The 57353-nt window shown below is 66.6% G+C and carries 48 protein-coding genes, 1 tRNA gene and 1 other RNA gene (2 of these 50 cut by a window edge); 24 read left to right on the forward strand and 26 right to left on the reverse strand.

Annotation, left to right across the window (positions count from 1 at the left end):
* Both ARTB_RS16170 and ffs read right to left on the reverse strand, forming a co-directional pair.
* On the reverse strand, positions 1-2010 hold the 5' portion of the coding sequence (locus tag ARTB_RS16170) for a DNA polymerase III subunit gamma and tau (RefSeq protein ID WP_243181457.1). Its footprint begins 1077 nt before the window's first position; only the first 2010 of its 3087 coding nucleotides appear in the window; it begins with the start codon at positions 2008-2010; the stop codon falls past the left edge of the window.
* 27 nt (positions 2011-2037) lie between these two features.
* Positions 2038-2134, reverse strand: an RNA gene (gene ffs, locus ARTB_RS16175) — signal recognition particle sRNA small type.
* Between the two features lie 453 nt (positions 2135-2587).
* On the opposite strand from ffs, the gene ARTB_RS16180 reads away from it, so the two are divergent.
* Positions 2588-2672: transfer RNA gene (locus ARTB_RS16180), tRNA-Ser, on the forward strand.
* Between the two features lie 282 nt (positions 2673-2954).
* Here ARTB_RS16180 and ARTB_RS16185 read toward each other — a convergent pair.
* Complete coding sequence (locus ARTB_RS16185; RefSeq protein ID WP_243181458.1) at positions 2955-3866, reverse strand: oxygenase MpaB family protein; 912 nt, start codon at positions 3864-3866, stop codon at positions 2955-2957.
* 216 nt (positions 3867-4082) lie between these two features.
* Between ARTB_RS16185 and ARTB_RS16190 the strand changes: the two genes are divergently transcribed.
* The 4 genes from ARTB_RS16190 (at position 4083) to ARTB_RS16205 (ending at position 8825) form a co-directional block, all read left to right on the forward strand.
* Positions 4083-5585, forward strand: a complete 1503-nt coding sequence (locus ARTB_RS16190) for a M23 family metallopeptidase (RefSeq protein ID WP_243181459.1) — start codon at positions 4083-4085, stop codon at positions 5583-5585.
* A 137-nt stretch (positions 5586-5722) separates the two neighbouring features.
* Positions 5723-6208, forward strand: a complete 486-nt coding sequence (locus ARTB_RS16195; protein ID WP_028278012.1) for a glutathione peroxidase — start codon at positions 5723-5725, stop codon at positions 6206-6208.
* 220 nt (positions 6209-6428) lie between these two features.
* Positions 6429-7640: a formaldehyde dehydrogenase, glutathione-independent gene (gene fdhA, locus ARTB_RS16200; protein ID WP_028278013.1), complete on the forward strand. Its 1212-nt coding sequence runs from the start codon at positions 6429-6431 to the stop codon at positions 7638-7640.
* Positions 7641-7883: 243 nt separating this feature from the next.
* Positions 7884-8825 carry a phosphodiesterase gene (locus ARTB_RS16205; protein WP_243181460.1) on the forward strand — a complete coding sequence of 314 codons (942 nt, stop codon included), beginning with the start codon at positions 7884-7886 and terminating at the stop codon, positions 8823-8825.
* A gap of 43 nt (positions 8826-8868) precedes the next feature.
* Here the strand turns inward: ARTB_RS16205 and ARTB_RS16210 are convergent, their stop codons facing one another.
* Positions 8869-10407, reverse strand: a complete 1539-nt coding sequence (locus tag ARTB_RS16210; protein ID WP_243181461.1) for a stealth family protein — start codon at positions 10405-10407, stop codon at positions 8869-8871.
* A gap of 189 nt (positions 10408-10596) precedes the next feature.
* Positions 10597-11511, reverse strand: coding sequence for a hypothetical protein (locus ARTB_RS16215; protein WP_243181462.1), 915 nt, complete (start codon positions 11509-11511; stop codon positions 10597-10599).
* A gap of 195 nt (positions 11512-11706) precedes the next feature.
* On the opposite strand from ARTB_RS16215, the gene ARTB_RS16220 reads away from it, so the two are divergent.
* On the forward strand, positions 11707-12006 hold the full coding sequence (locus ARTB_RS16220; protein WP_026266597.1) for a type II toxin-antitoxin system VapB family antitoxin: 300 nt from the start codon (positions 11707-11709) through the stop codon (positions 12004-12006).
* On the forward strand, positions 11999-12676 hold the full coding sequence (locus ARTB_RS16225; RefSeq protein ID WP_243181463.1) for a LytR C-terminal domain-containing protein: 678 nt from the start codon (positions 11999-12001) through the stop codon (positions 12674-12676). Before ARTB_RS16220 ends, ARTB_RS16225 begins: the two co-directional genes overlap by 8 nt.
* A 33-nt stretch (positions 12677-12709) precedes the next feature.
* Here ARTB_RS16225 and ARTB_RS16230 read toward each other — a convergent pair whose 3' ends face one another.
* Entirely contained in the window at positions 12710-13348 is a 639-nt protein-coding gene (locus ARTB_RS16230) for a TetR/AcrR family transcriptional regulator (RefSeq protein WP_018774380.1), read from the reverse strand.
* A gap of 170 nt (positions 13349-13518) precedes the next feature.
* Between ARTB_RS16230 and ARTB_RS16235 the strand changes: the two genes are divergently transcribed.
* From ARTB_RS16235 to ARTB_RS16245, 3 genes are all read left to right on the forward strand, one after another.
* Positions 13519-14487, forward strand: a complete 969-nt coding sequence (locus ARTB_RS16235) for a helix-turn-helix transcriptional regulator (RefSeq protein WP_243181464.1) — start codon at positions 13519-13521, stop codon at positions 14485-14487.
* The gene (locus ARTB_RS16240) at positions 14480-15343 is read left to right on the forward strand and encodes an SDR family oxidoreductase (protein ID WP_243181465.1); all 864 of its coding nucleotides are present in this window, start codon (positions 14480-14482) and stop codon (positions 15341-15343) included. Before ARTB_RS16235 ends, ARTB_RS16240 begins: the two co-directional genes overlap by 8 nt.
* A 161-nt stretch (positions 15344-15504) precedes the next feature.
* Positions 15505-16485 (forward strand): aldo/keto reductase, encoded by a 981-nt coding sequence (locus tag ARTB_RS16245; RefSeq protein WP_243181466.1) that lies wholly within the window; start codon positions 15505-15507, stop codon positions 16483-16485.
* 58 nt (positions 16486-16543) lie between these two features.
* On the opposite strand, the gene ARTB_RS16250 is transcribed toward ARTB_RS16245, so the two are convergent.
* A complete protein-coding gene (locus ARTB_RS16250; protein WP_243181467.1) occupies positions 16544-17794 on the reverse strand; it encodes an MFS transporter in 1251 nt (416 codons plus the stop codon).
* A 74-nt stretch (positions 17795-17868) separates the two neighbouring features.
* On the opposite strand from ARTB_RS16250, the gene ARTB_RS16255 reads away from it, so the two are divergent.
* Entirely contained in the window at positions 17869-18411 is a 543-nt protein-coding gene (locus ARTB_RS16255) for an ArsR/SmtB family transcription factor (RefSeq protein ID WP_243181468.1), read from the forward strand.
* 51 nt (positions 18412-18462) lie between these two features.
* Here the strand turns inward: ARTB_RS16255 and ARTB_RS16260 are convergent, their stop codons facing one another.
* From ARTB_RS16260 to ARTB_RS16315, 12 genes are all read right to left on the reverse strand, one after another.
* Positions 18463-19785, reverse strand: a complete 1323-nt coding sequence (locus tag ARTB_RS16260) for a nicotinate phosphoribosyltransferase (protein WP_243181469.1) — start codon at positions 19783-19785, stop codon at positions 18463-18465.
* Positions 19786-19915: 130 nt separating this feature from the next.
* Positions 19916-20650: a DsbA family oxidoreductase gene (locus tag ARTB_RS16265; protein WP_243181470.1), complete on the reverse strand. Its 735-nt coding sequence runs from the start codon at positions 20648-20650 to the stop codon at positions 19916-19918.
* Positions 20651-20705: 55 nt separating this feature from the next.
* Positions 20706-21242, reverse strand: coding sequence for a GNAT family N-acetyltransferase (locus ARTB_RS16270; protein WP_243181471.1), 537 nt, complete (start codon positions 21240-21242; stop codon positions 20706-20708).
* Positions 21243-21363: 121 nt separating this feature from the next.
* Entirely contained in the window at positions 21364-22212 is an 849-nt protein-coding gene (locus ARTB_RS16275) for a sugar phosphate isomerase/epimerase family protein (RefSeq protein ID WP_243181472.1), read from the reverse strand.
* Positions 22213-22303: 91 nt separating this feature from the next.
* Entirely contained in the window at positions 22304-23524 is a 1221-nt protein-coding gene (locus ARTB_RS16280) for a substrate-binding domain-containing protein (protein ID WP_243181473.1), read from the reverse strand.
* Positions 23524-24633 carry an ABC transporter permease gene (locus ARTB_RS16285; RefSeq protein WP_243181474.1) on the reverse strand — a complete coding sequence of 370 codons (1110 nt, stop codon included), beginning with the start codon at positions 24631-24633 and terminating at the stop codon, positions 23524-23526. The genes ARTB_RS16280 and ARTB_RS16285 overlap by 1 nt, the downstream gene beginning before the upstream one ends.
* A complete protein-coding gene (locus ARTB_RS16290; RefSeq protein ID WP_028278026.1) occupies positions 24630-25667 on the reverse strand; it encodes an ABC transporter permease in 1038 nt (345 codons plus the stop codon). Before ARTB_RS16290 ends, ARTB_RS16285 begins: the two co-directional genes overlap by 4 nt.
* Positions 25664-27244 (reverse strand): sugar ABC transporter ATP-binding protein, encoded by a 1581-nt coding sequence (locus ARTB_RS16295; RefSeq protein WP_243181531.1) that lies wholly within the window; start codon positions 27242-27244, stop codon positions 25664-25666. The genes ARTB_RS16290 and ARTB_RS16295 overlap by 4 nt, the downstream gene beginning before the upstream one ends.
* Positions 27245-27338: 94 nt before the next feature.
* Entirely contained in the window at positions 27339-28334 is a 996-nt protein-coding gene (locus ARTB_RS16300; RefSeq protein WP_028278028.1) for a sugar phosphate isomerase/epimerase family protein, read from the reverse strand.
* A 1-nt stretch (position 28335) separates the two neighbouring features.
* Positions 28336-29529, reverse strand: coding sequence for a Gfo/Idh/MocA family protein (locus ARTB_RS16305; RefSeq protein ID WP_243181475.1), 1194 nt, complete (start codon positions 29527-29529; stop codon positions 28336-28338).
* A 9-nt stretch (positions 29530-29538) separates the two neighbouring features.
* Entirely contained in the window at positions 29539-30696 is a 1158-nt protein-coding gene (locus tag ARTB_RS16310; RefSeq protein ID WP_243181476.1) for a Gfo/Idh/MocA family protein, read from the reverse strand.
* Positions 30693-31448: a sugar phosphate isomerase/epimerase family protein gene (locus tag ARTB_RS16315; protein WP_243181477.1), complete on the reverse strand. Its 756-nt coding sequence runs from the start codon at positions 31446-31448 to the stop codon at positions 30693-30695. Before ARTB_RS16315 ends, ARTB_RS16310 begins: the two co-directional genes overlap by 4 nt.
* Before the next feature lie 256 nt (positions 31449-31704).
* On the opposite strand from ARTB_RS16315, the gene ARTB_RS16320 reads away from it, so the two are divergent.
* Positions 31705-32916, forward strand: a complete 1212-nt coding sequence (locus tag ARTB_RS16320) for an ROK family transcriptional regulator (protein WP_243181478.1) — start codon at positions 31705-31707, stop codon at positions 32914-32916.
* A gap of 26 nt (positions 32917-32942) precedes the next feature.
* On the opposite strand, the gene ARTB_RS16325 is transcribed toward ARTB_RS16320, so the two are convergent.
* Positions 32943-34421, reverse strand: coding sequence for a gamma-aminobutyraldehyde dehydrogenase (locus ARTB_RS16325; protein WP_243181479.1), 1479 nt, complete (start codon positions 34419-34421; stop codon positions 32943-32945).
* Positions 34422-34515: 94 nt separating this feature from the next.
* Complete coding sequence (locus tag ARTB_RS16330; RefSeq protein ID WP_243181480.1) at positions 34516-35208, reverse strand: TetR/AcrR family transcriptional regulator; 693 nt, start codon at positions 35206-35208, stop codon at positions 34516-34518.
* A 171-nt stretch (positions 35209-35379) separates the two neighbouring features.
* Here ARTB_RS16330 and ARTB_RS16335 point away from each other — a divergent pair, with 171 nt between their 5' ends.
* The 8 genes from ARTB_RS16335 (at position 35380) to ARTB_RS16370 (ending at position 45401) form a co-directional block, all read left to right on the forward strand.
* The gene (locus ARTB_RS16335; protein ID WP_243181481.1) at positions 35380-37047 is read left to right on the forward strand and encodes an amidohydrolase; all 1668 of its coding nucleotides are present in this window, start codon (positions 35380-35382) and stop codon (positions 37045-37047) included.
* A 37-nt stretch (positions 37048-37084) separates the two neighbouring features.
* Complete coding sequence (locus tag ARTB_RS16340) at positions 37085-38728, forward strand: ABC transporter substrate-binding protein (protein WP_243181482.1); 1644 nt, start codon at positions 37085-37087, stop codon at positions 38726-38728.
* A 2-nt stretch (positions 38729-38730) separates the two neighbouring features.
* On the forward strand, positions 38731-39750 hold the full coding sequence (locus ARTB_RS16345) for an ABC transporter permease (protein WP_439954141.1): 1020 nt from the start codon (positions 38731-38733) through the stop codon (positions 39748-39750).
* Positions 39747-40604 carry an ABC transporter permease gene (locus tag ARTB_RS16350; protein ID WP_243181483.1) on the forward strand — a complete coding sequence of 286 codons (858 nt, stop codon included), beginning with the start codon at positions 39747-39749 and terminating at the stop codon, positions 40602-40604. The genes ARTB_RS16345 and ARTB_RS16350 overlap by 4 nt, the downstream gene beginning before the upstream one ends.
* Positions 40601-42205 carry a dipeptide ABC transporter ATP-binding protein gene (locus tag ARTB_RS16355; protein WP_243181484.1) on the forward strand — a complete coding sequence of 535 codons (1605 nt, stop codon included), beginning with the start codon at positions 40601-40603 and terminating at the stop codon, positions 42203-42205. Before ARTB_RS16350 ends, ARTB_RS16355 begins: the two co-directional genes overlap by 4 nt.
* Positions 42206-42311: 106 nt before the next feature.
* Positions 42312-43727: an NAD(P)/FAD-dependent oxidoreductase gene (locus ARTB_RS16360; protein WP_243181485.1), complete on the forward strand. Its 1416-nt coding sequence runs from the start codon at positions 42312-42314 to the stop codon at positions 43725-43727.
* A 35-nt stretch (positions 43728-43762) separates the two neighbouring features.
* A complete protein-coding gene (locus ARTB_RS16365) occupies positions 43763-44110 on the forward strand; it encodes a cupin domain-containing protein (protein WP_243181486.1) in 348 nt (115 codons plus the stop codon).
* 106 nt (positions 44111-44216) lie between these two features.
* On the forward strand, positions 44217-45401 hold the full coding sequence (locus ARTB_RS16370) for an MFS transporter (RefSeq protein WP_243181487.1): 1185 nt from the start codon (positions 44217-44219) through the stop codon (positions 45399-45401).
* 219 nt (positions 45402-45620) lie between these two features.
* On the opposite strand, the gene aceB is transcribed toward ARTB_RS16370, so the two are convergent.
* Positions 45621-47285, reverse strand: coding sequence for a malate synthase A (gene aceB, locus ARTB_RS16375; RefSeq protein ID WP_243181488.1), 1665 nt, complete (start codon positions 47283-47285; stop codon positions 45621-45623).
* 199 nt (positions 47286-47484) lie between these two features.
* Entirely contained in the window at positions 47485-48816 is a 1332-nt protein-coding gene (gene aceA / locus ARTB_RS16380; protein ID WP_243181489.1) for an isocitrate lyase, read from the reverse strand.
* Positions 48817-48958: 142 nt separating this feature from the next.
* On the opposite strand from aceA, the gene ARTB_RS16385 reads away from it, so the two are divergent.
* The 3 genes from ARTB_RS16385 (at position 48959) to ARTB_RS16395 (ending at position 53831) form a co-directional block, all read left to right on the forward strand.
* Positions 48959-50470: a helix-turn-helix transcriptional regulator gene (locus ARTB_RS16385; RefSeq protein ID WP_243181490.1), complete on the forward strand. Its 1512-nt coding sequence runs from the start codon at positions 48959-48961 to the stop codon at positions 50468-50470.
* A gap of 237 nt (positions 50471-50707) precedes the next feature.
* The gene (locus ARTB_RS16390; RefSeq protein WP_028278045.1) at positions 50708-52456 is read left to right on the forward strand and encodes a pyruvate dehydrogenase; all 1749 of its coding nucleotides are present in this window, start codon (positions 50708-50710) and stop codon (positions 52454-52456) included.
* Between the two features lie 103 nt (positions 52457-52559).
* Positions 52560-53831, forward strand: coding sequence for a serpin family protein (locus ARTB_RS16395; protein ID WP_243181491.1), 1272 nt, complete (start codon positions 52560-52562; stop codon positions 53829-53831).
* Positions 53832-53922: 91 nt separating this feature from the next.
* On the opposite strand, the gene ARTB_RS16400 is transcribed toward ARTB_RS16395, so the two are convergent.
* Positions 53923-54285 (reverse strand): iron chaperone, encoded by a 363-nt coding sequence (locus ARTB_RS16400; RefSeq protein ID WP_243181492.1) that lies wholly within the window; start codon positions 54283-54285, stop codon positions 53923-53925.
* Between the two features lie 31 nt (positions 54286-54316).
* Positions 54317-55213, reverse strand: coding sequence for a hydroxymethylpyrimidine/phosphomethylpyrimidine kinase (locus tag ARTB_RS16405; RefSeq protein WP_243181493.1), 897 nt, complete (start codon positions 55211-55213; stop codon positions 54317-54319).
* A 157-nt stretch (positions 55214-55370) separates the two neighbouring features.
* Between ARTB_RS16405 and ARTB_RS16410 the strand changes: the two genes are divergently transcribed.
* Positions 55371-56834: an MFS transporter gene (locus ARTB_RS16410; protein ID WP_243181494.1), complete on the forward strand. Its 1464-nt coding sequence runs from the start codon at positions 55371-55373 to the stop codon at positions 56832-56834.
* Positions 56835-56972: 138 nt separating this feature from the next.
* Here ARTB_RS16410 and ARTB_RS16415 read toward each other — a convergent pair whose 3' ends face one another.
* Positions 56973-57353: the end of an ABC transporter permease gene (locus ARTB_RS16415; RefSeq protein ID WP_243181495.1), read on the reverse strand. Its footprint extends 402 nt past the window's final position; only the last 381 of its 783 coding nucleotides appear in the window; its start codon lies off the right edge, out of view; it ends in the stop codon at positions 56973-56975.

Here is a 57353-nt window from a genome sequence, read left to right on the forward strand (position 1 = left end):
GTCGGCCGATGTCGCCTGGCTTGCGGACGATGCCGGGGTCTCCGGGCTAGCCGGCGGCGCTTTTGGGTTTGGCTCAGAGCTCGCTGGGCTGTTGCCGCTGCCGGCCACGGCCCGGATCTGGCAATCGATGCCGATGGTCTTGTGGATCGCCTGCCGGAGGTTCTCGGCGTGGTCGGCCCGGCCGAAGGCGCCCGCCAGCCCCGTGGTGGTGAACGCGAGGGTCAGGACGTGGTCCTCGAAGTGGCCGACCTGGGCGTTGGGTTCCACCAGTGCCCAGGTGCTGCGTTTGATCTTGGTGAGCGTTTGCAGGATTTCGGGCCAGGCGCGGCGCAAAACCTCCACGTCGGCTCCGGGGCCGGCGGCAGACCCGGGAGCAGCGGCAGGCGCCCTGCCGGGCTCGGCCGGCTCGGGGCGCGCAGGGACGGAAGGTGCTGGGGTAGATGCCGCGGGGGCGGACGGTGCGGGGGCGGATGGGGCAGCCGCTGAGGCAGTCTCTGACGCGGGCAGGGACGGAGGCGCGGCGGCGGGACCTGCGGCCGGGGCGGGCCGGCTGGCCGCCGCGGATTCGTCCACAGGCCAGTCGCTGGTGCTGACCCGTGGCGCCGTCAGCGGTTCTCGGACGGGCTCGTCCTGCCTGGCGGGCGCGGAGACTGTGGCCGGCGGCTGCTCGCCCTGACGCGGGGCGGAGGGGGCGGTGGTTGTGGCAGCCGGCGCGGCGTGCGAGGGTGCGGCGGGCACGTCCGCTGCCGGCAACTGTGGCGCGGCTGCCTGCTCCGTGCGTGCAGGCGAAACGGCAACAGGTGCGGGAGCGGCGGCGAGGGGGGCTCCGACGTCGTTCCCGGCGTAGTTCAAACGCCGCTCGACGCGGTCGATCCGGGCTGCGATGCCGCGCTCGGTCTGCTCGGAGCTGGGCAGCAGGATGCGGGCGCACAGCAGTTCCAGGTGCAGGCGCGGCGAGGTGGCCCCGGTCATGTCGGTGAGAGCGGTATTGGTGACGTCAGCGGCGCGGGAGAGCTCGGCCGCCCCGAGGTTGTGCGCCTGGTTCTGCAGGCGGGCGATCTGGTCCGCCGGCATGCCGCGGAGGATGGACTGGGCCCTTTCGGGCATCGCCTGGACGATGATGAGGTCGCGGAAGCGTTCGAGCAGGTCCTCGACGAAGCGCCTAGGATCGTGCCCGGTCTGGATGACGCGGTCCACAGCGCGGAACACTGTGGCGGCATCCGACGCCGCGACGGCTTCGACGACGTCATCGAGCAGGGAGGCGTGCGTGTAGCCCAGGAGGGCGACCGCGAGTTCGTAGTCCAGGCCGTTTGGTCCGGCGCCGGCCATGAGCTGGTCGAGCACGGAGAGGGAGTCGCGGACCGAACCGCCGCCCGCGCGGATGACGAGCGAGAGCACCCCGGGCGCCACGGGGACGTTCTCCTGGGTGCAGAGCAGCTCCAGATACGCCATGAGAGGCTCCGGCGGCACCAGCCGGAAAGGGTAGTGGTGCGTGCGGGAACGGATGGTGCCGATGACTTTGTCCGGCTCCGTGGTGGCGAAGATGAACTTGATGTGTTCCGGCGGTTCTTCGACGATCTTGAGCAGGGCGTTGAACCCGGCCGACGTGACCATGTGGGCTTCGTCGATGATGAAGATCTTGTAGCGGTCCCGGACGGGGGCGTAGGTGGCCCGTTCCCGGAGGTCGCGGGCGTCGTCCACACCGCCGTGGCTGGCGGCGTCGATCTCGATGACGTCCAGGGAGCCGGAGCCGCCGCGGGCGAGTTCCACGCAGCTGGGGCACTTGCCGCAGGGGGTGTCCGTGGGGCCCTCGGCGCAGTTCAGGCAGCGGGCCAGGATGCGGGCGGAGGTGGTTTTGCCACAGCCGCGGGGGCCCGAAAAGAGATAGGCGTGGTTGACGCGGTTCTTGCGCAGGGCCGTCATGAGAGGCTCGGTGACGTGCTCCTGCCCGATAACGTCCGCGAACGAATCGGGGCGGTATCGACGGTAGAGGGCGGTAGTAACAGTCACAGATAAACCCTACCAATCGGCACAGACATAAAAGACCCCTCATGCACCCGCCAGAGCCCGTTTACCCTTGCTACCTTCCGGTCCTGGGGGAGTTCAACAGGATGACGCCACATGAGGGGCCGTCAGCAAGTTTACCTGACGATTGGGTGTGCCCCGAATTGGCCCGGTTTGGCCCTTAATCCTCGACGGGAGATGCCCATTCTTGGCGAGAAGGAGTGGGCTGCAGGAGTGGGCGCGGTGGGACTATGTCCAGCGGTCGGGCGGACCGCTGGGCATGTCCAAGTGGCGGGAGTGGGCAGTGTGTGGCATGCCCATTCTTGGCGGGAAGGAGTGGGCTGGTCGAGATTATGTCCAGCGCTCCGGCGGGCTGGGGGACATGTCCGGTCCCTGGAGGGGGCAGTGTGGGGCATGCCCATTCTTGGCGGGAAGGAGTGGGCATTTTGGGGCTATGTCCAGCCCTCAAGTGGGCCGCGGGGCGTGTCCCGCGGAGGAGCCGCAGGCCGGGGCGGGGAGGCCCAATTGGGCGAAGCTGGAAAGTTCAGGTATTCTAGTATCTGCTTTTGATTCAGAAGCAACTGGAGAATTCGCCTAGCGGCCTATGGCGCACGCCTGGAACGCGTGTTGGGTTAACGCCCTCGGGGGTTCAAATCCCCCATTCTCCGCGGCTGGCCCCGGTCCTCGGACCGGGGCCTTTTTGCGTCTCCGGGCCGTTCGTGTCCCCGGCATTTCTATCCTCGTGAGGTTCTCGTGAGGTTCTGGCCAAGGTTGCGTCCTCCGGCAGTACCGGCACCGATTCATCCGCCAAGTCGGCTTGGAGGCCGGGCCGCCTCGTGCCCCAGCCGCACTGCGCGCCCCCGGGGCCGCCCCGTGCCTTAGCCGCCCCCGTGCCCCAGCCGGCCCGCCACAAACCAGCAAAACCACCGCAGCCGCCCGCCGGCCCAGACTCAGGCCCGGTAGCCCAGCCGGCGCAGCCTGGCGCGGGCAGCTTGCTCGCTCGGGCCCATCCGGCCGAGGGCCACATGCACCACGCCGAGCGTGACCCGGGTGGCCAGGGTTACCGGCAGCGGTATCGGGCCCAGCCGCGCGGTCCGCAGGCCCAGAAGCTCCCGGTACTTGGGCTCGAGGCTTGCCACGGCGGCCGCGAACAGCACCCGGTAGCCAGGCCTGAGCGCGGGGTGCAGGGGCGGGTCGCGAATGAACGCCACCGTTTCGGTGACCCGTTCGTCACAGCGGAGCTCGCCGTCGTCGTACCAGCGGTCCAACTGCTGGCGCATTTCCGCTTCGCTCAGCGGTGGTGCCTCGACGCCCATCAGCCGGCCGGCCTGGGCCCACTCACGGACGTAGGCATCAGGTCCGCCAGGAATCGGCCGCCCCCACAGTTTGTGGGCAGAGAGGAAAGCGTCTGTGAAGGCAATGTGAACCCACCGGAGCAGCTCGGGATCATTGGCCGCGTAACTGCGCCTGATGCCGTGGCCGTCCACAAATTCTCCCCGCACCGTCCGGTGCAGCCGAAGAACCCAGTCCGATGCCGCCTTCGCCGTATCCGTGGAGCCATACGTCACGGTGAAGATCCAGCGGATCGTGCCAGCCAGCCGGCCCAGCGGGTCTTCGCGGAAACGGGAGTGATCGTGGACTCCGGCCAACGCGCCGGGATGGAGCGCCTGCATCAGCAGTGCCCGGATTCCCGCCACGATGGTTGGCATGTCCCCGTGCACGGCCCAGACGGCCGAGCCGGGCAAGTGGTACCCGGCGTCGTCCCCCTCGGCCAGACCCGGCACCCACTCGGGCACCGAATCGCGCGTCCCCGTGAACGTCTGTTTGAGTTCCGCCTGCCATTCCCTGAGGACATTTCGCATCCTTCATTCTTACCCGTCCCGGCGGCGTGCGGCACCTGCAATTGTGCGCAGAACTACTGGGGCGCCGCCGGCAAGCTACTGGGGACATCCGCGGATCTCCGATTGGTCCCGCAAAAGGAGCGCGCTGACGGTTCACAGACCCGGCCGTCTGTGGTCACATAGGGAGGTAAGTCCGTGAAGATTGGGGTCTGGCGGACATATAGCGGGAGTCATTTCGTGGGAAAACACTGGGGAAACTCATCGAGTGAGCAGTCAGCGAGGGCACGGACCATTGCCGTGCGCTGCGTGTCCGGAGGCCTGTGCCTGTCCCTGGCCGTGCTGGCATTCAGCGGCTTTCAGGGACTGAGCGCCTTTGCGACCTACGGCGCGCCCACCGCCGTCCCGACGGCCGCCATGCCTCCCTCCGGCGACGTGGGACCGGAAGCCCTGGACCCGCTGGCCCACTCCGCCGCGACCGCGCCCGCGGGGACTCCCGGCACCGGCGCTGTCACCGCCGATGCCCAGGCGCTCGTGGCCTTCAGCCGGAGCACGGTGGACACGGCCACCCGGGCAGGGGTGCGTGGCGAGCTCAATGTGGCCTCGGCGGCCCTGCACCGGCCCGCACCGGGTTTCCTCATGGCCCCGCTGGAATCACTGGTGCCCTCGTCCCCGTTCGGGCTGCGCACCAGCCCCCTGACGGGATTCGCGGGCGAATTCCACTGGGGCCAGGACTTCGCGGCCCCCTGCGGCACCCGGGTCTACGCCGCCGACGCCGGTGTGGTGCGGGCCGTCGGGTGGCACCCGTGGGGCGGCGGAAACCGGGTGGAAATCGACCACGGCAACGGTCTCATCACCACGTACAACCATCTGGAGGCGATCGCGGTCAAGAAGGGCGACTCCGTGCGGGTGGGGGAAATTATTGCCCGGGTTGGTACCACCGGATCCTCCACCGGCTGCCACCTTCACTTCGAAACCATCCTCAACGGCTCCCACACTGATCCGCGCGACTGGACATTTCTGCCCATCAAGCAGGTGGATCAACTCGGCCCGATCGACATGACCAGTTACGCACCCGACGCCGGTAAGGCAACCAATGCGGGGATTGGCTGGGCGATTCCTGTCCGGGAAGACCTGACCCATGTGGTGGCCGGCGGCGTTCAGGAGCAGCCTGCCGCGGTGGCCGCCAAGCCGTCGGCGAGTGCCTCGCCTGCGGCTACTGAAGCCGCCGCCGACAAACCGTCCCCAACGCCTTCCGCCACCTCTAAGCCGTCGCCCACGGGCACTGCCTCCGCGACGCCGACGCCGACGCCGACCGGCACTGCCTCCGCGACCCCGACGCCGACTGGGACTGCCACGACGACCACGCCTGCCGCGCCCACCCCGACCCCGTCGGCAACTGCGACCCCGACCCCGTCGGCGACCCCCACCCCGACGCCGACGGCGACCCCCACCCCGACGCCGGCGCCAACCCAGACGGGAACAGCCTCCGCCAAGCCATCAGCACCGGTATCGGTCCCGCCGCCGGTGGCACCGCCGTCCTCCGCGCCTGCGCCGTCCTCCGCAACCGCGACGGAGGCTGCCGCCAAGACGGCCACCCCCGTGCCGGCCCCGCTCACTGTGGAGCCGGACCCAATCACCGCGCCGGCCGATACGCCGAAGCCACGGGCGGCCACGCAGTCGGCCACGACGGCAGTGACAACAGAACCCTCAGCGACGCCTTCAGCGACGCCCGGCGGCTAGCCCCGCCGCGCCCCATGGCATTGTTCCGGCGTCATGTCCGGGAGGCACACCCATACCCGCAGCCCCCGGTGCCGAATAATGGAGTGACCAGTTCAGATTCCCTGCTCCGGACCATCGACAACGCAAGGACGCGCCCCATGACAGCTCTGCACTCCATTCCCCTGACCCTCATCGACGGGACCGAGACCGATTTTGGCCGATTCAAGGGCGAGGTGGTTCTGGTGGTCAACGTGGCGTCCCAGTGCGGTTTCACGCCCCAGTACGCTGGACTCGAGGCGCTGCACAACAAGTTCCGGGGCCAGGGCTTCCAGGTCCTCGGCGTCCCCTGCAACCAGTTCGCCGGGCAGGAGCCCGGCGGCGAGGCCGAGATCGCCGAGTTCTGCCAGCGCAATTTCGGGGTGACCTTCCCGCTGACAGTCAAGGCCAACGTCCGGGGAAAGAACCAGCACCCGCTCTACGCCGAGCTCACCAAATTCAAAACGGGAATCCTGCCCGGCCTGGTGAAGTGGAACTTCGAGAAGTTCCTCGTGAACCGCGACGGCGAGGTCATCGCCCGCTTTGCGCCCACCGTTGAGCCTGACGCGCCGGAGATCATCGAGGCTGTTCAGTCCGCCCTCGACTGACCCGACCGGCCCGGGGTCCAGAGGAACTCAGCCCTATCCCTAAGCATGCTTAGCGCCTAGACTGGCCGGACCCTCCAACATTCCGGACTTCCCCGCGGCGCAAGCAACTCTGGCAGCCGTCGGCAGTGTGGCCGGGTGTTCCTGTGGAGGGCGCATCAAAGAACTTCGTGAATCACACCAGGGCGCCCACCACGGGGCCCGTGAAAGCAGGAGGAAATAGATGACAGGGAACAAAGCCGTTGCCTACAAGGGGCCTGGCAAGGTCGAACTGATCGACATTGACTACCCCACCTTCGAACTCAAGGACGGCCCGGGGGTCAACCCCGCCAACGTGGGCCGGCAGGTGCGCCACGGCGTAATCCTCAAAACCGTGGCCACGAATATTTGCGGCTCGGACCAGCACATGGTCCGGGGGCGCACCACGGCACCCGCCGACCTGGTGCTCGGCCACGAGATCACCGGCGAGGTGGTCGAAGTGGGCCCGGATGTTGAATTCATCAAAGTGGGGGACATCTGTTCCGTCCCCTTCAATATCGCCTGCGGGCGCTGCCGGAACTGCAAGGAGCGCAAGACCGGCATCTGCCTGAACGTCAACCCCGACCGGCCGGGCAGCGCCTACGGCTATGTGGACATGGGCGGCTGGGTAGGCGGCCAGGCCAACTACGTCCTGGTGCCGTATGCCGATTGGAACCTGTTGAAGTTCCCGGACAAAGACCAGGCCCTCGAAAAGATGATGGACCTGACGATGCTCTCGGACATCTTCCCGACCGGATTCCATGGTGCGGTCACCGCAGGCGTCGGCGTCGGGTCCACCGTCTACGTGGCAGGCGCAGGGCCCGTGGGCCTGGCCGCGGCGACCAGTGCCCAGCTCCTGGGTGCCGCCGTCGTGATTGTGGGTGACATGAACGCGGACCGCCTGGCGCAGGCGCGCAGCTTCGGCTGCGAGACCATCGACCTGAGTAAGGGCGGCCCGGCCGAACAGATCGAGCAACTCCTGGGCGTCCCGGAAGTCGATTGCGGCGTGGATGCCGTGGGATTTGAGGCCAAGGGGCACGGGGCCGGAGCCCACGAGGCCCCCGCCACCGTCCTGAACTCGCTGATGGAGGTAACGGCCGCCGGCGGTGCCCTGGGCATCCCCGGGCTCTACGTCACCGGGGACCCGGGTGGCGTGGACGAGGCCGCGAAGAAAGGCTCGCTCTCACTCAGCCTCGGAACGGGTTGGGCAAAGTCGCTCAGCTTCACCACGGGACAGTGTCCGGTCATGAAGTACAACCGGCAGCTGATGATGGCGATCCTGCATGACAGGGTGCATATCGCCAAGAACGTCAACGCGAAGGCGATTACCCTGGAGGACGCGCCGAAGGGCTACGCGGAATTCGACGCCGGCGCGGCGACGAAGTTCGTGCTTAACCCGAACGGCTACCTGAGCTAGCGGAAACCGTAAACCCGGCGGCACTGTCCGTCCCGCCCCGAAGCCCCGGGGTTTCGGGAGTGCCGCCGGGCCTCCCCGCCCCGTATATGCCGGAAAGGGCATGTGAGGGCACGCCACCTGTTAACGCCCATTTTTCCAATATGCCTGTCCCAGTTTTTACATTGTTTGCCCAATGTCTGGTTGGATAGTTCTTACTGAGAGGGACCCTGGAAGCACCGCTTCCACCCAACCAAGAAGGCAGCAATGGAGCGCATCGAGGCCGAACACCCCCGGCCACGTCATTTCCTACTTCACCTGAGCGACCCCCACCTGCTGGGGGGTCCGCAACCCCTGCACGGCGTCGTGGACAGCGAAGCCCTGCTCAGGCAACTCTTCGAGGAGGTCCACGCCTCCGGAGCCCGCCCCGAAGCCGTAATCTTCACGGGCGACCTGGCTGACCTGGGCGAACCCGAGGCGTATGCCAAGCTCCGCGCCATCGTGGACCCGGCGTGCGAGGCCTTGGGGGCCAAGGTCATCTGGGCGATGGGCAACCACGACAACCGGGCCAATTTCCGGGCCGGGCTCCTGGACCAGGCCGACAATGACGCGCCCGTGGACCACAGCTACTTCGTCAACGGGCTGCGCATCATCACTTTGGACACCTCCGTGCCCGGCTTCCACCACGGTGAATTGAGCCACGACCAGCTGGACTGGCTCGCTGCTGAACTGGCCACCCCGGCCCCGGACGGGACCATCCTTGCCCTGCACCACCCGCCGGTACCGTCCGTGCTGGACCTTGCCGTGCTCGTGGAGCTCCGGGGCCAGCCGGCGCTTGCCGGCGTCCTGCGCAACTCCGATGTCCGCGCCATCCTGGGCGGCCACCTGCACTACTCGACCACCGCAACGTTCGCGGGCATCCCTGTGTCCGTGGCTTCGGCCACCTGCTACACGCAGGATCTGAACGTTCCGGTCGGCGGCACCCGAGGCCGCGACGGAGGGCAGGCGTTCAACCTGGTCCACGTCTACGAACACACGATCGTGCACTCCGTGGTGCTGCTCGGCGACTCGCCGGCGGTGGGGGAGCTGGTCTCCCCGGAGGAAGTCCAGCGCCGGCTCGCGGCCGCAGGGATCCATGTCCCTGAGAAGGCCAAGCTCGAGGCCCCGTCCCGGACGCCGGCGAACCGCAGGTACACCACCCTGAACTGATTCACTCCCCGGCCGACGCGGCGCCCGTTTTGGTCACGGTCCGTTACTTCTCCCAGGGCGCCTTGATGGGGTAGTACTTCTCCAGGAAGTCCGTGACCAGTTCGGCCCGCTCTTCCGCCGGGACCTCGGGGAAGCTGCCGTCGTTGAGGCAGAAGAAGTCCATGTTCCGCTTGGCCAGGAGTTTGGGCAGGTAGTTCAGGCCGGCCCGCGCCGTGGTGTCCACATACCTCACCTTGGCAGCTGTCTGGGTTACGGCCCGGCCCGTGAGCAGCGCGTAGTAGTGGTAGAACGAGTTGGTCACGGAGATGTTGTCCGCTGCCCGGAAGGTACTCGCGGCGGTCTTGGCAAACTCGGCCGGGAACTCCTGCTCCATCTGCTCGACCACGCTGCGCCGCAACGGGGCCGCCGTGTGCTCAAGGTGCCGGGTGGTGATGCGGCCGAAGCGGTTCCGGAGCAGCTTGCGGTTCACCCGGGCGGCGTTCTCAAAGCCGCTGCGTTCGGCGTCGTTGTCGCCCAGGCCGATCCGGGTTTCGGCCTCGATGAACTTCGTGATGCCGCCCGGAGTGAAGAACATGTCCGGGCCCACGGCGCGGCCGAAGAACATGTCGTCGTTCGAATACAGGAAGTGCTCGGAGAGCCCCTCGATGTGGTGCAGTTGACACTCCACGGCCTGCGAATTGTGCGTGGGCAGAACCGACGTGTCGGCGAAAAACTCTTCGCTCCGGACGATCGTCACACTCGGGTGGTCGGCCAGCCATGACGGCGCGGGGGAGTCCGTGGCGATGAAGATCCGGCGGATCCACGGCGCAAACATGTACACCGAGCGAAGGGCGTACTTGAGCTCATCGATCTGGCGGAAGCGGGCCTCGTGGTCATCGCCCTCGCCCACCACCACGCCGGCCATGCGGGCGCGGCGGGCCGCGATGTACTCGGGGGAGCTGCCGTCAACCCATGAGAAGACCAGGTCGACGTCGAAGCTGATGTCGCTGGCGTGGTCCGCGAACATGTTCTCGATGGTGGGCCACGTGTGGCCGTAGCGTTCCACCGTGCCGCGCACTGCGTCCTGGGCCAGCATGGTGCGGCGCGTCAGGGAGTTCTCGATCGGCAGGATCAGCTGATCGCCTTCGAAGCTCCACAGCTCCAGCTGGACGCCGGCGGAAGCCCCGAATTCAAAACCGCCCTCGGGTTCGACCCTGGGCCGGTAAAGCCGGAAGATCCGGGCCTGGCGGTTCGGCGACAGCTCGCCGTCGGCCACCAGCACGGACGACTTCTTCTTTGCGTCCACGCTCATGGAATACATCGGCTCGTCGCGGCACGCCTCCACGAGGGCGTCGCGGAGTTCCTTGCGGTCCTTCCAGTCGACGGCGACCACAGGGCGATGGTTGTTGCCGCGGACCAGCAGGTAGCCGATACCGGCGCCGGCCAGGACGGAACGCAGGAACATCAGGTCCTCGACCATGGCCTGGTACGGCGTGCGGTTTTCGTTGATCAGCGCATAGCGGCCGCGGTGGCGGACAACATCGGAGCGGGTCCGGAATCTGGCGACTGCGGCCGCCGACGTGACCTCGGCGTGGGCGTCCACAGATGCCTGGCTGCCATAGTAAATCTCGTCTTGGATCGCTGCTTCTGTAATGTCTGAGCTCCCGCTTCTTTGAGTGCGTTGGTGTCTACTTGCATGATAACGCGGGCCTCAAAATTGCCGCGGAAAACCGGCCGCCGCGCGGCGTGCGTGACGACGAAATGTGACCGACCGTAACGGCGGAGCGGGGGCTCAGCCGGTGACGATGGCCAGCCAGTGGTGCAGGAAGGCGGCGCCGGCGTCGTCGTGGATCACGTCTTCGCCGAGCCCCAGATCGGCGGCGGTGAGAACCTCGTAGGGTTTGACGGGGATACCGTCCGCGGGCCGGACGTCGACGTGCTTCACGGCGTGGTCGTTGTGGTGCAGCCAGTCGGCCATGGCGTAGTCCGTGCGGGAATCGCCCACCGTGCGCCAAGCCTGCGGCGTGATCCCCTGCGCGGCCAGGAACTCCACCGCCCGGCTCGCGCCCAGGTCCTTGCCCAGCCGGACCGATTCGATATCGGTGGAGATGATGGTCGGATCGACGCGGAAGTCGACCTGGTCATCCGAATCGGGGACGTGGTGGTCCAGCCGCACCACACCGAGCCCGTGCCGGGCCATGATGCCCATGGCGTCGGCGTCGAAGAGTTCCTGCTCGGCCCGGTAGTCGGGGTTGGGGACGGCAATGTGCTGCTCCACGGAGACCATGGCCCGCTTGGTTTCGTCGTAGAACATGTGGGCGGAGTAGTCCTCAGCCACCAGGCGGCGCACGTCATCGCCGAAGGCCTGCGGAATGGCGAGCTCGTGGTCCACGTGGACCGGGCCGGGGCCCTCCGCCGTGTAGCTGAACCAGACGGCGCCCTTCTCGCAAATGGCGTGGATGAGGGTGCCGGCGGGCATCCCGGCGGCGATCATCGGTTCCATGACCTGCTCGCGGATGAACGCGTCCGACCGGCCGGTGTTGAAGATGACCGGCACGCCGGCGGCGGCCAGGGCCACCAAGTCGGCGATGATGCCGGGCTGCACCTCGCGGGTGACCGGGCTCGCGACCGGACCGTCGACGTCGAGCAGCAGCGCCAGCACGGGGGCCGACGACGACGGAACAGGGGCAGTCTCGGGTGAAGTCATACGGCCATTCTGTCAGCCGCACGGGACGTTTGGGTGAGCCGCGCAGCAGATCGACGGCCCTGCGCTGGATGTGACAGGCGGCAGGCGCTGGTCGTGTCAACGCGTCGTGTGACAAATGGTTACCGTTTGGCCACAACCTCACGCCGCCGGGGGACATTCGTTCCTTCGGGCGTCGAAGTTCCCTAGGCTGGCAAGGTGATATTCAAAGCTGTGGGCGAGGGCCGCCCGTACCCCGACCATGGTTACACCACGCCCAAGGACTGGGCGGCCCTGCCCCCGCGTCCTGTCCGGCTTGATGAGCTGGTGACCACGAAGCGCACACTGGACCTTGAAGCCCTGCTGGCCGAGGACTCCACGTTTTTCGGCGACCTCTTTCCGCACGTCGTGGAATACCGCGGCGTCCTCTACCTTGAAGACGGCCTGCACCGGGCAGTCCGCACCGCGCTGCACCAGCGCACCGCAATTCATGCGCGGGTCCTCGTGATAAATGGCTAGGAAGCCGCCAGACGTCAGAGTCCTGCACGGGCACCGCGTCATCAGTGGCTCCGAGCTGAGGGCCACGTTCGTGGAGCAGGACGATACGGCAAAGAACCCCCACCGGCTGCGGCGCAGGATCCTGCACGGCGTTGTCCTGGTGATGCTTGTCGGCCTCATCGTGGCCGCGATCGTGGTGGCCCTCGCCATCATGAACGGCCAGATCAAGATCCCCGGGGCGGAGCGGAGCAGGGCGGCAGTGTCGGTGTGCCCGGCGGCCACCTACGACTACGCGCCGCCGCAGAAGGTCCACGTCAACATCTACAACTCCACGAGCCGGCCGGGCCTGGCCCGGAGCGTGGCCGACCAGCTCGCCGCCCGGAAGTTCCTGGTGGGTACCGTGGGGAATACGACGTCGAGCTACCGCGGCGTGGCGCTGGTGGTCTCCGGTGCCGCGGGCCAGTCGGCCGCCTTCAGCGTCCAGCGCCACGTGCCCGGCTCGGACTATGTCCAGGACGGCCGCGCGGACGCGAGCGTGGACGTGATCATTACCGGCGACTTCAAGGAACTGGCCAAGCCGGAACTCGTGGACCAGACGCCGGGCCAGCTCAGCTGCCCCCGCGAGAACCGGCGCATCGTGGATGAGGCCACGTTGCCCGCCGTACCCACGGCGACGCCCGGCACGGGCTAAAGGCACAGCTTTCCGGCCTTCCCGGCGCGGGACCTAGCGGATGGTGCGGACCGGCCGGCCGGCGTCGTCAAACCTGGCCCCGGCCCCCAGCTGGACAAACCGCACCGTCCGGGCGAGCCGTGCCTCGGCCTCGGCGTCCTGGCCCGCCCCGTCGCCCCGCGCAGCGCTTGAGGAGAGCGTGCCGTGGATGAGCTGGGCCAGCTGGGCAATGTCCGACTCGGGCAGGTACCCCTGGGCCATGCCGTCGCGCAGGATGCCCCGCAGGAGCACGCTGAGCTCACCCACGTGGTCGGCCAGTTTGGCGAACGACGACGGCGAGAGCACCGCCGCCATGGCCGGGCCCGGCGGCAGGTGGCGCCGGCTCAGGTCCTCCACCTGGGCGCGGACGTAGACGGCCAGGCGCTCCACCGGGTTCTCCAGTGCATCGAGGGATTCGCGCAGATCGAGCAGGAACCGCTCGGTCTCATCCAGCGCGTAGGCGATGAGGAGCTCTTCGATATCCGCGTAGTAGTTGTAGACGGCGGTCCGGCCGATCTGGGCATGGCGCGCGACGTCCGTCATCGTCAGGCCGGGGAGCCCGTGGGTGAAGAGGAGTTCCCCGAACGCGGTCAGGATGCGGCGCTGGGTCTCGGCACGTTGGGCGGCGTTGCTCGCGGCCGAAATCCTAGGCATACGCACACTTTAGCGCGATCTGTCACCAAAGCAGCCGGGCGGCGGACTGTGACACGGCCAGGCTATGAACATCGACCGGTTCTGAGGGGCCACACCTGTATCCACCGCCTCAACTGGGGGTGTCTGATAGACACTGCCACCGCCCGTCCGGCCTGCGTAGCGTGGTGGATGTGGACAGAAAAGATGAAATCCGAGACTTCCTGATCTCGCGCCGGGCGAAGATCACCCCGGATCGGGCCGGCCTCCCCAACTATGGCGGGCTGCGCCGCGTGCCGGGGCTGCGTCGGGAGGAAGTCGCCCAGCTCGCCGGGGTAAGCACGGACTACTACACGCGGCTGGAACGCGGCAGCATCCGCGGCGTCTCGGACTCGGTCCTCGACGCTGTGGCCTCCGCCCTTCAGCTGGATGAGGCAGAGCGGACGCATCTGATGGACTTGGCCAGGACGGCCGACACGCCGTCCTCCCGGCGGCCGGTGCGCCGGCCACCGCAGCAGAGGGTCCGTCCCGGAGTAGTGCGTTTGCTGGACAGGATGACCGGAGCGGTGGCCCTGGTGCAGAACGGACGCTCGGACGTGCTGGCCGCCAACTCCTTGGGGCGCGCGCTGTACGGGCCGATGTTCGAGTCCACAGCAGCCGCTGGCCCGGAGGCTCCGGGCCAGCTGCCGAACCAGGCACGGTACCTCTTCCTCGATCCGGGGGCAGGGGACTTCTACCCCGATTGGTCCGCAATCGCCGCCACCACGGTGGCGATGCTCCGATCGGAAGCGGGACGGAATCCCCATGACCGCGCATTGAACGAACTAGTCGGCGAGCTGACCACACGCAGCGGGCACTTCGCCGCATTGTGGGCCGGCCATGACGTACGGATCCACACCACGGGAACCAAGCGCTTCCACCATCCGGTCGCAGGCGACGTGTCGCTGCAGTTCGAGACGCTCTACCTTCCCGGCGATGAGGGACAAACTCTGTACACCTTCACTGCGGAGCCGGGGTCCGCGTCCGAAAACGCGCTGGCGTTCCTTGCCAGCTGGGCGGCAACGCCTCCGGCGAAAACCACACCCGGCGACTCTTCCATCCCGGATCTGCGCTCCCACGCGCGGCCCGGAACACTTAACCCAGGAAAGACAGAACATGACTGAGCAAAACGACGCCAAGACCGGGCAGAAAGTCTGGTTTATCACCGGGGCAGGCCGCGGTTTGGGCATTGACATCGCCAAGGCCGCCCTGGCCGCCGGCCACGCAGTCGTCGCCACCGGCCGCAACCCCGACAAGGCCGCCCTGGCAGTCGGCGAGAACGAGAACCTGCTGGCCGTAAAACTCGACGTCACCAACCCCGCCGACGCCACCGCCGCCATCGCCGCCGCCGTGGACCGGTTCGGCCGGATCGACGTGCTCGTAAACAATGCCGGCAACTTCTACGCCGGGTTCTTCGAGGAAATCTCCCCGGAGGACTTCCGGGCCCAGATCGAAACCACCATGTTCGGACCCATAAACGTCACCCGTGCGGCCCTGCCCGTCCTGCGGGCCCAGCGCTCTGGCCTGCTGGTCACAATCTCCTCGACCGCCGGCATCGCCGGCGGGGAGTTCCTTTCCGCATATGCCGCCTCGAAGTTCGGTGTCGAGGGCTGGGCCGAATCCCTGGCCCCCGAAGTCGACCCGTTCGGCATCCGCACCATGATCGTTGAGCCGGGATTCTTCCGCACCGAGCTCCTCACCCCGGAATCCACCAGCTACGCGGCATCCACTATCGGGGACTATTCCGAGCGGACCGAGCAGACAGTCACCGCGTGGAAAGGGATGAACGGCCTTCAGGGCGGGGACCCGGCCAAGCTCGCCGTCGCCCTCGTCCAACTGGCGGAGCTGGATGAACCGCCGCTGCGCTTCGCCGCCGGAGCGGACGCCGTTGGAGTCTTTGAGGCCCGGGCCAAGGAACTCCAGGTCCAGGCCGACGCCCACCGCGAGCTCTCCAGCAACCTGGCCCACGACGACGCCTGACACCGACGCAAACTGACGACGTCGGGAGCGTCCCGTCGTCGTCCACCCAGTCTCGACATATCCGCTGGACGCCAATGGCTACCGGCCGCCCAAAACCCTTGCCACGCTGTGGGCAGTGCCCGCATTCCAGGCCGGGGAACCACACCCAAAGGAAATACACCATGAAGAACGCACTCCTCGGAAGCCTGGAAGTCTCCCGCGTCGGACTCGGCGCCATGACCATGGCCGGCACCTACACCAGTGAGGGCGCCCTGGATAACGCGGAGTCGATCCGGACGATCCACCGCGCCCTTGACCTCGGGGTCACCCACATCGACACCGCGGAGATCTACGGGCCGTTCCTGAGCGAGGAGATCGTCGGCCAAGCCGTCAAGGGACGCCGCGATCAGGTCAGGATTGCAACGAAGTTCGGCCTGGTCTCCCATTCCGGGGGCGGCCCCGGCGTGGTCGACAGCAGCGCGGCGAACGTGAGGGCCGCCGTCGAGGGCTCCCTCAAGCGCCTGGGCACCGACCACATCGACCTGTACTACCAGCACCGGATCGACCGGAACACCCCGATCGAGGAGACGGCCGGCGCGGTTGCTGACCTGATCACCGAGGGCAAGGTGCTGCACTTCGGGCTGTCCGAGGCCGCCCCGGAAACCATCCGCCGGGCACACGCCGTGCAGCCGGTCTCGGCATTGCAGACGGAGTACTCGCTGTGGACCCGGGACGTGGAGGCGGAGATCCTGCCGCTGCTGCGCGGCCTCGGAATTGGGTTCGTTCCGTATTCGCCGCTCGGACACGGGCTGCTGACGGGCCAGATCCGCTCCGTCGATGACTTAGCCGACGACGACTGGCGCAAGACCAACCCCCGGTTCACGGGTGGGAACTTCCGCCGCAACCTCGCGATCGTCGACGAGGTGAAGGCCATCGGCGCCGAGATCGGCGCGACCCCCGCGCAGACCGCCCTCGCGTGGCTGCTGACCCGCGGGATCGACATCGCCCCGATCCCCGGCACCCGCCGGGTCTCCCGGGTCGAGGAAAACACCGCGGCCGACGGGATCGCACTCACCCGTGACCAGCTGGAGCGGCTGAACGCGCTCCGGCCCGCCGCGGGGGAACGCCACGACGAAGCCAACATGGCCTCGATCGACAGCTGACAGCCATCCGGCACCAAACAAGGGGCGCGGATGCCCGATCCGCGCCCCTGGCAGCAACTTAGGATTCGACGTCGGCCGCGGCCATTGCCTTGTTTGTGAGGACGGGCATCATCCCCAGTAGCGCGAGCGTCAGCACTCCCATGATGCCGAACATGACCTGCAGCCCCAGCCATTGGGCCAGCAGACCGCCGGCTGCTGCACCAAGCGGCATGGTGCCCCACGCCAGCAGGCGGTAGGCGCTGTTGACTCTGCCCAGCAGGCGGTTGGGAGTAATGCGCTGGCGCAGGGATACGGTGATGACATTCCAAAGCACGATCAGCATGCCGCCCACAAAGAAGATTGGGCCAAGAACATAGGGGTTGTCGGTCAGGGCGGGCGCGCCCACGAACAGCGCGGCCCCGAAGATCGTCAGCATCAGGGACGTCGACCGGCCGAGCCTGGCCTCCACCCGCTCGGACATGAACGAGCCAACGAAGGCGCCGAGAGCGGAGGTGGTCAACAGCTGGCCGAACCCCACTTCGGACAGCCCCATCTGTGAAGCCGGGCCCACGGCAAAGAGCACCAAGACCGCGAAGGCCGCGCTGGATGCGAAGTTGAACACCCCGGTCATCACCGCGAGTGTGCGCAGGATCTTCTGGTTCCAGAGGAACCGCAGCCCCTCAGCAATGTCGAATCGCAGTGTCGTCTTCTGCTCACGTTCTGTGCGAAATGCCCCCGGGACCAGGAGCAGGCCGCCAACGGCCGCAAGCCACAGGGCCGCCGGCACGGCAACGCCCGCAACCAGACCCATGGCCACCAGCAGCCCGCCCAGCGGGGGACCAATGAACTGGTTGGTGGTGAGCTCGACGGCGTAGAGCCGGCCGTTGGCGCGCGAGAGCTGGTCCCTGCGCACCAGCTGGGGCATGATCGACTGCGCGGAGGTGTCGTAGAGCGTCTCAGCCACACCCACCATCAGTGCGACAACGTACAGCGCCCAAATGGAGCCCACATCCAGCAACACGACGGCGGCCAGCAGGGCAGGCAGCACCGCCCGGCTGAGGTTGGCCCACAACATGAGCTTGCGCCGGTCCAGCCGGTCGGTCAGCGCGCCGGCAGTGAGGGCGAAGAGGAGCCAGGGAAGCGTCGCTGCGACGCTCAGCCCGGCAACCAGGGTGGGTGACTGGGTGAACTGAATGGCCAGCAGCGGCAGCGCGATCTTGAAGACGCCGTCCGCGAGGTTGGAGAGCCCGGAGGAGGTCCACAGCTTCCAGTAGGACGCACCCAGCGGCGCACGATGCCGTTCCTTCACCTGCGCAGCGTGACTAGTCATAGGTGGACCATTCCACAGTGATTGAGAAAATTCAAGGTGATTGAATCCAGTACATCGGATTGTAGGATTGGGACATGACGGACCCAGAGCAGTCGAGGGCGGACCAAAAAAGACCCGTCGCGAGCGCCCGGGAAATTAAGGCGCTGGCCCATCCGCTGCGCCTGAGGATCCTGCGCCTGTGCGGGCTCCACGAACTGACCAACAAACAACTCGCCGACCGGCTGGGCCAGGATCCCGGAACGGTGCTTTATCACGTGCGGCAGTTGCTCTCAACGGGGTTCCTTGAACCTGCCGGGGTCCGCACGGGCGAGAGTGGCGCGCTGGAGAAGCCGTATCGTTCCACGGGGCGGTCCTGGAAGCTCGACACCGCACTGAGTGAAGCCGGTCCCGCCGGTCCGCTGGCCCCGCTCGAGGCGTTCCGGGAAGAGCTGACAGAAGCAGGACCGGAAGCGCTCGCCAGCCTCTCACGCTTCGTTCTGCACCTCTCCGAGGAAGATGCTGAGGACCTCACCACCCGCATCCACGCTGTGCTGAGTGAATACACCGACAGCGACAGGCAGCGCTTGGACCAGCCCGCCTACGGCGGCATCTTTGTCCTGCACCGGACGTCAGACTAGGTCGCCGTCCTCCCAGAACGAACTTTGGGTCTTGCGTCGCCTTAGCGGGCTTTATTCGTAGATAGTGGGGATGGCCGGCTCGCCGGGCTGCAGCCTGTCCACCACCCGGGGCAGCTCCGCCATGGAAGCCGTGTGCCGGTCCCGGGCCCGCCCCACCGCGTCCGGGCCCGTCCAGCCGGGCTGGATTTCGCCGTCTTTCATGAACTGCTGCAGGAGGGGGCGTCCGTTTCTTCCGGCGGCCGGTGGGTGGTCCACGCCGAGGACCTCGTGGGTGGCGGTGCCGCGGTCGTCGAGGCGGCGCACGGCGAATTTGCGCCCGCCCATGTTGATCTTGTCCTTCGAGGTCTTCGCCACAGCAGCCAGCTCACCGGAGTCACCAGCCCGGCTCACCAGCTTGTAGACCATCCCGGCCGTTGGCGCCCCGGATCCGGTTACCAGGGACGTGCCGATGCCATAGGAATCGGCCGGGGCGGAGCGGAGCGCGGCGACGGCGAATTCGTCCAGGTCCGAGGTCACCACGATCCTGGTGTGCACGTTGCCGAGGCTGTCCAGGAGTTCGCGGACCCACCGTGCCTGGGCCACGAGGTCTCCGGAGTCCAGCCGGATGGCCCCAAGTTTGTCTCCGGCGAGGTCGACGGCGGTGCGGACGGCCGCTTCGACGTCGTACGTGTCCACGAGCAGCGTGGTGCCGGACCCGAGCGAGGCAAGCTGCGCCGCGAAGGCGTCGCGCTCGGAGTCGTGGAGCAGGGTGAAGGAGTGGGCCGCGGTGCCGATGGTCCGCAGGCCGTAACGCCGTCCGGCGGCCAGGTTGGACGTGCCGGAAAAGCCCGCGATGACAGCCGCGCGGGCCGCCGCGGCGGCCGCTTCCTCGTGCGTGCGGCGGGAGCCCATCTCAATGCAGGGCCTGCCGCCGGCGGCGCTGGTCATCCGGGATGCGGCCGAGGCGATAGCGCTGTCATGGTTCAGCACTGACAGGACGTAGGTCTCCAGGACGCAGGCCTCGGCGAACGTCGATTCGACGATCAGGACGGGGGAGTGCGGGAAGTAGGCCTCGCCCTCCGGATAACCCCAGATGTCGCCGGAGAACCGGAAGGCGGCCAGGTGCTCCAGGGTGTCCTCGTGGACCACGCCGGTGGCGGCCAGGAAGGCGAGGTCGTCCTCGTCGAAGCGGAAGTTCGCGATCCCCTCGAGGAGCCGGCCGGTGCCGGCCACGATGCCGTACCGGCGCCCGGCCGGCAGTCCCCGGGCGAAGGCCTGGAAGACGGACCGGCGGTGCGCGGCCCCGGAGTGGAGGGCCGCCTGGAACATGGTCAGCTCATAGTGGTCGGTAAAAAGGGAGGTCCGGGGTCCGTCCGGTCCGGCCGAAGTGTCCATGATCAACTCTAGGCCGGGCCGCCCGAAGCCGCAGGATGCCGCCAGTGCCGGGAGTTCGCCGGAAACGCCCCGAGTCGCCGGAAACTTCCGGCGAGTCCGGGAGTCTCCGGCGACTTCGACGATGCCGGGCTCAGACGGGGCAGCCGTCCGGGCCGCAGGCGCCGGATTCCGCGTGGGAATCGGTGGTGGCATCCGCAGCTTCCGCGCCGGCGCCCACCATGACCAGCGGGTGGCTGTCCTGCCACGCCTGCTCGAGGGCGGCGGTGAAGGTTTCGGCGGGCTGGGCGCCGGAGAGTCCGAACTTCCGGTCGATCACGAAGAACGGGACGCCGCTGATGCCCAGGGCGCGGGCCTCGGCGATGTCGTTGCGGACGGCGTCGGCGTAGGTGTCCGTGCTGAACAGTTCGGCCAGGTCGCCGGCGTCGAGTCCGAGGTCAAGGCCCAGAGCGGTCAGGTACTCCTGGCTGCCGATGTCTTTGCCGTGCTCGAAGTGGTCGCTGAGCAGGCGTTCCTTCGCAGCGTCCTGCTTGCCATAGGCGGCCGCGAGGTGGATCAGCCGGTGGGCCGTGAAGCTGTTGGCGACCACGACGGCGTCGAACCGGTAGTTCAGCCCTTCGCCCTTGGCCTGGGCCGCAACGTGCTCGAACATCTGCGATACCTGCGCCGGAGCCATGCCCTTGCGCGTGCTGAGATAGTCCAGTTCGGTGCCGTCGTAGTGCTCCGGGAGCGTGGGGTCCAGCTGGTAGCTGCGCCACTGCACCTCCACGGAATCACGGTGCGGGAAGGCCGCGAGGGCGGTTTCGAAACGGCGTTTGCCGATGTAGCACCAGGGGCAGGCGACGTCGGACCAGATCTCAATCTTCATGCCCGCAACAACCGCGCCGCCGCCGGGTCCATTCCCCGGCGGCCTGTCGGCTTCGTCACGACGCAACCGGGCGCTCCATCACGAAGTCGTGTTCCACGGTGGTGCCCAGCTGGAAGGACTTGGTGCCGACCTTGCGGAAGCCGGACTTTTCGTAGAACCGGATGGCCCGGGCATTCTGGCTGTTGACGCCGAGCCAGAGCCCGCGGGCGCCGGCCGCCGCGGCCGCGCCGATGCTTGCATGCATCAGTTCGGCCGCGGCGCCGAGCCCGTGGTGCTCCGGGTGGACGTAGCACTTGCTGAGCTCGGTGCACGGCAGTTCACTCAGGACCGCGGCCACCTCCGGGTCCCGGGCGGGGCGGGCCACCAGCAGGCTGTAGCCGCGGAGGTCGCCGTCGGCGTCGATCACCAGCACCGTGACCGCCGGATCTGCCAGATAAGCCCGGAAGTTGGCCTCGCTCAGGGTATTGGCGAGGTGCGCCGCGATGTCCTCCGGCCGGGATTCCGGCGGGCACGCCAGCGGGAAGGTGACGGCCGCAAGCGCTGCCAGCCTCCCGGCGTCGTCCGCGGTGGCTGTTCGGAGTATGTGGGTCATGGGGGATCTCCCGGCAGATGGTGAATTTCTCTCCGGCCAACGCCGTCAAACGGCGCATCCAGCGGCGTTGGCTGTCCCTAGAAGACTCTAGCGGTGGTAGTCGCCATGCCCTGCAGCGCACTCACAGGCTGCGCAGGAAAGCCAGGCCACTTTCAGCCAACTCGTCCTGGCTTGGAGCCAGGGGACGCCAGATCGACGCCGCGACGGCAATGGCGGCATTGTCGACCGTGAAACTTTCAATGTTGAGGGGCCCCGTGTAGCCCACTTCATTCAGGACCTGCAGGAAGCCTTTCCAATCGGTCTGGTCCCCACCGGGCGCGCCGCGGTCGTTGCCGCAGACTTGCACGTGCACCAGATGCTCTCCGGCGGTCCGGACCGCCGCGGCCACCGAACGCTCCTCGATGTGAAGGTGGTAGCTGTCCAACGCGAGGCCGACTCCGTTCCCGAGCAGCGGTCCAAGGGCCTCAAGTGCCTGGTCCACCGTGTTAATCAGCGATGTTTCATACCTGTTCAAGGGTTCGATGCCAAGCACCACGCCCGCCTCCTGAGCCCGGGCCGCGACCGGCTGGAGGTTTCGGCGCAGCTCCGCGTAGGCGTCCCGTCGCTGCTCCCGCGACATTCGCCAGACCCGGCCAGTTCGGGAGTAGAACGGCCCACAGACAGTAGGCGAACCGATGCTGCTGGCCATGGTGATGCAGGCTGACAGGTAGGCCTGGGTCCTTTCCACGGCAGCCTGATCCGCCGCCACCAGGTCTCGCCCCGGTGCCATGGCCCCCACCACGAACGGTTTCAGCCCGTTTCTCTCGAGGGATTCCACCACTGCTGCGGACGTGAAATCGCCCTCGTTTTCCAGCGGCAGTTCGACGGCGTCAAACCCTATGGTGGCGATTTTCGCCAACAGCCCGGGAAGGTTGGAGTCGGTCAAGGGGGATTCCCAGACCCAGGTGCTGATTCCGGTCAGACGCTCCAAGCTGTCTCCTTCCATCTGTTTGTCCTGCCGACTGTTCCAGACGCGGCGGTCCCGCGGGGAGGGGGTATTTCGCGGGACCGCGGGGGCTGCGTCAGGGAATCTGCCGTTTCTGCCAGACCTCCGGGTAGCCGGCCAGGTCCTCGCCGCCGAACTTGGCGTAGTGCCCGCTGGGCATGCCCTGGTTACGCTGTAGCCACTGGTCCAGTTCGTCCTTGAGGATGGGCTTCTGCGGCAGGACCCATTCGGCCGGAATCGGCTCGCCCTTGAAGACCTTTTCCAAGGCCAGCAGCGGGGTCCGCCATTGGAAGTTGGAATAGACCGGGGCCATGGCGTCGATCCCGGTTTGCTTCCACTTGGTCAGGAAGCTCATCTCATCTTCGCCGGTCATCACGGGCAGCTTCTTGCCGGCATCCTCAAAGGCCTCGAGGGCAGCCACCGCACCGTCTCCGGCGTCCATCCACACGCCCTTGACGTCACCTGTGGCCAATTCATCGGAGATGATGTTCTTGATCTTCGTGGGGTCGGCGCCGGTGAAGTAGTCCTTGGCCTGGATTCCCTTTTCCTCGAAGATCTTCTTGGCCGCCGCCCAGCGGTGCTCCAGGACATCCACACCCGGGAGGATGCGAAGGGCAACCACCTTGTCCCCGGACTGAAGCCTTTCACTCAGGAAAGTGGCGGTGTCGATGCCCCAGGCGAACCCACCGATCGGGTGGATGAACGTGGTGGCGCAGTCAGTCTCTACACCGCGGTCAAACACCACCACGGGTTTGCCTGTCTCGCAGGCACGTTCAACGGCTTGGGTGAGGGCGGCCGTGGAATTAGGTGAAATGACGAACGCATCGCATTTGCCCTCGGCGATGAAATAGTCAATGTCGGCAATTTGGGTGTTGTCATTGTCCTTGGCGTCCCGGGTCTCCATTTCAGAAATGACGCCGGTGCCCTGGAGTGCCTTGAGCTGCTGGTTCATGGTGATCCACCCGGTTTGCCGCCAGGGGTTGGAGATGGAGGCGTTGGCGAAGCAGACCTTGTGCGCTCCCGGGGCCTTGAACTTGGACGTGTCCCTCATCGGGCCCGCGATGTACTGCAGATAGGGCTGCTCCGGGTTCCCTTCAAAGGTTGCCGACCGCTGCTGGTTCTGTGTGTCGTAGAGCGACTGGTCAAACCAGTCTTTGCTTGCCGGACTGGATGCCGCCGCAGAGCCGGTGCCAGTCCCTGTCGTTTGGGTGGCGGATGGTTCGGTGGTACATCCGGTCAGGGCCACCAGCGGCAATGCTGCGGCAAGGGCGATCGCGCGGACAGAGTTATTGCGCATCAGACTCTTCCTCCTTGTTCGGTGCCCTCGGCGGGCGTGGGTGCTGCGGCCAATTGGTGCTGTTCGTCATGGGCAGCGGAACTGGCCCCCTTGCGCTTGCGCTGCCACGACCTGGATGCTGCGGCCACGGCGATGATGATGATTGCTCCTTGGACCGTGTCCCGCCACGTCGCCTGGAGACCCATGAAGTTCAGAAGGGTAAACAAGGACTCGAGGGCGAACGCCCCCGCCGCGGCGGACAGGACCCAGCCGCGCCCCCCGCCCAGCACAACGCCCCCGAGGACGACGGCGGTAATCGCCGTGAACTCGTACCCGCGCCCAACCGACGGATGCACGCCCGCGTAACCCACGAGCAGGATGCCGGCCACGGTGGCCGACAGCGAAGACATCATGAAGGCCCGCGTCCGCACCCACCAGACGCGCGAGCCGGCGAGTGCGGCCGCCGAAGGATTGTCCCCGACCGCGATAAGCATGCGGCCGTAGGGGCGGCGCATCAGGACGAACCCCGCGACCGCCGCCGCTGTCAGGATAATGACCGGGTACGGAATGATGTCCAGAACCGGAACGTCCTGGATGCCGCCGCGCCCGATCTGCCGGAAGCTGTCCGCAGGGTTCCCCTGGGCCGCGCCGCCGGTCCAGTAGAGGACCAGCCCGAGAAGCGCCAGCATCATGCCCAGCGTGACAATGAAACTCGGGACTTTTAGCAAGGTTGTGATCAATCCGTTCACCAGTCCGATGAAGGCGCCCAGCACCAGCATCAGGACCAGCACGGGGATCACCTTGGAATCGTCCTGCCGTATCAGGTTGCCGGCAACGATGACCTGCATCGTCACGACCGATCCCATCGACAGGTCGAATTCCCCGGCGACAATGACGAAGTACTGGCCGATGGCGGCAATGGCAATGGGGGCAGTCCTGCCGACGAACCGGATGAAGGAACCCGGCTCCCCGAAGGACGGGTTTAGGACGATGATCGTCGCCAGGAGGCCGGTCAGCAGGACGAAGACGGCGCCGCCGGGGGTGCGCACGGCGCGCAGGAGCCGCTCGGAACGGCTGGCACGGTTCTGCTTGAGAATGGCGCTGCGCTCGGAGTTCAAAGCCGTACTCATGGCCCCTCCACGGGCACAGGCTGGGCCGCGGGCGTTTCCACGGACCCTTTTGCGGGGAACCGTTCCGGTCTGCTGACGATCCGGCGACGGGCATAGACGGCGACGGCGACGACGATGACTACGCCCCTGACCACATCCTTCAGGAACGGGTTGACCTGCATGACGGACATGATGTTGTCCAACATGGCAAAGATCAGCACGCCGCCGAGGGTGCCGGTGATAGTCCCCTTGCCGCCGGAGAGCAACGTGCCCCCGAGCACAACTGCTGCGATGGAGAGCAGGTCGTAGCCGCCCTGGGAACCCACAGTGGGACTGCCCACGCCCAGCCTGCTGGCAAGGAGCAGCCCTGCCATTCCCGCCAGTACTGAACAGATGACATGCGCCGTAATGACCGGCACGTCAACGCGGATTCCGGATGTACGGGCGACGGCAATGTCGCCGCCGACAGCGTACAGGTGGTGGCCGACGCGGGTGCGGTGCAGGAGCAGGCCGGCCAGGCCCGCGCAGGCCAGCATGATGATCGTGGAGATCGGGACCGGGCCGATCCCCGTGGCTCCGACGAGGCGGAACGCAAGCGGTGTCTCGCCGAAGCTGCCCTTAAAATTGGTGGCGAGGAAGCCACTGATGATCAGGCCCACACCAAGCGTGGCGATGAATCCATGCACATTCAGGCGGGCGACGATCAGCCCGTTCGCGAGTCCAATGACCGCTGCGGTGCCCAGCGTCAGCAGGACTCCGGACAAGACGTTGTTTGGATTGTTGGCCATCACCCCGGCAGCGATGAGGCTGGCCAGGCTGGTGACGTAGGGAACTGACAGATCCAGGCTGCCTGCCAGGATGACCAGTGTCTGGCCGATCGCGATGAAGCCCAGAACACTGGTTCCTGTCAGGATGCTCGAGATATTTCCTGGGCTGAAGAAACTCCGCCCGATGGAGTTCACCAGCAACACTCCCAGGATGAGTGTCACCAGCGCCACCAGGTAGACGATCTGCGTGGAGGACAGTCTCTGGAAGAAGCTTGCTCGTTGTTTCATGCCTCTCCTTCGGGTGCTGTCCTGGCGCCGGTTCCCAGCTGGAGGATGGCTTCTTCCGACGTACCGGCAGGCAGTTCGCCGACGAGCCGGCCATCACGCATGACAAGGATCCGGTCCGACATTCCAATAACCTCCGGAAGCTCGCTGGAGGCCATCAAAATGGCCTTGCCCTCCGCCGCGAGCTGGCGCATCAGCCGGTACACCGCCACCTTGGCTCCCACGTCAATGCCACGGGTGGGTTCATCCAGCAGGACGAGCAGGGGGCGGATAGCCAGCCACTTGGCGAGGACCACTTTTTGCTGGTTGCCGCCCGACAGGTACTGCACCTCCTGGTCCAGGTCCCGGGCGATAACTTCGAGGGAGGAGAATACGCCCGGGATTTCTGTCCTGACGGCTCCCGTGCGGCGCGGAAAGACCGACCTGATGACACTGAGTGCGTTGTCCAGGATGGACTGGTTCAGGCTCAGGCCCTCAGCCTTGCGGTCCTCTGTGATCAGGGCCATCCGGGCCCGCACGCCTTGGCGGGGCGACTTGGGCAGCAGCTCCCCACCGGCCATTTTCATCGTTCCGCGGGTGAACGGTGCTGCGCCAAAAATGCCATGAAGCAATTCCGTGCGCCCGGACCCTTGAAGTCCTGCCAGGCCGACAATCTCGCCGGGCTGGATACTGAGGCTGATCCCGTCCAGCTGGCCGTTTCCGGCGCCTTGCAACTCGAGGATCGGCTTCTCCTCGGGACCGTCCGGCGTCAGATCCTCCCGGGGTAACTTGTCCGGGAAGAACGCCGAGATGGGCCGGCCCACCATTAGCCGGACCAGCTGGGCGTCGTCGAGTTTGGAGGCGGGTAGGGTGCTGACCACCTTGCCGTCTTTCAGGACGGTGATGACGTCACAAAGGTCGAACACTTCGCGGAGCCGGTGGGAGACGTAGAGGATGGCCGTGCCACGTTCACGGAGGCGTGCCACTATCTCGTAGAGAAGTCCGACCTCGGCGCCGGCCAGGGCCGCAGTGGGTTCGTCCATGGAGATGATCCGGGCGTCGTAGCTTACCGCCTTCGCGATCTCCACTACCTGCTGCTCAGCCACCGTCAGGCTCCGCACCTGCGTGCTGGGCCGGATGGCGGCGATCCCCAGGGAGTCAAGCAACTCCGCCGTTTGCGAATTCATCAGGGTCTTGTTCACGAGCAGTCCGCGGCGCGGCTCCCGGCCAAGGTAGATGTTCTCGGCCACCGTCCGGTCGGGGAGGAGGTTGAACTCCTGGAACACCGATGACAGCCCCGCTTCGTGTGCCTTCGTGGGATGGCTGAAAGTCACTTCCTGGCCGTCCAGGAGTACGGTTCCGGCGTCGGGTTGGTACACCCCGGCCAGCACCTTCATCAGGGTGGACTTGCCCGCGCCGTTTTCCCCCACGAGCCCGTGTACCTGGCCCCGGTGAAGGCTGAGATGGGCATCCTCCAGTACGGGTACGCCGAAAAAACTCTTGGTCAGTCCGCGGACTTCCAGGATTGGCGGGGGAGCCGGAGAGCCGGAATGGAGCGCCTCGGAAGCATTCACGGCATCAGTTTCGTTGTGGTTCTCCATCGATGCGCCCTCCACGAGCTAACTGTTACAGCACCGGTTCTGATCCGTCAAGAAGTGAACGAGCGTTCACTATTGCCGCTTTCCGGCCGGTCTCTTACTGCTTGAAGGCGGCGTCGAAGGAGGTGTTCGAGGCCGGGAAGTCGAACTTCTTGAGCGCGGCGAGGGCTTCGGGGGCGCCGTGGAGCCGGTCCATGCCCGCGTCCTCCCATTCGATCGAGATGGGGCCGTCGTAGCCGATCGCTGCCAGTGCCCGGAACGAGGATTCCCAGGGCACGTCCCCGCGGCCGGCCGAGACGAAGTCCCAGCCGCGGCGCGGGTCCCCCCAGGGCAGGTGCGAGCCCAGAACGGTGTTCCGGCCGGTGGGCCGCAGCTTGGTGTCCTTGCAGTCCACATGGTAGATCCGGTCCTTGAAGTCCCAGATGAAGGAGACCGGGTCGATGCCCTGCCACATGAAGTGCGACGGGTCCCAGTTCAGGCCGAAGGCCGCACGGTGCCTGATCGCCTCGAGGGTCCTGACGGTGGTCCAGTAGTCGTAGGCGATCTCGGAGGGGTGGACCTCGTGCGCGAAGCGGACACCGCAGTCGTCGAAGACGTCCAGGATGGGGTTCCAGCGGTCCGCGAAGTCCTGGTAGCCGGCCTCGATCACTTTCTCCGGCACGGGCGGGAACATCGCGACGTACTGCCAGATCGAGGATCCGGTGAACCCGACCACGGTGTCGACGCCGAGGGCCTTGGCGAGCCGGGCGGTGTGTTGCATTTCCTCAGCCGCGCGCTGCCGGACGCCCTCGGGGTCGCCGTCGCCCCAGACCCTGGCCCCGACGATCGCCTCGTGCCGGAAGTCGATCGGGTCATCGCACACGGCCTGGCCCTTGAGGTGGTTGGAGATGGCCCAGACCTTGAGGTTGTACTTCTGAAGCACAGCCAGCTTGGACTCGACGTAGCCGGGCTCGTCCCAGCGCCAGGCGTCCAGGTGGTCGCCGGAGACGGCGATTTCCAGGCCATCGTAGCCCCAGCCGGAGGCCAGGCGGGCGACTTCCTCGAAGGGCAGGTCGGCCCACTGGCCGGTAAACAGGGTGTACGGGCGGGGCATGTCAGGCTCCTTCGGTAGTGGTCTGGGTGGTCCGTGCGGACGGGGTGAGCTGGATGAGTGAACCTTTGGCGGCGGCGCTTTCCTCCACGGCCGCGAGGATCCGCTGGACGCTCAGGCCGTCCTCGAACGACGGCGACGGCTGGGTTCCGGTGCCCACCGCGACGAGGAAGTCGCGGATCTCGTGCGTGAACGTGTGTTCCCAGCCGATCACGTGGCCCTGCGGCCACCATGCTTCAAGGTACGGGTGCTCGGGTTCGCTGACCAGGATGCGGCGGAAGCCCTGTTCGCGGACCGGCAGTGTGGCGTCCAGGAAGCCGAGCTCGTTTAGGTCCTCCAAGTCGAACAGCAAGGCACCCTTGTCACCATAGATCTCCAGCTTCAGCGAGTTTTTCTGTCCGGTGGCCACCCGGGAGACCTCCACGGAGGCGATGGCCCCGGAGGCGAGGGTCAGCATGACCCAGGCGGCGTCGTCGACCGTCACCTCCTCGAGCCCGGCGGCGCCCGGGCGCTGCCGGGTGAAGGTGTGCAGCCGGCCGGAGACCTCGGTGACCGGCTCGCTTAGGAGGAACAGCACCTGGTCGATCGCGTGCGAGGCGATGTCGCCCAGCGCGCCGGAGCCGGCGGTGTCCTTGTTCAGCCGCCAGGTCATGGGCACGTCCGGGTCCACGAGCCAGTCCTGCAGGTAGGCGGCGCGGACGTGCCGGACGGCGCCGAGCCGGCCCTCGACGATCAGCTCCCGGGCCAGCGCCAGGGCCGGGACCCGGCGGTAGTTGAAGCCGATCATGGACTGCACGCCTTCCTCCTGCGCGGCCCGGGCCGCCTCCGCCATGGCCTCGGCCTCGGCGAGGGTGTTGGCCAGCGGCTTCTCGACCAGGACGTGCTTGCCGGCGGCCAGCGCGGCGATGGCGATTTCCGCGTGCATGAACCCCGGCGTGCAAATATCGACGATCTGGATGTCATCGCGGGCGATCACCTCGCGCCAGTCCGTGGCGGACTCGGCCCAGCCGTACTTTGCGGCCGCCTCGGCGACGCCGTCCCGGTCGCGGCCGACCAGGACGCACCGTTCGAACGCCGGGACGTCGAAGTAGCTGGCAACATTCCGCCAGGCGTTCGAGTGGGCCTTGCCCATGAACGCGTACCCGATCATGGCCACTCCCAAAGTGGGAGGGCCGGGGCTGGTTTCGTGGGAATTCATTGCTGGTCCCTAGAGTGTGGAAGCGGTGGGGTCCCAGTCCTCGGGGAGGGCTGCGGAGGTGGGGGCCGAGCTTTCCACATCGATGAACGTGCCGGAACCGACCGACTCGGAGATCGAGACCATGGTGTCCAGGACGTGGTAGGCGAGGTTGCCGGTGGCGCGGTGCGGGACGCCGGCGCGGATGGAGCGGGCCATGTCCAGCACGCCCATGCCGCGGCCCTGGCTGGGGCCGGTGGCCGGAACAACGGTCCATTCCTCGTCGCCGGCGCGCCAAAGCCTGATGTCGCCGTCGAAGTAGTTCGGATCCGGCAGCGAGATGGTGGCCTCCGTCCCGGTGATCTCCACGAAGCCCATCCGCAGCCGCGGGGACTCGAAGCTGAACACGCTGTGGGAGGACGCGCCGGACTCGAACTGGGCCATGGCGGACACGTGGGTGGGGACCTCGACCGTGAATTCCTCGCCGGCCTGGGGCCCGGAACCGATGACCCGGACCTCCTTGGCCTTGGAACCGGTCGCGGCCACGCGGCGCACGGAGCCGAACGTCTGCACCAGGGCCGTGAGGTAATACGGGCCCATATCGAACAGGGGACCGGCGCCGTGCTGGAAGAGGAATGCGGGGTTGGGGTGCCACGATTCCGGCCCGGGCGTCTGGAACGTGGTCATGGCCGTCAGCGGGGTGCCGATGTCGCCGCGTTCGATCAGCCGCCGCGCAGTCTGCAGCCCGGCGCCCAGGAACGTGTCCGGGGCGCAGCCCAGCCGCAGCCCCGCGGCGTCGGCCAATTTCAGCAGGCCAAGGCCGGAATCGCGGTCGAGCGAGAACGGCTTTTCCGTCCAGACGTGTTTGCCGGCATTGACGGCGGCCGTGGCCACTTCCACGTGCGCGGCCGGGATGGTCAGGTTGACGATGATTTCGACGTCGGGGTGGTTCAGGGCGGCGTCCACCCCGCCCCACTCCGGGATGCCGTATTCCTTGGCCCGCGCCTCGGCCGCCTCTTCGAAGAGATCGGCGATCACGTGGACCTTAAGGTCGGGGAAGACGGTCAGGTTGTCCAGGTACTGCTGGCTGATGTTGCCGGCGCCGACGACGGCGACGCCCACCGGGCCGCGGCCGGTGGCACGGTTCGGTGATACCTGGTTCACCGTTACCCGGTTCGCTGCGGCGCTCATGCATTCACGCCCTGCGCGTTGGCGGAACCGCTTTGCAGGTAGCCCAGGCTCTGGGCGATGCCGTCGAAGATGTCGCCGGAGTAGTCGTCGAATTCCACGACGCCGACTTCCAGGGACTGCGCCGCGGCGATGACGTCCCGCACGGCGATCTTGCCCTGCCCGGCCGGCTGCTGCGCCTTGGTGTCCGTGGAGACGGGGCCGTCCTTGATGTGGATGAACCTGACCCTGTCGCCGAGGCGCTGCAGCAGCTGCACCGGGTCCTGGCCGCCGACGGCCGCCCAATAGGTGTCCACTTCCAGGACGAGTTCCGGGTCGAGGAGTCCCTCGAAGTACTCCAGCGCGGTCTGGCCCTCGATGCTGGACTCCAGCTCCCAGGCGTGGTTGTGGTAGCCGACGCGGATGCCGTACCCGGCGCCCTTCTTGGCCGCGGCGTTGAGCTTCGCTGCGGTGGCCTGGATGTCCTCGGCCGACTGCCAGTGCTCGGCTGGCAGGTAGGGATCGATCACCGTGCTGATGCCCAACTCCTTGGCCGCGGCGAAGATTTCGTCCTGGTCCTGGCTCAGCAGCGGGGCGTGGCCGGACGGGGCGGTCAGGCCGTTTTCCTTCAGGGCGGCGCCGAGCTCGGCGGCCGTCGCCACGAAGTTGTAGGGCTCAACCTGGGTGAAGCCGAGCTGGGCGACCTTTTTGATGGTGCCGGGCAGGTCTTCCTGGAGGGCGTTGCGGAGGGTGTACAGCTGGATTGAGTAAGACACGGGATTCCTTTGCACGAGTTCGGCTTCGAAGGTGAGAGGGACAGCCCTGACAGCGGGAAGGGGGCGTCCACTCCGTTTGATTCTGCGCGAGGAAGGACTGCACGCCCATGGGCAGCGAGATGATTTGTCTGGAGCGGAGGAACACGATGGCTCTAAGCTAGGGAAGCTTTTGCCGGGCGTCAAGCAAAAGGTGGAAACCACGTGTCGATCTTTGTGAAGCGTGACATGCAGAAGATCTCCGTGCTATCACTTACTCATGAGTACGCCCACCGGCACCGAGCCCGCAGCCCCCGGGGCCGGCGGCAGCCTGTCCCGCGCCGGAGACCTCTTCCAGCTCCTGCGCGACGGCAAGGCCCGGACCCGCGCGGAGCTGGCCCTGACCACCGGGCTCGCCCGGTCCACTGTCGCTTCCCGCGTCGACGCGCTGATGGTCTCTGGCCTTGTTGGCCCGGCGGGGGAGGCGAGCTCCAGCGGCGGCAGGCCGCCGTCGCGCTTTGCCTTCAACCCGGCCGCCCGCGTCGTCCTGGCCGTGGATGTCGGGGCCACCCACGTGATCATCGCCGTTACGGATCTCAGCGGGAAGGTACTCGCCGAGCACCGGCTGGCGCAGGATGTCGCCGACGGCCCGGTGGTTGTCCTGGACCGCGTGGTCGATGAAGGGCTGCGGCTGCTCGCCGGGGCCGGCCGGGGCGCCGCGGATCTGGCTGGCGCCGGGATCGGGCTCCCGGGGCCGGTGGAGCACGCCACCGGCATGCCGGTGAAGCCGCCGATCATGCCCGGCTGGGACGGGTTCGACGTCGTCCGCCATGTCCAGCGGTCCCTCCCGGTGCCGGTCCTGGTGGACAACGACGTGAACATCATGGCGCTGGGGGAGCGCACGGCGCACTGGCCCGACGACGAAAACTTCCTGTTCATCAAGGTGGCCACCGGCATCGGGGCGGGCATCATCAGCAGCGGCCAGCTCCAGCGCGGGGCCAACGGGACGGCCGGCGACCTTGGTCACGTCCGGGTTCCGCGCGGCGATGACGTGCTGTGCCGCTGCGGGAACTACGGCTGCCTGGAAGCCCTGGCGTCCGGGCCTGCCGTCGCCAAGGCGCTGACGCAGCAGGGCCTGCCGGCGCACGACGGCGGTGATGTGCTGCGCCTGGTCGCCGAGGGCAACCTGCAGGCCATCCAGGCGCTGCGGCAGGCCGGCAGGGACCTCGGCGACGTCCTCTCCACGGTCGTGAACCTGCTGAATCCCTCAATGATTGTCATCGGCGGAAGCCTCGGCCAGGCCGGGGAGCACCTCATGGCCGGAGTCCGCGAGGTGGTCTACCGGCGCTCGCTGCCCCTGGCCACGACCCACCTGCGGATCGGCGTGTCCCGGGCCGGGGACCAGGCCGCGATCCTCGGTGCCAGCCAGATGGTCACCCAGCACGTACTCTCGCCCGCCGTCATTGAGGCGACCCTGCAGGCCACGGGCTAGGGCCCGCCGGCCCCGGCCCGGAATTTTCAGCGCAGCTGGAAAATGGTGCGGTGCCAGTCCTTTTCCGCGCTGCCGCTCAGCTCGAACATCACGTGCTTGACCTGGGTGTATTCCTCGAAGGAGTAGGCGGACATGTCCTTGCCGAAGCCGGACTGCTTGAAGCCGCCGTGCGGCATCTCGGAGATGATCGGGATGTGGTCATTGACCCACACGCAGCCCGCGTTGATCTCCCGGGTCGCGCGCATGGCCCGGTGCACATTGCTGGTCCAAGCGGAGGCCGCCAGCCCGTAGACAGTGTCGTTGGCCAGGCGGATGGCCTCGTCATCGTCGTCGAAAGGCAATACCACCAGCACCGGGCCGAACACTTCATCCTTGACGATCTCGCTGTCCAGGGCGGCGTCAATGATGAGCGTTGGCGGGTAGAAGGCACCACGGGCCAGGACGCCTTCGCTGGGGATTTCGCCGCCGGTGAGCACCTTCGCATAGCCGCGGGCACGCTCAACCATTCCCGCGACGTGCTCGCGGTGCTTGACTGAGACCAAGGAACCGAGGTCCGCGCCCTCGTCGTCCTGCAAGCCCAGGCGGATGTCCCGGAAACGCGTCGCGAGCTTGTCCACGAATTCCTGATAGATGGAACGGTGCACAATGGCCCGTGTGGCCGCCGTGCAGTCCTGGCCCGAGTTGATCAGGCTCCCGGCGACCGCGCCGTGCACTGCGGCGTCCACGTCGGCGTCCTCGAAGACCACGAACGGCGCCTTGCCGCCCAGCTCGAGATGAACCCGCTTGGTGTTGACGGCCGCGGCTTCCAGCACGGTGCGGCCGATCGCGGTGGAGCCGGTGAAGGAAACCATGTCTACGCCTTCGTGGCGCATCAGTGCCGCGCCCACTTCGGGGCCGGTGCCCACCAGGACGTTGACGACGCCTGGCGGCAGCCCGGCGTCGTTGAGCGCCTGGGCGAACATTACTGACGTCAGGGGTGTGATCTCGGCCGGCTTGAGGACGATGGTGTTGCCGGCGGCGATGGCGGGAAGAATTTTCCATGCCGCCATCTGGAGGGGATAGTTCCAGGGTGCAATTGAGCCCACCACGCCGATGGGTTCGCGACGAATGCTGGAGGTGTGATCTGGCGAATACTCGGCCGTTGCCTTGCCTTCTAGGTGGCGCGCGGCGCCTGCGAAGAACTCAATGTTGTCGATGGTGCCCGGGACGTCAAAACCCCTGGTCAACCGGAGGGGTTTGCCGGTCTGGCTGCTCTCCACACGGGCGAATTCCTCGGCTCGCTCCGTCAGGATCGACGCGAAACGGTGCAGTATCGCGGACCGTTCGCCCGGTGCCGTGCGGGCCCACGTGGCGAAGGCCGCGCGGGCTGCCGCGACAGCGCGGTCAACGTCGGCCGCACTGGCAAGGTCCACGGTGGCCACCACCCCGCCGGTGGCGGGGTTCACGACGTCGTGCGTGTGGGTGGAAGTGCCCTGCTCGGTGCGGCCGTTGATGAATTGGTACATGATGCTCCCTCGGGGGATGGATGGGTAGTTGATGCCGGGGCGACGCCCGTGACGCGGCTCCCTACTACCGGACCCCCTGTTGGAGGGTTCCCGGCTAGCGGGTGCCCTCGCGCTCGGCGGAATCGAGAATGGCGCTGAGGCCCGCGGCGAAGACGTTCAGGCTGTCAAGCCCCAGGAGCCGATCGCGGTGTTCCTCGATCAGCGGGAAGCCGCTGACCGAAGCGACTGCAACCGCCTGGAGCCAGGGCTCGTGGCCGTCAGAGCTCGGTTTGGCCAGCACTTCCTGGGCGATGCCGGATCCGTGCCCCAGAGTGTAGCTCTCCAGCGCGCCGTAGTAGTGCACGAGCCGGTCCCCGGATAGACCGGCGTCCCGCAGGCAACCGAGGACGAATTCGATGCAGTGCAGTTCGCCCTGGCCGAAGGTGTCGGTGGCAAAGGCGTCGCAGCCAATCGACGGGTACTTGATGAAGACTTCGATCAGGGTGTGGAGGTAGCGCTCCAGGCGGGGCCGCCAGTCCAGGGGCGCGTCTGAAGCGTTTGCTTCTTCAAGCGCCATGGAGAAGAGCCTGTCCAGCGCCGCGCGCAGGATCGCGTCCCGGTTGCGGAAGTGGCGGTACATGGCGGTGGGGTTCACATCGAGTGCCTCGCCGAGGCTCTTGAACGTGAAGCGGGACTGGGGTTCGTCCCGTGCAAGTTCCAGCACGGCGTCGACGATCATGTCTGCATCGAGACGTACTCGCCGGTCCGTGGGCTGTTCCTCGACTCGACCGGGCCTGGGCTGGGCCACGTATCACCGCCTCTCCTGAAGTTCTTTTCCCTGCGTGCGATCCCCACGGTACACGAGTCCCGGCACTCCTAGTCAAAGGTATTGTCATTGCCGTTGTCAACGCCGTTGACATTCTGTTGATGGCCACATAGTGTGACGCAGGACACCAGAAGTTTGCGAGGAAGGGAACCCATGGCCTGCGCTGAGACGATTTTTGAGAACGGTTGGATATACACGGGCGAGGACGAGCGCCCTGTCCGCGCCGCCCTGGCTGTTGCCGGCGGGCGTGTACTGGCAGTAGGGGACGGCGCGGAATTAGCCTCGCTGGCCACCAGCGCCACAATCCGCGTGGATCTGCGCGGACGCCTCCTCATCCCCGGGTTTCAAGATGCCCACGTCCACCCGATCATGGCCGGCGTCGAACACCTGCAGTGCGACCTCACCCAGACCACCAGTGCCGAGGAGGCAGTGGCCGCGGTGCGCGGCTACGCCGAGTCACATCCCGACGAGCCGTGGATCCTCGGCGCGGGCTGGTCGATGGACTGCTTTGCTGGTGGAACGCCCACCCGGCAGATGCTGGACGCGGTGGTGTCTGACCGCCCGGTGCTGGTCCAGAACCGGGACCACCACGGGGCCTGGGCCAATACAAAGGCCCTTGAACTGGCGGGGATCGACGCCGGGACGCCGGACCCCGACGGCGGCCGTCTCGAACGTGAGGCCGACGGCTACCCCGCAGGCACCATCCATGAGGGTGCGATGGGACTCTTTGACCACGTGCACCCGGGCATCTCACCGGAACAGGCCTACGAAGGGTTGCTCTGGGCGCAGGAGCTCATGCTCTCCTATGGCATCACGGCGTGGCAGGATGCCTGGGTGGGTACCTCCCAGAGCCCATTCGGGGACACCCTGGAGACTTACCTCAAGGCGCTCGACGCCGATGAACTCCGGGTCCGCGTCCGGGCAGCGCAGTGGTGGGACCGCTCAGCCGGCCGGGGACAGCTCGCCGAAATCCTGGCGCGCCGCGATCGTGTCGCCGACGCCTGCGATCCGCTGCGGTTGTCCGCGGCAACGGTGAAGGTCATGGTGGATGGGGTGGCGGAGAACTTCACAGCCGCCATGCACACGCCGTACCGCGATCGCCACGGACACCACACGGACAACCACGGCATCGAGTTCTTTGACCCTGCGCAGCTGCGGGAGTTCGTCACAGACCTCGACGCCAACGGGTTCCAGGTCCACTTCCACGCACTGGGCGACCGCGCCGTCACCAATGCGCTCGACGCCGTCGAGCAGGCACGCACTGTCAATGGCCCCGGCACTAACCGCCACCATCTCGCCCACCTTCAGGTGGTCCGCACGGCGGACGTGCCGCGTTTCGCGGCCCTCGGGGCAGCAGCCAACCTCCAAGCACTCTGGGCCTGCCACGAAGAACAATTGGACGTACTGACGCTACCTTTCCTGGAGGCCGATGCTGAGGAAAGGCACTACCCCTTCGGCGAACTCGCGGCGGCAGGGGCACATCTTGCCGCGGGAAGTGATTGGGCAGTCTCGTCGCCCAACCCCGTCCTGGCCATCCACGTTGCCGTGAACAGAGTGGAGCCAGGTGGCGCGCAGCAAGCGCTCGGCCCGGAACATAACAAACTCTCCCTCAAGCAGATCCTTGATGCCTACACCCAGGGCACCGCGTGGATCAACCACCTGGACTCGGACACCGGCATCATCCGCCCCGGGGCCCTCGCCGACCTGGCGATCCTTGACCGGAACCTCTTCGACATCCCCGCGGAGGAACTGCACACCGTCCAAGTGGACGAAACCTGGATTGCCGGCGAGCGCGTCTTTGCCCGGCTGGATCCGTCATAGAACCGGGACGCCTTTCATGATTAGAGGAAGGAAGCGCATGGCTCCCACACGCTTATCGCGTCGACGGCTGGGCGCCGTCGTCGCTGGTTGCTCGGCCATTGGCCTCATGCTCAGCGGGTGCGGCACAACTGCGGGCGGCACCGTCGCCGCCAAATTCACCCTGAGCAATTCGACGCCCAAACCCAACAAGGAAATTGACCAGTTCAGCTGGGCGCTCTACGCCGAGCCGTTTTCGCTCGACTACGCCTACGCGTTCGACTACCCGGACAACCAGGTCCTCGCAAACATGTGCGAATCGCTCTTCCGTTGGAACCCCGACCTGACCTCCGCGCCGGGGCTGGCAACCAAATTTGAGCACCCTGACGACCTGACCTGGGTGTACACCATCCGGCAGGGAGTCCACTTCCACGACGGCAGCCTCCTGACGGCCGCGGACGTGGTGGCCTCGCTCAAGCGGCATGTCGATGAGAAGGTCGGTTCCTTCTGGGCTTCCTCCTTTGAACGAGTGGCCGACATCCAGAAGACCGGCGACTACGAGGTCACCATCACCACCAGTGTCCCGGATTACGCCTTGAACTCCGCGCTGGTCGGGGCGCCCGGTGTCGTGGAATCCGCCAAGACCCTCGCCAAGGACGGCGCGGACTACGGCAACGCCACCGCAGGCGTTAATTGTACGGGCCCCTTTGAATTTGACCACTGGGACGCCGGGGAGGGCATCACGCTCAAGCGCTTCGACGACTACTGGGACCCAAACCTCAGGGCCAAGGCGAAGCAGATGACCTTTAAGATCCTCCCCGACGCCAATGCACGGGTTAACGCCCTGCAGACCGGCGAGATCGATGGCAGTTGGCAGGTTCCCTCCAACGCACTGGACATCCTCAAAGCCAACACAGACGCCGGAAACGTCTACTTTGGCAACGACACTTCGGTGCAAAGCCTGGTCACATCAAATCTCAACGGCGTCTTCGGTGACGTCAGGGTCCGCAAGGCCCTCATGATGGCCATCAACCGTGAGGCGCTCCTTCAGGCGGCAGAGCAGGGCTACGGCAAGACGACCGATGCGCTGACCACCAGGAACGTGTGGGTGGGTGCCCAGCCTTCCACGGTCAATTCGGCCTTCGAATCGCCCGACAAACAGGACTACAACCTTGACGAGGCCAGGCGCCTCATCAAGGAAGCCGGCGCTACAGGCAAGAAATTCGTCTACGCGACGGCGTCCCTCACCGCGGCCTTCGACATCACCTCGCGTGCCGTTGCTTCCGCTGCCCGGGAAATCGGCCTGGCACCGGAGATTCAGACCATGTCCAATGACAAGTACACGACGCTGTTCTCCGACCCCGAGGCCCGCAAGGGTGTCGATCTCTTCGAGACGTCCTGGTACCTCTCCAGCGCCGAACCCCTTGAAATGTACTCCGTGCTCCGTACCGGCGATTTCAGCAATTACGGTGGCTGGTCCAACGCCGAGTACGACCAACTCATCAACAGCGCGGTCGGCACCGAAGACGACGCCGAGCGAAACCGGCTCACGGCCCAGGCGGCGAAAATCGCCAGCCAGGACGTGGTCTGGTCCCCGCTCTATGAGACCGTCACCGCACTGTGGCTCGGCAAGCGCATCACAGGCGTGACGCCGTCGATCAACTACATGTACTACCCCTGGGCAGCAACGATTGGAGGCCGGTAGCCGTGGCTGTGACCCAACTGGCAGCACCACCCGCCCCACCGACCCCCGCAACGAAGAAAAGCCCGACGGCGGCACCATTAGCCCTGGTGCTCCGCAGGGTAGGAACGCTGCTGATCACCCTGTTCTTCGCCTCACTGATCGTGTTCTTCTCACGCTTTGTCCTGCCGGGCGACCCGGCGCGCTTCCTCCTGCGCGGCCGGAGCCCCAAACCGGAGGCCCTCGCGGAGATCACCAAGCAGTTCGGCCTGGACAAGCCTCCGATCGAGCAGTATTTCACGTGGATCGGAGGCATCCTCCACGGTGACTGGGGCCGCTCGCTGACCTACCGCCAGAGCGTGAGCGATGTGCTGCTCAACCGCCTGCCCGTGACGCTGGAACTCGTGGCCCTGGCCGCCGTCTTCATCACAGGCCTGGGCCTCATTGCCGGCATGCTCGCAAGCTTGAACAAGGGCGGCTGGGACCGCTTCATCCTCATCACGGTCACGGCAGCCGGTGCCATACCCCCGTTCGTTGCGGCGATTGTCCTGACCGCCCTCTTCGCGGTCCAGTTGGGGTGGTTTCCTTCCTTCGGCAGCGGTGATGAAGGGCCGAGCCGGCTTTGGCACCTGACACTCCCTGCCCTGGCGCTGGGCGTGACCTTCATTGCCTTCATGGCCCGGGTGACGCGTTCCTCAATGAACGAACAACTCACCCGCGAACACGTGGAGGTGGCCACCAGCCGCGGCCTCACACGCAGTTCCGTGGTGTTCCGGCACGTGCTCCGCAACGCCCTGGGCCCCATCCTGACAGTGAGCGGTGTACTGATCGCCGGCCTTCTGGTCTCCAGTGCCATCGTGGAACAGACATTCGGCCTGACCGGGATCGGCCAGCTTCTGGTCCAGTCGATCGACCGGCTCGACTTCGCGGTGGTTCAGGCGATCGTCATGATCATTGTCACGGCATTCGTCCTGGCCAACACGGTAGTCGATCTCATCCAACCCCTCATTGACCCGCGGATCGCCGCAGGAACGGAGTCCCGATGACTCTCACAGGAACGCTTCCCCTCCTGAGGACCCACCGCTACGGAAGCCTCCTGTCGGTCACGGGTTGGGTGGCAGTGACGGTAACGCTCGTCGTTGTGCTTCTCTCCCTGCTCGCCCCGGTCCTGGCCCCGTACGATCCGGACTTCGTCGATCTTTCCAGCGTGCTGGGCGGGCCAAGCAGCGCCCACTTGCTCGGCACCGATGCCCTGGGCCGCGACATGCTCAGCCGCCTCATGTTCGGGGGGCGTACCTCGCTCGTCGGCCCGTTGATTGTGGTGGCAGCGTCCACGGTCCTGGGCCTGCTCTTGGGCCTGGCAGCCGGATGGACGGACGGCTGGATCAGCAGGATCCTGACCCGCGTCTTCGACCTGCTCTTCGCCTTCCCCGCACTGCTGCTCGCCATGCTGGCCATTGCCATCTTCGGCAAGGGCCTCATAGCGCCGATCCTGGCCATGACCATCAGCTACATCCCGTACGTGGCGCGTTTGACGCAGCAGTTGGTGGTCGCCGAACGGAGCCGGCCATATGTCCAGGCCTACCGGGTGCTGGGATTCCGGACTCCCTGGGTGGTGCTGGGACGGGTGATGCCAAACCTGGTGCCCACCGTTGGCGCCCAGTCCACGCTCAACTTCGGCTATGTGCTCGCCGACCTCGCGGCACTGTCCTTTATTGGCCTCGGCATCCAGCCGCCAACCTCCGACTGGGGAGCCATGATCGAGGAGGCCCGGGGCGCACTGCTCGGCGGCCACGTGCTGCCGGCCTTTCTGCCCGCGCTCGTCGTCGTTCTTATTGTCGTATCCATCAACGTCATCGGTGAGGAACTCTCCGACCGGATTGGAGGCAAGCTTTCATGAGCAAGCTCCTTGAAATTGACCAGTTCACGCTGCACTTCCCCGGCCGCGGGGCGCTCCTGAACGAGGTCTCACTGCACGTCGACGATGGCGAGGCCGTCGCCCTGGTGGGCGAATCTGGTTCCGGGAAATCGCTCACCACCCGGGCCGCTCTGGGGCTCTTTCCGGAAACCTCCAGGCTTTCCGGGTCTGTGAAGGTACAGGGCCTGGACACGACGAGTGCCCCGGCGGCCAAGTTGCTGCAACTGCGCCGCAACCGCGCCTCCATGATCTTCCAGGACCCGCGCGCCGGCATCAACCCGGTACGCACGGTGGGGGATTTCCTCACCGAGACGCTGGTGAGATGGCGCGGCCTGAGCCGGGAAGAATCGGTCGAGCGGGCCATCACGCAGCTGGAACAGGTGGGCCTGCGGCGGACCAAAGAGATGATGCGGCAGTATCCGCACCAGCTGTCCGGGGGCATGCTCCAGCGTGTCATGATTGCGGCCGCGCTGCTCGATTCGCCCGAACTGCTCTTGTGCGACGAGCCGACCACAGCCCTGGACGTCACCACTCAGGCCGGGATTCTCGAATTGCTGCGCGAACAGCAACAGGCGCGGGCCATGGGCATGCTGTTCATCACGCACGACCTGAACCTCGCCGCCTCCCTGTGCGACCGCGTCTACGTTTTGCGCAAGGGCGAAGTTGTGGAGCATGGCGCGGCATGCGACGTGTTCTTGAGCCCGCAGGCGGACTACACCCGCCAGCTGGTCGGCGCCACGCCGCGCATCGAGCTCGACAAGGTCCCGACAGCGCCCGCGGCCGACGGCACCATGCCGCTGCTCTCGGTCAAGGGCCTGGGCCGGCGCTATGAGTTGCCGGGCGGGGAAATGCTGACCGCCCTGAACGACGCCACGTTCACCCTTGCCCCTGGCGGCTCCCTGGGCGTTGTGGGCGAGTCAGGTTCGGGCAAGTCCACGTTGGCGCGAATGATTGTCGCGCTCGAGACGGCCGATGAGGGCGAACTCGCGATCAACGGCCGGGTCCGGGCGCCACGTCCGCTCCGGGCCCGTGAGCGCAAGCTCCTGGCCAAAGACGTTCAGATTGTCTTCCAGGATCCCTACCTTTCCCTGGATCCGAGGATTGCCGTGGGTAAGGCGGTGGCGGATGTTTTCCGGCTCCACCAGGGACAGGGGCGGGCAGACGCCGTGCAGAGCGCCCGGGAGCTTCTCGAACGCGTGGGCATCGGCCCGGAGCGTTTCGAATCCAAACCGCGGGCACTTTCGGGCGGGCAGCGGCAGCGCGTGGCGATTGCCAAGGCCCTCGCCGCGCGGCCCAAGCTGCTGGTCCTGGACGAGGCCACCAGTGCCCTGGACGTCTCGGTCCAGGCGCAAGTGCTGGAGCTCGTGGAGGAAGTGCGGGAGCAGCTGGGCCTGACCATTCTCTTCGTGACCCACGATCTCGCGGTGGTTTCCAGGCTGTGCGCGGAGCTTCTTGTGCTGCAGCAAGGCCAGATCGTGGAGCAAGGGCCCACGGCGAAGATCTTGTCTGCTCCCACCAGCGACTACACCCGCACGCTCCTCGACTCACGGCCGAGGGCCCTCTGGGAAGAGCAGCCCGCTTAGTTCGACATCTATGCCGGCGCCTGTACAACCAACGTGTGCCACCAACCCAGGTGCCTCGGGCACTCGCAAAGTGCTCACAAAGCACTCACAAATAGGAGAGATTCCAGTGCATACGACCGTTTTTGAGCGGAGCTTCCCGGGCTCGGCAATTGTTGAGCAGGCTTTGGCAGACACCGTGCACCGACCATTCTGGATCGACGATCTGGGCGATGACGTGGTTCGGTACCCCCAGCTTGAGAGTGAGCTTCAAGCCGATCTCGTTGTAGTGGGCGCGGGCTACACAGGCCTGTGGACGGCCCTGCGGGCCAAAGAAAGCAATCCGGAACTTGACGTAATTGTCGTCGAGGCGCAACGCGTCGGCTGGGCCGCGTCCGGCCGCAATGGCGGGTTCTGCGTTGCGAGCCTGACGCATGGCTATGAGAACGGCAAGAACCGCTGGCCCAAGGAACTGGACCAGTTGGAGCGCCTGGGCATGGAAAACCTGGACGGGATCCAGGAGACCGTTGAGCGTTATCAGATCGATTGCGACTTCGAGCGCACGGGCGAGTTCAACGTGGCCGTGGAACCGCACCATGTTGAATGGCTTAAGAGCGACGGCGGGGGTGGGGTTTTCCTTGACACGGATGCGATGCGCGCGTCGGTGAATTCGCCAACCTATCTCGCCGGCCGTTGGCACAAGGACGGGGCCGCCATGATCCATCCCGCCAAACTTGCCGCGGGACTGGCGCGGGCGGCGACGGAGCTCGGCGTGCAAATCTTCGAAGAGTCCCGCGTCAGCGGGCTGGAGGAGTTGCCTGACGGCGTCCGCGTGCACACGGGATCCGGCGGCGTTCGGGCCAAGCAGGTAGCCCTGGCCACCAATGTCTTCCCCTCCCTCCTGAAACGGAACAGCTTCATGACCGTGCCGGTCTACGACTACGCGCTCATGACCGAGCCGCTCACGGACGAACAGCTCGCCGCCATTGGCTGGAAGGAACGCCAAGGCATCGGCGACATGGCCAATCAATTCCACTACTACCGCTTGAGCAAGGACAACCGCATTCTTTTCGGCGGCTACGACGCCATCTATTACGCGGGGCGCCAGGTGAAGGAGGCGTACGAGGACCGGGAGGAGACGTTCAGGAAGCTGGCCAGCCACTTCTTCACGACGTTTCCGCAGCTTGAGGGATTGAAGTTCAGCCACAAGTGGGGAGGCGCCATCGACTCCAGCACCCAGTTCTGCACCTTTTTCGGTACGGCCCGAAAGGGACGGGTGGCCTATGCCGCAGGCTTCACGGGCCTGGGTGTCGCATCCACCCGCTTTGCCGCCGATGTCATGCTGGACCTGCTGGGCGGGCAGGAAACCGAGCGGACGCGCCTTGAGATGGTGCGCAAACGCCCGCTCCCGTTCCCGCCCGAGCCCTTCGCTTCGATTGGGATCAACCTGACCCGCTGGTCGATGGACCGGGCCGATCACAATGCGGGCAAGCGGAACCTTATCCTCAAGACGCTCGACGCCGTGGGGCTGGGTTTCGACTCCTAGACACCCCCATTGACCCCACCAGAGGAGACCCAGCAATGACGGACTCAGCGGCCGAGCACACAGCGGCACTCGGTCTTGACCTGAAACACGAGCCGCTTTCCGCCGACAAGGTTGTTCTGGGCAATCCCAGCACAGCGGTTCGCGAGCTTGAGGACCTGGCGGGATGCGGCGTCGGCATATGGGAAATGACCCCGGGCACTGCCACTGATACCGAGGCCGAGGAGGTCTTTGTCGTCCTGAGCGGGAAGGCCCGCCTCGTGTTCCTCGACGACGGAAGCACCTTGGACGTCGCAACTGGCGACATCGTACGGCTGCGCCAAGGTCAACGGACGTCGTGGACCGTCACCGAGACGCTTCGCAAGATCTATTTCGCGGGCCAATAGCCCCGCCCCGGAAACGTCACATTCCGCGGGTGCGGCAGGGGCCCGTGATAGCAATGGGACTGATGAAAGCATATTTCTGCCCGGCCGCCGGGCAACGGCCCACCCCATGAGCGGCGTGGCCCGGGCGCCGCGCGGCTGGCTCCTCATGCTCGCGATCGGGCTGATCGCGCTGAACATGCGCGGCCCGTTGGTGGCGGTTGCCCCGGTGATCGCCCAACTGGAGGACGATCTCGGGTTTACCCCGGTGGAATTGGGATTCCTGACCGGCATTCCGGTGCTGTGCTTTGCCCTCGCCGCGCCCCTGGCCTCGCTGGCCGGACGCAAGCTGGGGCCCGAGTTCGCCATCACCCTGACCCTGCTCGGCGTGCTCTTCGGCGTCGTGGTCCGCTCGGCCGGCGGTGGTGCCCTGGTCATGCTGGGCACGGTGATCCTCGGCGTCGCCATCACGATCGGCAACATCGTGGTCCCGCTGATCATCCGCCGTGACTTCACCCCCGCCCGGCAAGGCGCGGCAATGGGCACCTACACCGCGGCACTGAACATCGGCTCGTTCCTGACCTCCATGGTGTCGGCGCCGCTGGCTGACCTGCTGGGCTGGCGGCCCGCGATTGCCGCCAGTGGCCTGTTCGCGGTGGCGGCTGCCGCCGTGTGGGTGATTGCGGTTGGCCGGCGGGCATTCATACCTGCTGCCATCCCCGCGGCGGACCCGCGGCGGCCCGGCAAGCTCACCTCGCGGTGGATCACGGCAGCGCTGACCTTCGGGTTCGCCGGGCAGGCGTTCTCGTACTACGGAGTGACCGCCTGGCTGCCAAGCCTGCTCTCTGACGAACTCGGCATGTCGCCGGCAGCCGCCGGGGCGGGGTCCTCGCTCTTCCAGATCCTGGCCATTGTGGGCGGACTGGGCGTGCCGCTGGCGGCCCGGTTCGCCAGTACGACGGCGGTGGGCCTCGCCCTTGGGCTGCTGTGGCTCACCGTACCCGTGGGCCTGCTGCTCGCACCGGAGCTGTGGTGGCTGTGGTGTTCCTTCGGCGGTGTGGCCCAGGGCGGCGGCATCACGCTGATCTTCCTGGCCATAATCCGGCTGGCGCGGGACCAGGCCTCGGCGGCCCGGATGTCCGCCGTCGTCCAGGGGACGGGATACTCCTTCGGGGCAGTGGCGCCGACCCTGCTGGGCTACGTCCACGGGACCACCGGCGCCTGGACCGGCCCGCTGCTGATGATCCTGTGCTCGGTGGCCGCGTTCATCCTGGGCACCTCCCTGTCACTGCGGCGGGTGCCGAAGCCCCACTGATTCGCTGTCGCGCGCCGGGGTGATTTCAGTCGAGACGACAGGTAAGGCCCATGTTCGCGGGGAACATGGGCCTTACCTGTCGTACCGACGCCGTTGTCGAGTACGGGGGGATTTTCCGTTGCTGGACTGCCACCCGGATTTCGGGGTGCCTGTTGCGAAGGGCCTGGCAGCCCAGCCAACGGAAATCTGTGCGGACCCGGTTGCCCGGGACGCGGAGTCCTACGCCGGAAGCAGTGCGGGGTCCCCGCTGGCGACGCCGGCGCCGTCGCGCGCTTCATGCAGGAAGCGGTCGTAGGCCGGCAGTGTCAGGAAGGCCGGGAACTCGGTGCTGAGGGTGACTTCCTCGAAGATGTCCCGCGCGTCGGCGAAACGGTCTCCTTCGAAGCGCTCCAGCTTGGCGAATTCCTCGTCCAGCATGTCCTCCACCCACTCCCGGGTGATCACGTCGCCGTGGTCGGTGATGGCGCGGGCGAAGATCCACTGCCACAGCTGCGAGCGGGAGATTTCCGCGGTGGCGGCGTCCTCCATCAGGTTGTGGATGGCCACCGCGCCGTTGCCGCGCAGCCACGACTCGATGTAGCGGATCCCCACTTCGATGTTGTTCCGGATGCCCTGTTCGGTGATGGTTCCGGTGGTCGTGGAGATGTCCAGGAGCGCGCGGTCGTCCGCGGTGACGTCCTCACGGAGGCGCTCGAGCTGGTTCGGACGCTCGCCGAGGACGGCGTCGAACACCTCGCGGCAGACCGGCACCAGGTCCGGGTGCGCCACCCAGGAGCCGTCGAAGCCGTCGCCGGCCTCGCGGGTCTTGTCCGCGCGGACCTTCTCGAAGGCGATCGCGTTGGCATCCTGGTCCTTGCGGTTGGGGACAGCCGCGGCCATGCCGCCGATCGCCATGGCGCCGCGCTTGTGGCAGGCCCGGACGAGCTGTTCTGTGTAGGCGCGCATGAACGGCTGGGTCATGGTGACCTGGCCGCGGTCCGGGAGCACGAAGCGCGGGCCGCGGGTGCGGAAGTTCTTGATCAGGGAGAAGATGTAGTCCCAGCGGCCGGCGTTCAGGCCCGCGGCGTGGTCCCGGAGTTCGTAGAGGATCTCCTCCATTTCGAACGCCGCGGTGATCGTCTCGATCAGCACGGTCGCGCGGATGGTGCCCTGCGGGATGCCCAGCAGGTCCTGCGCCATGATGAAGATGTCGTTCCACAGCCGGGCCTCGAGGTGGTTCTCGATCTTCGGCAGGTAGAAGTACGGGCCTTTGCCCTGGGCGATCAGGCGGCGGGCGTTGTGGAAGAAGTACAGGCCAAAGTCCACGATCCCGCCGGCAATAGGCGTGCCATCGATGAGCATGTGCTTTTCCGGCAGGTGCCAGCCGCGGGGGCGGACCACGACTGTGGGCAGTTCCCCGGCCGGGCGCAGCTTGTACTCCTTGCCCTCCGGGGAAGTGAAGTCGATCCGGCGTTCCAGCGCGTCCGTGAGGTTCAGCTGGCCCTGGATCACGTTGCGCCAGGACGGCGTGGAGGAGTCCTCCATGTCCGCGAGCCACACCTTGGCGCCGGAGTTCAGCGCGTTGATGGTCATCTTCTTGTCGACCGGCCCGGTGATTTCCACGCGGCGGTCCTCCAAGCCCGGGGCCGGAGGAGCGACGCGCCAGTTCGGGTCGTTGCGGACGGACTCGGTCTCGCGCAGGAACCGCGGGTCCCGGCCCTTGGAGATCTGCTGGCGGCGTTCCTGCCGTGCCTGCAGCAGCTCCCGACGGCGCCCTGCCGTGGCCTTGTGCAGCTTGGCAACAAACGCCAGCGCGTCCGGCGTGAGGACCTCGCCCTGCCGGCAAATCGGCTGCGCGGTCAACGTGATCCCGTTGATAGTGAAGTTGTCAGTGAAGCTGTTCATTTCAAATCTCCTTAGAGAAGAAGCAAGTTCGACGGCGGTTGGCGACGTGCGCACGAGGCGGCGGGCCGGATGCTCCGGAAGCGTGCGTAAAAGGGGCCCCATTGCCGCCCAGTCGACGTGTGTAGTGTCGAAGGCGGCAATGGGGAATAGCACGCGGAGGAGTATTCGGTCCGATGGCGGAAGCGCCGCCGTCGGGTGTCTAGTGGAACTGGCCTTCTTCGGTGGATCCCACCAGGGCCAGGGTGGATGCGTTCGGGTTGAGCGCGGTGGCGATGTCGTCGAAGTAGCCGGTGCCGACTTCGCGCTGGTGCTTGGTGGCGGTGTAGCCGCGGGACTCGGAGGCGAATTCCTTCTCCTGCAGCTCGACGTACGCGCTCATGCCTTCCCGGGCGTAGCCGTGGGCGAGGTCGAACATCGAGTAGTTCAGGGCGTGGAAGCCGGCCAGGGTGATGAACTGGAAGGTGAAGCCCATGGCGCCGAGTTCGCGCTGGAACTTCGCGATCGTGGCGTCGTCGAGGTGCTTGCGCCAGTTGAACGACGGCGAGCAGTTGTAGGAGAGCATCTGGTCCGGGAACTCGACCTTGACGGATTCGGCGAACTTGCGGGCCAGTTCCAGGTCCGGGGTACCCGTCTCCATCCAGATGAGGTCGGAGTACGGGGCGTAGGCCTTGGCGCGGGCGATGCAGGGTTCGATCCCGTTGCGGACCTTGTAGAAGCCCTCCGGGGTGCGGACCGGCTGGCCGCCTTCGCGGAGGATGAATTCCTGGTCACGCTCGTCGACGTCGGAGGTGATCAGGGTGGCCGCCTCGGCGTCGGTGCGGGCGATGATGACCGACGGGGTACCGGCGACGTCGGCGGCGAGCCGGGCCGCGTTCAGCGTCCGGACGTGCTGCTGGGTGGGGATCAGGACCTTGCCGCCGAGGTGGCCGCACTTCTTTTCCGAGGCGAGCTGGTCTTCCCAGTGCACGCCCGCGGCGCCGGCCTGGATCATGGACTTCATGAGCTCGTAGGCGTTCAGCGGGCCGCCGAAGCCTGCCTCGGCGTCGGCCACGATCGGGACCATCCAGTCCTCGACGGTCTGGATGCCCTCGGAGAACTCGATCTGGTCCGCGCGGAGCAGGGCGTTGTTGATGCGCCGGACCACCGTGGGAACGGAATTGGCGGGGTAGAGCGACTGGTCCGGGTAGGTGTGGCCGGAGTTGTTGGCGTCCGCGGCGACCTGCCAGCCGGAGAGGTAGATGGCGCGGAGGCCGGCCTTGACCTGCTGCACGGCCTGGTTGCCGGTCAGGGCGCCGAGGGCGTTGGTGTAGCCGCCGGTCTTGTGCTCTTCGGTGAGCTGCTTCCACAGCTTTTCGGAGCCGCGCCGGGCGAGGGTGTGTTCTTCGGAGACGCGGCCGCGGAGGCGGATGACGTCGGAGGCCTTGTAGTCCCGGGTCACACCTTCCCAGCGCGGGTTGGCGGCCCACTCGAGCTCCAGTGCGGCGGCCTGCTGTTCGGGCGTCTGCTGGGTGGGCTCAAATGCTGCAGTCATCTTTGTCTCCTTGGTGGGTCCGGGGCCGGTCAGTCTGCGTCTCTGCAGAGCCTGGTTGGTTGTTCCCGGATAGTGAATCTTTCCGTGAGTTCTACTTTTCTGCACTTTCCAAGGGGTTTCTAGACCAAAGCTATGGAAAGAAATGCACTTCTTCGCGTATTCTCAAGAAATGCACTCAACCAGCTGGAACCGCCAAGCCCTTGCGTCGTCCGCGCCCGCAGCGCCGGACGTGGATGTCATCAGCTTGGGCCGGCGCGTCCGGCATCTGCGCAAGGCGGCAGGGCTCACGCTCGACGACCTGAGTGCCGCCGTCGGGACGGCCCCCAGCCAGCTGAGTCTGATGGAAAACGGCAAACGCGAGCCCAAGCTGGGTCTGCTCCAGCAGCTTGCTGCGGCACTCGGGGTGAGCATCGACGAACTGCTCGGCGCGGAGCCGCCCAACCGGCGTGCGGCGCTGGAGATCGAGCTGGAACGGTACCAGCGCAGCCCCATCTATGAGTCCCTGAATCTGCCCAAGATCCGCATCAGTTCGCGGCTTCCGATGGATGTGCTGGAGTCCATGGTGGGCCTGCAGCATGAGCTTGAACGCCGGCTCAATGAGCAGGTCGCGACGCCGGAGGAGGCCCGCCGCGCGAACGGTGAACTGCGCGCGATGATGCGCGAGAGGAACAACTATTTCCCCGAGTATGAGGCCGAGGCGCAGAAGGTCCTGGCCTCGGTGGGCCACACCAGCGGTCCGCTGTCCCACCACGTCATTTCGGACATCGCCGGGCATCTCGGATTCAGCCTCCACCATGTGGGTGATCTCCCTCATTCCACGCGTTCGGTGACTGATCTTAAGAACCGCCGAATTTATCTCACGCAGAACGCCCGCAGCGATCACGACCCCCGTTCGGTGCTGCTGCAGGCGCTGGGCCATTACGTCCTGGGCCACCAGACGCCGAACAACTACGGCGATTTCCTGATGCAGCGCGTGGCCACGAACTACTTCGCCGCCGCGCTGCTGCTGCCCGAGCAGGCTACCGTGGCATTCCTGCAGGAGGCCAAGCAGGCCAAGGAAATCGCGGTCGAGGACATCCGGGATGCCTTCGCGGTGTCCTACGAGACCGCCGCGCACCGCTTCACAAACCTGGCCACCCAGCACCTGGGCATCCGCACGCACTTCCAGAAGACGCACAAGAGCGGCATCATCTACAAGGCCTACGAGAACGACGGCGTGACGTTCCCGCAGGACCACACCGGCGCCATCGAGGGTCAGTTCTCGTGCCGGAACTGGACGTCCCGGGTGGTGTTCGACGTCCCGGACAAGTTCAGCGCCTACAACCAGTACACTGACACCCCGGCCGGGACGTACTGGTGCACGGCCCGGACGGAACGCTCCGCGAACGGGGAGTTCTCCCTGTCCGTGGGTGTCCCGTATGCGCACGTGAAGTGGTTCCGCGGCCGCGACACCACCGAGCGGTCCAAGTCCACCTGCCCGGACGAAAGCTGCTGCCGCCGCCCGCCGGCGTCGCTGACCGCCGAATGGGCCGGGAACGCCTGGCCCTCGGCCCGGGCCCACTCCCACCTGCTGGCGGCCATGCCGCCGGGCGCCTTCCCGGGCGTGGACGAGACCGAGGTCTACTCCTTCCTGCAGGCGCACTCGGGGAGCTGACCCTCCCTCAGTTCCTGCGGGTTCCTCCTGGACCCTCCCTCAGATCCTGCCCGTTACTGCTCGTCGCTCCCTCATTTCCTGCGGCTTTCGGTGCGTCGCTCCCGCACATCAGGTGAGGGAGCGTCCGGGAGTTTGCTGCAGAAGGTGAGGGAGCGTCCCCTTGGGCGTGGCTGACCGCAGGGCAGACTATATTGGCCTGTGTCAGCTCATCGATCTATCTCGCGGGAGCGTGCGCCCATGGCCAAGGAACTTGCCACCCAGCTCATCGAACAACTCCAGGCTGCCGGCGTGCAGCGGATCTACGGGATTGTGGGGGACAGCCTCAACCCGATTGTCGACGCCGTCCGCAAGACCGGCGGCTCGCAACAGGGCGGTATCGATTGGATCCATGTCCGGCATGAGGAGGCGGCCGCATTCGCCGCGGCGGCGGAAGCCCAACTGACCGGCCGGCTCGCGGTGTGCGCCGGCTCCTGCGGGCCCGGCAACCTGCACCTGATCAACGGCCTGTATGACGCCAACCGTTCCGGGGCGCCGGTGCTGGCCATCGCCTCGCACATCCCCAGCAAGCAGATCGGCAGCAGTTTCTTCCAGGAAACCCACCCCGACCGGCTCTTCAACGAGTGCTCGGTCTACTCCGAGCTGATCAGCACCGCGGAGCAGGCGCCCCGCGTCATGCACAGCGCCATCCAGCACGCCGTCGGCCTAAGGGGCGTCGCCGTCGTGACCCTTCCCGGTGACATCGCCGGCCTGGAGGCGACGGCCGAAACGCCGGCCCCGGCGACCTTCCGGCCGGCGGCGCTGATGCCGGACCCCGCGAGTGTGCAGGAACTGGCCGACGCCATCAACGCCGCCGGCAAGGTGGCCATCTTTGCCGGTGCCGGCGTCGAGGGCGCGCACGACGAGGTGATTGCGCTCGCCGGGCTGATCGCGGCGCCGATCGGCCACAGCCTCCGCGGCAAAGACTTCATGCAGTACGACAACGCCTATGACATCGGCATGACCGGGCTGCTGGGTTACGGCGCCGCGGCCGAGGGCATCGAGGACGCGGACCTGCTGATCCTGCTGGGAACGGACTTCCCGTACGACCAGTTCCTCCCCGGAACCCGGACGGCGCAGGTGGACCGGGCCGCGCACAAACTGGGGCGGCGGACCGACGTCGACGTCGCAGTGCACGGCGACGTCCTCCCCACCCTTGCCGCCCTCATGCCGTTGGTCACGGCCAAGAAGAGTCGCCGTTTCCTGGATGCGATGCTGAAGAAGCACGACCGGCTCATGAACAAGGCCGTGGGGGCGTACACCCGCAACGTCGGGACGAAACAGCCGATCCACCCGGAATATGCTGCCTCCCTGCTGGACCAGGTGGCGGCGAGGGACGCGATTTTCACGGCGGACACCGGCATGTGCAATGTCTGGACCGCCCGGTACATCAACCCGCTGGGCACCCGCCGGCTGATCGGCTCGTACCTGCACGGGTCCATGGCCAACGCGCTGCCGCACGCGATCGGCGCCCAGCTGGCCTACCCCGGCCGGCAGGTGGTTTCGGTCTCCGGCGACGGCGGCCTGTCGATGCTGCTGGGCGAGCTCATCACGGTCGCCGCGCACCGGCTGCCCGTGAACGTGGTGGTCTTCAACAACTCCACCCTGGGCATGGTGAAACTCGAGATGCTGGTGGACGGGCTCCCGGACTTCGGCGTCGACGTCCCGGACGCCAACTACGCGGACGTTGCCCGGGCCCTGGGCTTCCACGCCGAGCGCGTCACGGATCCGTCCCGCATCGAGGCTGCGTACCGGGAAGCCTTCGCCCACCCCGGCCCGTCGCTGGTGGAGCTCATCACGGACCCCAAGGCGCTGTCCCTCCCGCCGAAGATCAAGGGCGCGCAGGTCCTGGGCTTCGCCACGGCCATGTCCAAAGTGGTCCTGAACCGGGGTGCCGGCGAGGCCGTCAGTATGGCACGGAGCAACCTGCGGAACGTCCCGCGGCGCTAGGGGCCCGGCGAGTTCGCCGGAAGCTGCCCGGTTCGCCGGATATGTCCGGCGAACCGGAGACATTCCGGCGAACTGCGCACCCATCGAGGCGAAAGGTGTGGCCATGAAAGATCACCGCGTGGCGAAAATTGTGGCGGCGGGAACCATCGCGGTGCTCACGGCTTGTGCGCCCCCGGTACCAGGGCTTGTGAAGGCCGACGGCGTCGAACGGGTTCCGGTGGACCGCGCCGCGTACGCTGCCGAATTCCAGGCATTCCGGGCTTCCGCCCTGACGTTGGGAGCCGCGCTGCTGGCCGACGGCGGTGACGGGGCCGAAGGGAACGTGGTGTCGTCCCCCGGCAGCCTGCTGATCGCGCTCGCCATGCTGCGGGCAGGGGCGTCCGGGGAGACCGCCGTCGAAATGGACCAGGTGCTGGGGCTCCCGGACGGCAACCGGGATGAGGCCATGAACGCCCTGCTCGAGTCCCTGGCGGCGTATGACGGTGATCCCGGCTCGGTCGACGAAAAGGATCCGCCCCGGAAGCCGGTCATGCATGCGGCCAACGGTCTGTTTGTGGACAAGGATGTACCAACCGGGAGGAACTACCTGGAAACCCTTGCCCGGCACTACGGCACCGGGGTGTACCCCGTGGATTTCCGGGATGAGGCCGCCACGAGGCCGGCCCTGGATGCCTGGGTGGACCGGAACACGGGCGGCCGGATCAAGAAAGCACCCGCGGAGTACGATCGCGACAACACGTTCAGCCTCCTCAATGCCCTGTACTTCGCCGCGGCGTGGCAGTCTCCTTTCGACCCGAACGACACCTCGGACGGACCTTTCACGACCTCAGGTGGCGAGGAAATCAGCGTGCCGACCATGTACAACTCGCTGCAGCTGGCCTATGCGGAGGGCCCTGGCTGGCGGGCGGTGGAGCTGCCATACGCAGAAGGTTTTGCCATGCGGCTGGTGCTGCCCGGTCCAGGCGTTGGGCCGGAGACCCTCACGGCGGCCAAGCTGGCGGCAATTGCGGCGGCCCTGGACACGGCCCAGGAGGTCTCCGCACTGATCTCCCTGCCCAAGTGGGACCACAAGAGCACCTTCGACCTGCGGAAGGTATTTGAAGCGCTGGGACTGGCCAGGACCCTGGTGACCACCGAAGATTTCGACGCCATCCAGCCGAAGCTGACGCTTACGCAGGCCGCCCAGGCCGCCGACATCACCGTTGCCGAGAAGGGAACGGTGGCCGCCGCCGTGACGCAGATCAACGGCGCCGTGACCGGTGTGCGGCCCCTCCCGGACCAGACCATCGACTTCGACCGGCCGTTCCTCTACCAGGTCGTGCACACCGAAACCGGGCTCCCGGTCTTCATGGGGAAGGTCGCGGACCCGCGCTGACGGGTGGCCTACCGGCACCCACATCGCCGGAAGCCCTCCAGTTCGCCACAAACTTCCGGCGAATTGGAGGGACTCCGGCGAACTCGGCGGCTTAGGGAGTCCCGCTCCGGCGCTCTTGTGCCAAGGCCGCCGCCACTTTTCCAATCAGCTCGTACGGGACAGGCTTCCGCAACGGGAACTTCAGGCTGCCCTTCGCTGCGCGGTAGGGGGCGAGTTCCGTGCTCAGCGATTCGTCGCCGTCGGGCACGGGGTAGACGGAGATGTGGTGCGCCCAGCCCGCGAAATAGACGACGTATTTGCCCCCGAGCGTGATCGTCGGGATGCCGTAACTGATCATCTCCCCTGATCCTGGTACCGCGGCATGGCAGTGCCGCCGGATCTCCTGCAGCGCCTCCTGCACGTCAGCAGGAAACGAGGCGATGTATTCCTCCACGGACTCAAAGTGCTGTGCCATTGCCGTTTCCTCCAATGATCCCAGCAACGAGTTAGCGCGGGCCGCCCTGCCACAAGGCATCGAACGGGGCGCCCGAGGCCACGCGGTTCCGGATGCCGGCGGTCACAAACGCCTTCGCCGTCCGGGCGGCGGCCAGCGGCGTCGCGCCCTTGGCGAGCTCGGCCGTCACCGCCGCGGCCAATGAGCACCCGGCGCCGGAGACTGCCACCTCGCCCACCTTCGGGGCGGACAGGACTTCCAGGGTTTCGCCGTCATAGTAGACGTCGACGGCGTCGGGGCCTTCGAGCCGCACGCCGCCCTTGGCGAGCACCGCGGCGCCGCTGAGCTCATGGATGCGGACCGCGGCGGCCTTGAGGGACTCGACGTCGGTGATCTCCAGCCCGGAGAGCGACTCGGCCTCGAAATGGTTGGGGGTGACGAAGGTGGCCAGCGGCAGGATGTGGGACTTGAGCGCCTGGTCGGTGTCCAGGGCGTGGCCCGGCTCCTGGCCCTTGCAGATCAGCACCGGATCCAGCACCACGTTGGCGAACTGCCCGGCCGCCAGCGCCGCGGCCACGGTCGAAATCGTCGCCGGGCTGCCCAGCATGCCGATCTTGACGGTGTCCAGCACGGCCGGTGCGCCGGAGGCGGCACCGTAAGCCGCCGTCGTCGCTTCCAGCTGGTCCGCGATGACCTGCTGGTCCACCGGGACAAAGCGGTGGTTCCAGTTGTCCTTGGGGTCGAAGGACACGATGCAGGTCAGGTTCGCGATCCCGAAGACGCCGAGTTCCTGGAACGTCTTCAGGTCAGCCTGCGCGCCGGCGCCGCCGGTCGCTTCGGAGCCTGCGATGGTCAGCGCGACGGCGGGGGAGGAGGCGGGCCCGGTAGCTGTATCGGAAGCAGCAGCGCCATCCGCCAGGGCGGTGGAATCGAATGCGGTAGAAGTCATGGTCCCATCCTGCCATCCCGCCAAATCCGCCAGCATTGTGCTCATGAACAAACATTCCATGAACAGTATGAACAAAACCTGAGTGTTCCGGATCACGCGGGCTAGGGTGGCGGACGGTGTTGCTTACCGGCGGCGCCGGATCCAGGAAGGTTCATTGATGAGCACCCAACTGACCGAAGCGGCCCAGACCCGGAAAGCCGTCGGCAACATCCTCAAAGGCTCGGCCGGCAACCTTGTCGAGTGGTACGACCTCTACGTCTACACCGTGTTCGCGGCCTACTTCCAGGCGCACTTCTTCAACTCCAAGGACGAGCTCCAGGCCGGCCTCGAGGCGATGGCCGTCTTCTCGACGTCGTTCCTGATGCGCCCGATCGGTGCCTGGTTCTTTGGCCGTTACGCCGACCGCAAGGGCCGCAAGGCCGCGCTGACACTGAGCGTGACCATGATGTCTGCGGGCTCTTTCGCGATCGCGGTGCTGCCCACCCAGGACGTGATCGGCCTGTGGGCCTTGATCCTGCTGGTCCTCATCCGCGTGATCCAGGGCTTCTCCGTGGGCGGTGAGTACGGCACCAGCGCCACGTACATGTCCGAGGCTGCCACCTCCAAGCGCCGCGGCTTCTTCTCCAGCTTCCAGTACGTCACCCTGGTCGGCGGCCAGATGCTGGCACTGCTGGTCCTTGTGGTCCTGCAGAACGCCATGCCCAAGGCCGAGCTGACCGAGTGGGGGTGGCGCATCCCGTTCGCGGTGGGCGGCGTGGCCGCGCTGGTGGTCCTGTGGCTGCGGCGCTCCATGGAGGAAACCGTCTCGGCCGAACAGCTCGAGGCCGCAAAGTCCCCTGCCGTGGGAGGCCAGGCGCAGCCCGGGACCATGAAGCTGCTGTTCACCAGCTACTGGAAGCCGCTCATGATCTGCATCGGAATCACCCTTGGCGGCACGGTGGCGTTCTACACGTACACCAACTTCATCCTGAAGTTCATGAACGATACCTCCGGCATCGCCAAGACGGACACGTCGGTCATCAACTTCTGGGCACTGTTCATCTTCATGCTGCTCCAGCCGGTCTACGGCATCATCTCGGACAAGGTCGGCCGCAAACCGCTGCTGCTGTGGTTCGGCATCACCGGCGTCCTGTTCACCTGGCCGCTCCTGTCCGCGCTCGCCGGGACCAAGGATCCGATCACCGCGTTCCTGCTCATGATGGGCGGCCTGCTGATCGTAGGCGGCTACACGTCCATCAACGCCCTGGTGAAGGCCGAACTCTTCCCCGCGTCCATCCGTGCCCTCGGGGTGGGCCTGGGCTACGCGATCGCCAACTCTCTCTTCGGCGGCACCGTCCCGCTCATCGGCGCTGCACTGCAGAAGACCGGGCAGGAAGAGCTGTTCTTCACCTACGTCACCGTGGCCATCGGCATCTCCCTGCTGGTCTACATCTTCGCCCTGAAGAACAAGAAGTCCACGCACCTGGACCACGAGCAGGGCCACGCCTGGGCGGCTGCGGGTCCGGACGCGGCCCCGGGGGCGGCTGCTGGTCCGGACTCTGCTGCGGATGCGGCTGCTGGTGGTCCGGGCGGCGGCGGCAGGGACGAGGACAAGGACCTCATCGACGCCTCGCGCCGCTAGGGCAGGCCGCAGGCCGTCCTCGAATTCGCCGGAAGCGCGCCGGGTCGCCGTATGTTTACGGCGACCCGGCGCGTTTCCGGCGAACTCGCGGCCTAAGGAGCGAAGGGACGGCGACAACGACGGCGGCCCGGGCCCACGCTATTGGGCGTTGTCTGCGAACCGCAGCTGCAGGATCGTTGCGGTGGTGCCCGCCACGAACGTTCCCGCGAGCACAACATAGCTGCCTGGCGGGAGCGAGCCGACAGGATCGGCCACCATACCGATCAGCAGCGGGACGATCGAATAGGGGAACCACTCCGCCCAGCCGGTCTTGCCGAACAGATTGCCCAGGGCCAGCATCACGAGCGAGAAAGCGATGGGGGCCACTTCGCCTCGGCTCCACACTGCGATCCAGGCGACCACAGGCGCGAGCAGGAACGAGATCGTCGCAGCGAGGAGCACGTGTGCGATTCCCGCCGCGGCCAACTCTGCCGAGAACCCCGGCAGCCCCAACACCAGTCCGACCGCCATGGCCTCGAC

The sequence above is a fragment of the Arthrobacter humicola genome (assembly GCF_022803015.1).
Lineage (GTDB): Bacteria > Actinomycetota > Actinomycetes > Actinomycetales > Micrococcaceae > Arthrobacter > Arthrobacter humicola_A.

Excerpts from the sequence above, each read along its gene's own strand:
- ARTB_RS16195 (WP_028278012.1), top strand. The coding sequence starts at position 5,723 with ATGACAGCTCTGCACTCCATTCCCCTGACCCTCATCGACGGGACCGAG.
- ARTB_RS16340 (WP_243181482.1), top strand. The coding sequence starts at position 37,085 with ATGGCTCCCACACGCTTATCGCGTCGACGGCTGGGCGCCGTCGTCGCT.
- ARTB_RS16250 (WP_243181467.1), bottom strand. The coding sequence starts at position 17,794 with ATGACTAGTCACGCTGCGCAGGTGAAGGAACGGCATCGTGCGCCGCTG.
- ARTB_RS16185 (WP_243181458.1), bottom strand. The coding sequence starts at position 3,866 with ATGCGAAATGTCCTCAGGGAATGGCAGGCGGAACTCAAACAGACGTTC.
- ARTB_RS16410 (WP_243181494.1), top strand. The coding sequence starts at position 55,371 with ATGAGCACCCAACTGACCGAAGCGGCCCAGACCCGGAAAGCCGTCGGC.
- ARTB_RS16255 (WP_243181468.1), top strand. The coding sequence starts at position 17,869 with ATGACGGACCCAGAGCAGTCGAGGGCGGACCAAAAAAGACCCGTCGCG.
- ARTB_RS16260 (WP_243181469.1), bottom strand. The coding sequence starts at position 19,785 with ATGGACACTTCGGCCGGACCGGACGGACCCCGGACCTCCCTTTTTACC.
- ARTB_RS16355 (WP_243181484.1), top strand. The coding sequence starts at position 40,601 with ATGAGCAAGCTCCTTGAAATTGACCAGTTCACGCTGCACTTCCCCGGC.
- ARTB_RS16305 (WP_243181475.1), bottom strand. The coding sequence starts at position 29,529 with ATGAATTCCCACGAAACCAGCCCCGGCCCTCCCACTTTGGGAGTGGCC.
- ARTB_RS16350 (WP_243181483.1), top strand. The coding sequence starts at position 39,747 with ATGACTCTCACAGGAACGCTTCCCCTCCTGAGGACCCACCGCTACGGA.
- fdhA (WP_028278013.1), top strand. The coding sequence starts at position 6,429 with ATGACAGGGAACAAAGCCGTTGCCTACAAGGGGCCTGGCAAGGTCGAA.
- ARTB_RS16365 (WP_243181486.1), top strand. The coding sequence starts at position 43,763 with ATGACGGACTCAGCGGCCGAGCACACAGCGGCACTCGGTCTTGACCTG.
- ARTB_RS16230 (WP_018774380.1), bottom strand. The coding sequence starts at position 13,348 with ATGCCTAGGATTTCGGCCGCGAGCAACGCCGCCCAACGTGCCGAGACC.
- ARTB_RS16280 (WP_243181473.1), bottom strand. The coding sequence starts at position 23,524 with ATGCGCAATAACTCTGTCCGCGCGATCGCCCTTGCCGCAGCATTGCCG.
- ARTB_RS16290 (WP_028278026.1), bottom strand. The coding sequence starts at position 25,667 with ATGAAACAACGAGCAAGCTTCTTCCAGAGACTGTCCTCCACGCAGATC.
- ARTB_RS16240 (WP_243181465.1), top strand. The coding sequence starts at position 14,480 with ATGACTGAGCAAAACGACGCCAAGACCGGGCAGAAAGTCTGGTTTATC.
- ARTB_RS16395 (WP_243181491.1), top strand. The coding sequence starts at position 52,560 with ATGAAAGATCACCGCGTGGCGAAAATTGTGGCGGCGGGAACCATCGCG.
- ARTB_RS16390 (WP_028278045.1), top strand. The coding sequence starts at position 50,708 with ATGGCCAAGGAACTTGCCACCCAGCTCATCGAACAACTCCAGGCTGCC.
- ARTB_RS16335 (WP_243181481.1), top strand. The coding sequence starts at position 35,380 with ATGGCCTGCGCTGAGACGATTTTTGAGAACGGTTGGATATACACGGGC.
- ARTB_RS16310 (WP_243181476.1), bottom strand. The coding sequence starts at position 30,696 with ATGAGCGCCGCAGCGAACCGGGTAACGGTGAACCAGGTATCACCGAAC.
- ARTB_RS16245 (WP_243181466.1), top strand. The coding sequence starts at position 15,505 with ATGAAGAACGCACTCCTCGGAAGCCTGGAAGTCTCCCGCGTCGGACTC.
- ARTB_RS16285 (WP_243181474.1), bottom strand. The coding sequence starts at position 24,633 with ATGAGTACGGCTTTGAACTCCGAGCGCAGCGCCATTCTCAAGCAGAAC.
- ARTB_RS16270 (WP_243181471.1), bottom strand. The coding sequence starts at position 21,242 with ATGACCCACATACTCCGAACAGCCACCGCGGACGACGCCGGGAGGCTG.
- ARTB_RS16225 (WP_243181463.1), top strand. The coding sequence starts at position 11,999 with ATGGCTAGGAAGCCGCCAGACGTCAGAGTCCTGCACGGGCACCGCGTC.
- ARTB_RS16295 (WP_243181531.1), bottom strand. The coding sequence starts at position 27,244 with ATGGAGAACCACAACGAAACTGATGCCGTGAATGCTTCCGAGGCGCTC.
- ARTB_RS16385 (WP_243181490.1), top strand. The coding sequence starts at position 48,959 with ATGCACTTCTTCGCGTATTCTCAAGAAATGCACTCAACCAGCTGGAAC.
- ARTB_RS16300 (WP_028278028.1), bottom strand. The coding sequence starts at position 28,334 with ATGCCCCGCCCGTACACCCTGTTTACCGGCCAGTGGGCCGACCTGCCC.
- ARTB_RS16405 (WP_243181493.1), bottom strand. The coding sequence starts at position 55,213 with ATGACTTCTACCGCATTCGATTCCACCGCCCTGGCGGATGGCGCTGCT.
- ARTB_RS16215 (WP_243181462.1), bottom strand. The coding sequence starts at position 11,511 with ATGACTTCACCCGAGACTGCCCCTGTTCCGTCGTCGTCGGCCCCCGTG.
- aceA (WP_243181489.1), bottom strand. The coding sequence starts at position 48,816 with ATGACTGCAGCATTTGAGCCCACCCAGCAGACGCCCGAACAGCAGGCC.
- ARTB_RS16400 (WP_243181492.1), bottom strand. The coding sequence starts at position 54,285 with ATGGCACAGCACTTTGAGTCCGTGGAGGAATACATCGCCTCGTTTCCT.
- ARTB_RS16205 (WP_243181460.1), top strand. The coding sequence starts at position 7,884 with ATGGAGCGCATCGAGGCCGAACACCCCCGGCCACGTCATTTCCTACTT.
- aceB (WP_243181488.1), bottom strand. The coding sequence starts at position 47,285 with ATGAACAGCTTCACTGACAACTTCACTATCAACGGGATCACGTTGACC.
- ARTB_RS16320 (WP_243181478.1), top strand. The coding sequence starts at position 31,705 with ATGAGTACGCCCACCGGCACCGAGCCCGCAGCCCCCGGGGCCGGCGGC.
- ARTB_RS16325 (WP_243181479.1), bottom strand. The coding sequence starts at position 34,421 with ATGTACCAATTCATCAACGGCCGCACCGAGCAGGGCACTTCCACCCAC.
- ARTB_RS16370 (WP_243181487.1), top strand. The coding sequence starts at position 44,217 with ATGAGCGGCGTGGCCCGGGCGCCGCGCGGCTGGCTCCTCATGCTCGCG.
- ARTB_RS16265 (WP_243181470.1), bottom strand. The coding sequence starts at position 20,650 with ATGAAGATTGAGATCTGGTCCGACGTCGCCTGCCCCTGGTGCTACATC.